The 57,671-nt window shown below is 61.5% G+C and carries 52 protein-coding genes (1 of these 52 running past the window's edge); 21 read left to right on the forward strand and 31 right to left on the reverse strand.

Going from position 1 to position 57,671, the window contains the following annotated elements; genetic code table 11:
- Positions 1 to 471 precede the first annotated feature (471 nt).
- The 3 genes from hrpB (at position 472) to ASG25_RS17915 (ending at position 4,972) form a co-directional block, all read left to right on the forward strand.
- A complete protein-coding gene (gene hrpB, locus ASG25_RS17905) occupies positions 472 to 2,949 on the forward strand; it encodes an ATP-dependent helicase HrpB (protein ID WP_062477191.1) in 2,478 nt (825 codons plus the stop codon).
- Positions 2,950 to 4,284: an ActS/PrrB/RegB family redox-sensitive histidine kinase gene (locus tag ASG25_RS17910; protein ID WP_062477193.1), complete on the forward strand. Its 1,335-nt coding sequence runs from the start codon at positions 2,950 to 2,952 to the stop codon at positions 4,282 to 4,284.
- A 97-nt stretch (positions 4,285 to 4,381) separates the two neighbouring features.
- Positions 4,382 to 4,972 (forward strand): ActR/PrrA/RegA family redox response regulator transcription factor, encoded by a 591-nt coding sequence (locus ASG25_RS17915; RefSeq protein ID WP_062477198.1) that lies wholly within the window; start codon positions 4,382 to 4,384, stop codon positions 4,970 to 4,972.
- Between the two features lie 3 nt (positions 4,973 to 4,975).
- Here ASG25_RS17915 and ASG25_RS17920 read toward each other — a convergent pair whose 3' ends face one another.
- The gene (locus ASG25_RS17920; protein WP_062477201.1) at positions 4,976 to 5,506 is read right to left on the reverse strand and encodes an MmcB family DNA repair protein; all 531 of its coding nucleotides are present in this window, start codon (positions 5,504 to 5,506) and stop codon (positions 4,976 to 4,978) included.
- Positions 5,507 to 5,706: 200 nt separating this feature from the next.
- Between ASG25_RS17920 and ASG25_RS17925 the strand changes: the two genes are divergently transcribed.
- The gene (locus ASG25_RS17925; RefSeq protein WP_062477204.1) at positions 5,707 to 6,378 is read left to right on the forward strand and encodes a L,D-transpeptidase; all 672 of its coding nucleotides are present in this window, start codon (positions 5,707 to 5,709) and stop codon (positions 6,376 to 6,378) included.
- 67 nt (positions 6,379 to 6,445) lie between these two features.
- Here the strand turns inward: ASG25_RS17925 and ASG25_RS17930 are convergent, their stop codons facing one another.
- From ASG25_RS17930 to hslV, 6 genes are all read right to left on the reverse strand, one after another.
- Positions 6,446 to 8,608: a malate synthase G gene (locus ASG25_RS17930; RefSeq protein WP_062477207.1), complete on the reverse strand. Its 2,163-nt coding sequence runs from the start codon at positions 8,606 to 8,608 to the stop codon at positions 6,446 to 6,448.
- A gap of 99 nt (positions 8,609 to 8,707) precedes the next feature.
- On the reverse strand, positions 8,708 to 10,102 hold the full coding sequence (locus tag ASG25_RS17935) for a cytochrome P450 (RefSeq protein WP_062477210.1): 1,395 nt from the start codon (positions 10,100 to 10,102) through the stop codon (positions 8,708 to 8,710).
- 39 nt (positions 10,103 to 10,141) lie between these two features.
- Positions 10,142 to 11,020, reverse strand: coding sequence for a DUF1402 family protein (locus ASG25_RS17940; protein ID WP_156379651.1), 879 nt, complete (start codon positions 11,018 to 11,020; stop codon positions 10,142 to 10,144).
- 276 nt (positions 11,021 to 11,296) lie between these two features.
- Entirely contained in the window at positions 11,297 to 12,604 is a 1,308-nt protein-coding gene (hslU, locus tag ASG25_RS17945) for an ATP-dependent protease ATPase subunit HslU (RefSeq protein WP_062477216.1), read from the reverse strand.
- The gene (locus tag ASG25_RS17950) at positions 12,601 to 13,149 is read right to left on the reverse strand and encodes a GNAT family N-acetyltransferase (RefSeq protein ID WP_062477218.1); all 549 of its coding nucleotides are present in this window, start codon (positions 13,147 to 13,149) and stop codon (positions 12,601 to 12,603) included. Before ASG25_RS17950 ends, hslU begins: the two co-directional genes overlap by 4 nt.
- Positions 13,150 to 13,152: 3 nt before the next feature.
- Positions 13,153 to 13,710, reverse strand: a complete 558-nt coding sequence (hslV, locus tag ASG25_RS17955) for an ATP-dependent protease subunit HslV (RefSeq protein ID WP_062477221.1) — start codon at positions 13,708 to 13,710, stop codon at positions 13,153 to 13,155.
- Between the two features lie 210 nt (positions 13,711 to 13,920).
- On the opposite strand from hslV, the gene hisB reads away from it, so the two are divergent.
- The 7 genes from hisB to coaA all read left to right on the forward strand — a co-directional run bounded on the left by hisB (position 13,921) and on the right by coaA (position 18,667).
- Positions 13,921 to 14,526, forward strand: coding sequence for an imidazoleglycerol-phosphate dehydratase HisB (gene hisB, locus ASG25_RS17960; protein ID WP_062477224.1), 606 nt, complete (start codon positions 13,921 to 13,923; stop codon positions 14,524 to 14,526).
- Between the two features lie 151 nt (positions 14,527 to 14,677).
- Positions 14,678 to 15,160 (forward strand): DUF2628 domain-containing protein, encoded by a 483-nt coding sequence (locus ASG25_RS17965; protein WP_062477226.1) that lies wholly within the window; start codon positions 14,678 to 14,680, stop codon positions 15,158 to 15,160.
- A complete protein-coding gene (hisH, locus tag ASG25_RS17970; protein WP_062477229.1) occupies positions 15,160 to 15,810 on the forward strand; it encodes an imidazole glycerol phosphate synthase subunit HisH in 651 nt (216 codons plus the stop codon). Before ASG25_RS17965 ends, hisH begins: the two co-directional genes overlap by 1 nt.
- Before the next feature lies 1 nt (position 15,811).
- The gene (gene hisA / locus ASG25_RS17975) at positions 15,812 to 16,552 is read left to right on the forward strand and encodes a 1-(5-phosphoribosyl)-5-[(5-phosphoribosylamino)methylideneamino]imidazole-4-carboxamide isomerase (protein WP_062477232.1); all 741 of its coding nucleotides are present in this window, start codon (positions 15,812 to 15,814) and stop codon (positions 16,550 to 16,552) included.
- Complete coding sequence (hisF, locus tag ASG25_RS17980; RefSeq protein WP_062477235.1) at positions 16,549 to 17,358, forward strand: imidazole glycerol phosphate synthase subunit HisF; 810 nt, start codon at positions 16,549 to 16,551, stop codon at positions 17,356 to 17,358. Before hisA ends, hisF begins: the two co-directional genes overlap by 4 nt.
- Positions 17,355 to 17,675 (forward strand): phosphoribosyl-ATP diphosphatase, encoded by a 321-nt coding sequence (locus ASG25_RS17985; protein ID WP_062477247.1) that lies wholly within the window; start codon positions 17,355 to 17,357, stop codon positions 17,673 to 17,675. Before hisF ends, ASG25_RS17985 begins: the two co-directional genes overlap by 4 nt.
- Before the next feature lie 32 nt (positions 17,676 to 17,707).
- Positions 17,708 to 18,667 carry a type I pantothenate kinase gene (gene coaA, locus ASG25_RS17990; protein ID WP_062478027.1) on the forward strand — a complete coding sequence of 320 codons (960 nt, stop codon included), beginning with the start codon at positions 17,708 to 17,710 and terminating at the stop codon, positions 18,665 to 18,667.
- Between the two features lie 6 nt (positions 18,668 to 18,673).
- Here the strand turns inward: coaA and tsaE are convergent, their stop codons facing one another.
- From tsaE to ASG25_RS18030, 8 genes are all read right to left on the reverse strand, one after another.
- Complete coding sequence (tsaE, locus tag ASG25_RS17995; RefSeq protein WP_062477249.1) at positions 18,674 to 20,167, reverse strand: tRNA (adenosine(37)-N6)-threonylcarbamoyltransferase complex ATPase subunit type 1 TsaE; 1,494 nt, start codon at positions 20,165 to 20,167, stop codon at positions 18,674 to 18,676.
- On the reverse strand, positions 20,164 to 22,605 hold the full coding sequence (locus ASG25_RS18000) for a PAS domain-containing sensor histidine kinase (protein WP_062477252.1): 2,442 nt from the start codon (positions 22,603 to 22,605) through the stop codon (positions 20,164 to 20,166). Before ASG25_RS18000 ends, tsaE begins: the two co-directional genes overlap by 4 nt.
- A 436-nt stretch (positions 22,606 to 23,041) precedes the next feature.
- Complete coding sequence (ahcY, locus tag ASG25_RS18005) at positions 23,042 to 24,442, reverse strand: adenosylhomocysteinase (RefSeq protein WP_062477255.1); 1,401 nt, start codon at positions 24,440 to 24,442, stop codon at positions 23,042 to 23,044.
- Between the two features lie 163 nt (positions 24,443 to 24,605).
- Positions 24,606 to 24,878 (reverse strand): HPr family phosphocarrier protein, encoded by a 273-nt coding sequence (locus tag ASG25_RS18010; protein ID WP_062477258.1) that lies wholly within the window; start codon positions 24,876 to 24,878, stop codon positions 24,606 to 24,608.
- 15 nt (positions 24,879 to 24,893) lie between these two features.
- The gene (locus ASG25_RS18015) at positions 24,894 to 25,295 is read right to left on the reverse strand and encodes a PTS sugar transporter subunit IIA (RefSeq protein WP_062477263.1); all 402 of its coding nucleotides are present in this window, start codon (positions 25,293 to 25,295) and stop codon (positions 24,894 to 24,896) included.
- Between the two features lie 172 nt (positions 25,296 to 25,467).
- Positions 25,468 to 25,971, reverse strand: coding sequence for an HPr kinase/phosphorylase (locus ASG25_RS18020; RefSeq protein WP_244475124.1), 504 nt, complete (start codon positions 25,969 to 25,971; stop codon positions 25,468 to 25,470).
- A 10-nt stretch (positions 25,972 to 25,981) separates the two neighbouring features.
- On the reverse strand, positions 25,982 to 27,718 hold the full coding sequence (locus ASG25_RS18025) for a sensor histidine kinase (RefSeq protein WP_156379652.1): 1,737 nt from the start codon (positions 27,716 to 27,718) through the stop codon (positions 25,982 to 25,984).
- 86 nt (positions 27,719 to 27,804) lie between these two features.
- On the reverse strand, positions 27,805 to 28,536 hold the full coding sequence (locus tag ASG25_RS18030) for a response regulator transcription factor (protein ID WP_092935839.1): 732 nt from the start codon (positions 28,534 to 28,536) through the stop codon (positions 27,805 to 27,807).
- A gap of 381 nt (positions 28,537 to 28,917) precedes the next feature.
- Between ASG25_RS18030 and ASG25_RS18035 the strand changes: the two genes are divergently transcribed.
- The 7 genes from ASG25_RS18035 to trxA all read left to right on the forward strand — a co-directional run bounded on the left by ASG25_RS18035 (position 28,918) and on the right by trxA (position 39,870).
- Positions 28,918 to 30,528, forward strand: coding sequence for a phosphoenolpyruvate carboxykinase (locus ASG25_RS18035; protein ID WP_062477272.1), 1,611 nt, complete (start codon positions 28,918 to 28,920; stop codon positions 30,526 to 30,528).
- 130 nt (positions 30,529 to 30,658) lie between these two features.
- Entirely contained in the window at positions 30,659 to 31,093 is a 435-nt protein-coding gene (gene arfB, locus ASG25_RS18040; protein ID WP_062477275.1) for an alternative ribosome rescue aminoacyl-tRNA hydrolase ArfB, read from the forward strand.
- A gap of 137 nt (positions 31,094 to 31,230) precedes the next feature.
- Positions 31,231 to 31,842: an alpha-ketoglutarate-dependent dioxygenase AlkB gene (locus ASG25_RS18045; protein WP_062478033.1), complete on the forward strand. Its 612-nt coding sequence runs from the start codon at positions 31,231 to 31,233 to the stop codon at positions 31,840 to 31,842.
- 109 nt (positions 31,843 to 31,951) lie between these two features.
- Complete coding sequence (locus ASG25_RS18050) at positions 31,952 to 32,680, forward strand: nucleotidyltransferase family protein (protein WP_062477278.1); 729 nt, start codon at positions 31,952 to 31,954, stop codon at positions 32,678 to 32,680.
- Positions 32,681 to 32,693: 13 nt separating this feature from the next.
- Complete coding sequence (gene addB / locus ASG25_RS18055) at positions 32,694 to 35,882, forward strand: double-strand break repair protein AddB (RefSeq protein ID WP_062477281.1); 3,189 nt, start codon at positions 32,694 to 32,696, stop codon at positions 35,880 to 35,882.
- Complete coding sequence (addA, locus tag ASG25_RS18060; RefSeq protein WP_062477284.1) at positions 35,875 to 39,444, forward strand: double-strand break repair helicase AddA; 3,570 nt, start codon at positions 35,875 to 35,877, stop codon at positions 39,442 to 39,444. Before addB ends, addA begins: the two co-directional genes overlap by 8 nt.
- A 60-nt stretch (positions 39,445 to 39,504) precedes the next feature.
- Positions 39,505 to 39,870: a thioredoxin gene (trxA, locus tag ASG25_RS18065; RefSeq protein ID WP_274533631.1), complete on the forward strand. Its 366-nt coding sequence runs from the start codon at positions 39,505 to 39,507 to the stop codon at positions 39,868 to 39,870.
- 80 nt (positions 39,871 to 39,950) lie between these two features.
- Here the strand turns inward: trxA and ASG25_RS18070 are convergent, their stop codons facing one another.
- The 9 genes from ASG25_RS18070 to ASG25_RS18110 all read right to left on the reverse strand — a co-directional run bounded on the left by ASG25_RS18070 (position 39,951) and on the right by ASG25_RS18110 (position 48,911).
- Positions 39,951 to 41,291 carry a folylpolyglutamate synthase/dihydrofolate synthase family protein gene (locus tag ASG25_RS18070; RefSeq protein ID WP_062477289.1) on the reverse strand — a complete coding sequence of 447 codons (1,341 nt, stop codon included), beginning with the start codon at positions 41,289 to 41,291 and terminating at the stop codon, positions 39,951 to 39,953.
- A gap of 6 nt (positions 41,292 to 41,297) precedes the next feature.
- Positions 41,298 to 42,224, reverse strand: coding sequence for an acetyl-CoA carboxylase, carboxyltransferase subunit beta (gene accD, locus ASG25_RS18075; RefSeq protein ID WP_062477292.1), 927 nt, complete (start codon positions 42,222 to 42,224; stop codon positions 41,298 to 41,300).
- Positions 42,225 to 42,273: 49 nt separating this feature from the next.
- Positions 42,274 to 43,113, reverse strand: coding sequence for a tryptophan synthase subunit alpha (gene trpA / locus ASG25_RS18080; protein WP_062477295.1), 840 nt, complete (start codon positions 43,111 to 43,113; stop codon positions 42,274 to 42,276).
- A 4-nt stretch (positions 43,114 to 43,117) separates the two neighbouring features.
- Entirely contained in the window at positions 43,118 to 44,338 is a 1,221-nt protein-coding gene (gene trpB, locus ASG25_RS18085; RefSeq protein WP_062477299.1) for a tryptophan synthase subunit beta, read from the reverse strand.
- Positions 44,335 to 45,009, reverse strand: a complete 675-nt coding sequence (locus ASG25_RS18090; protein WP_062477301.1) for a phosphoribosylanthranilate isomerase — start codon at positions 45,007 to 45,009, stop codon at positions 44,335 to 44,337. The genes trpB and ASG25_RS18090 overlap by 4 nt, the downstream gene beginning before the upstream one ends.
- A gap of 75 nt (positions 45,010 to 45,084) precedes the next feature.
- Positions 45,085 to 45,864 carry a M48 family metallopeptidase gene (locus ASG25_RS18095; protein ID WP_062477304.1) on the reverse strand — a complete coding sequence of 260 codons (780 nt, stop codon included), beginning with the start codon at positions 45,862 to 45,864 and terminating at the stop codon, positions 45,085 to 45,087.
- Positions 45,865 to 45,992: 128 nt separating this feature from the next.
- Positions 45,993 to 46,445 carry a DUF2852 domain-containing protein gene (locus ASG25_RS18100; protein ID WP_062477307.1) on the reverse strand — a complete coding sequence of 151 codons (453 nt, stop codon included), beginning with the start codon at positions 46,443 to 46,445 and terminating at the stop codon, positions 45,993 to 45,995.
- Between the two features lie 156 nt (positions 46,446 to 46,601).
- On the reverse strand, positions 46,602 to 47,873 hold the full coding sequence (gene phaZ, locus ASG25_RS18105; protein ID WP_062477310.1) for a polyhydroxyalkanoate depolymerase: 1,272 nt from the start codon (positions 47,871 to 47,873) through the stop codon (positions 46,602 to 46,604).
- 234 nt (positions 47,874 to 48,107) lie between these two features.
- Positions 48,108 to 48,911, reverse strand: coding sequence for an HpcH/HpaI aldolase/citrate lyase family protein (locus tag ASG25_RS18110; protein WP_062477313.1), 804 nt, complete (start codon positions 48,909 to 48,911; stop codon positions 48,108 to 48,110).
- A gap of 200 nt (positions 48,912 to 49,111) precedes the next feature.
- Between ASG25_RS18110 and ASG25_RS18115 the strand changes: the two genes are divergently transcribed.
- Entirely contained in the window at positions 49,112 to 49,714 is a 603-nt protein-coding gene (locus ASG25_RS18115; RefSeq protein WP_062477317.1) for a nitroreductase family protein, read from the forward strand.
- A gap of 83 nt (positions 49,715 to 49,797) precedes the next feature.
- On the opposite strand, the gene gyrB is transcribed toward ASG25_RS18115, so the two are convergent.
- The 5 genes from gyrB to ASG25_RS18140 form a co-directional block, all read right to left on the reverse strand.
- Positions 49,798 to 52,233 (reverse strand): DNA topoisomerase (ATP-hydrolyzing) subunit B, encoded by a 2,436-nt coding sequence (gene gyrB, locus ASG25_RS18120; protein ID WP_062477319.1) that lies wholly within the window; start codon positions 52,231 to 52,233, stop codon positions 49,798 to 49,800.
- A 270-nt stretch (positions 52,234 to 52,503) separates the two neighbouring features.
- A complete protein-coding gene (locus tag ASG25_RS18125) occupies positions 52,504 to 52,881 on the reverse strand; it encodes a helix-turn-helix domain-containing protein (protein WP_062477322.1) in 378 nt (125 codons plus the stop codon).
- Positions 52,882 to 52,896: 15 nt separating this feature from the next.
- A complete protein-coding gene (locus ASG25_RS18130) occupies positions 52,897 to 53,469 on the reverse strand; it encodes a Smr/MutS family protein (RefSeq protein WP_062477325.1) in 573 nt (190 codons plus the stop codon).
- Positions 53,466 to 54,572 carry a murein transglycosylase A gene (locus ASG25_RS18135; protein ID WP_062477328.1) on the reverse strand — a complete coding sequence of 369 codons (1,107 nt, stop codon included), beginning with the start codon at positions 54,570 to 54,572 and terminating at the stop codon, positions 53,466 to 53,468. Before ASG25_RS18135 ends, ASG25_RS18130 begins: the two co-directional genes overlap by 4 nt.
- A gap of 51 nt (positions 54,573 to 54,623) precedes the next feature.
- Positions 54,624 to 55,322, reverse strand: a complete 699-nt coding sequence (locus ASG25_RS18140; RefSeq protein WP_062477331.1) for a Tim44/TimA family putative adaptor protein — start codon at positions 55,320 to 55,322, stop codon at positions 54,624 to 54,626.
- A 229-nt stretch (positions 55,323 to 55,551) separates the two neighbouring features.
- On the opposite strand from ASG25_RS18140, the gene ASG25_RS18145 reads away from it, so the two are divergent.
- Both ASG25_RS18145 and secB read left to right on the forward strand, forming a co-directional pair.
- On the forward strand, positions 55,552 to 56,043 hold the full coding sequence (locus ASG25_RS18145; protein ID WP_062477335.1) for an FxsA family protein: 492 nt from the start codon (positions 55,552 to 55,554) through the stop codon (positions 56,041 to 56,043).
- Positions 56,044 to 56,192: 149 nt separating this feature from the next.
- Positions 56,193 to 56,684 carry a protein-export chaperone SecB gene (gene secB, locus ASG25_RS18150; protein ID WP_062477338.1) on the forward strand — a complete coding sequence of 164 codons (492 nt, stop codon included), beginning with the start codon at positions 56,193 to 56,195 and terminating at the stop codon, positions 56,682 to 56,684.
- A 58-nt stretch (positions 56,685 to 56,742) separates the two neighbouring features.
- Here the strand turns inward: secB and dnaQ are convergent, their stop codons facing one another.
- Complete coding sequence (dnaQ, locus tag ASG25_RS18155; protein ID WP_062477341.1) at positions 56,743 to 57,441, reverse strand: DNA polymerase III subunit epsilon; 699 nt, start codon at positions 57,439 to 57,441, stop codon at positions 56,743 to 56,745.
- 39 nt (positions 57,442 to 57,480) lie between these two features.
- On the reverse strand, positions 57,481 to 57,671 hold the end of the coding sequence (gene coaE / locus ASG25_RS18160; protein ID WP_062477344.1) for a dephospho-CoA kinase. The gene runs 412 nt beyond the window's last position; the window shows 191 of its 603 coding nt (coding positions 413-603); its start codon lies beyond the right edge, outside the window; it ends in the stop codon at positions 57,481 to 57,483.

The raw sequence follows: 57,671 nt of genomic DNA on the forward strand, positions 1-57,671 counted from the left end.
CTTCCGCCGCCCACGTTTCTCTTTCTCATCTTCAATTGTCAAATAACCGACCGAACCAAAAGTCCCGTCCCGTCCGCAGCCACCCGACCCTCAAGCCAGACACCGCAAAATCATCCCACACAAGAGCCCAGGCTTCCCGCCCAAGACCTCCCATCACGCCCAAAAAGTCAAGAAACTTCAGAGCGAGTTCGTCGGTCGCCAGCAGCGCCGCCGCCCTCGTTGGTAGGCGGGTTATAGGGCTACCCCCGCCCGTTCGTCAACAGGGATGTTTCGAAAAAATGACATTTTTTCTAAGGTCCTGTGACAGAAGGTTTTTCACCTGTCGTGATGGTCCGGGCAGGTTTTTCTATTTTGGCGGAGAGCGCGCAGCCGCTCGAGGGATCTGCGCCTTGGCGCTGCGGGTATGAATGATCGACGGATGCCGCCCTCCCGAGGTGTGCACTTTACCGGAGCACTCTATACAGTGGCGCCATGACCGCTTCCGTCCTTGCCTCCCTTCCCGATCTTCCCGTCAAAGCCGTTCTGCATCAGATCGGCGAAGCCCTCTCGACCGTCGGCCTTGCCATTCTGTCGGCCCCCCCGGGTGCCGGCAAGACGACGCTCGTGCCCCCCTTTCTGCTCGATGCGCCGTGGCGCGGAAACGGACGGATCATCCTCCTCGAGCCCCGGCGCCTGGCAGCCCGGGCTGCGGCCAGCCGCATCGCATCGCTTCTCGGGGAGGACGTCGGCGGTCGAGCGGGGTATCGCATGCGGCTCGACAGCCGTGTCACGGCCCGGACCTGCATCGAAGTCGTGACGGAGGGCGTGTTCGCCCGGATGGTGCTCGACGACCCGGAACTCAAGGGCGTAGCGGCGGTTCTCTTCGACGAGTTCCACGAGCGGTCGCTTGATGCGGATGTCGGTCTTGCGCTGGCCCTGGACGTGCGTCGCGCTCTGCGGGAAGATCTGCGCCTTCTCGTGATGTCGGCGACGCTCGACGTCGCTCGGGTCGCGGCGCTGTTGGGCAATCCCCCGATCATCGAGAGCCGCGGCCGCAGCTTTCCAATCGATATCCGCCACAGCGACCGGTTGCCGAACGAGCGGATCGAAGATGCCATGGCGCGGGCGATCATCGAGGCGCATCGCGGCGAGGACGGGTCCATTCTGGCGTTTCTCCCGGGACAGGCCGAGATCAAGCGGACGATCGAACGGCTGCAGGATCGGTTGCCCGCAACGACCGACGTCATCGGGCTCTACGGGACGCTGAGCCAGGCCGAGCAGGACCGCGCCATCAGGCCGGTTCCGGACCGGCAGCGCAAGGTCGTGCTCGCGACTTCGATCGCCGAGACCTCGATCACCATCGACGGTGTGCGGATCGTGATTGATAGCGGTTTGCAGCGGCTACCGGCCCATGAGGCGGGCACAGGCATCACGCGCCTCGAAACCGTTCGTGTCTCCAAGGCCTCTGCCGACCAGCGCGCCGGACGCGCGGGACGCACCGAGCCCGGCATCGCCATCCGCCTCTGGCATCCGGGACAGACGGCCGCGCTGCCCGCTTTCACGCCGCCGCAGATCCTTGCAAGCGACCTCTCGGGACTCGTGCTCGATCTGGCGCATTGGGGCGTAACCGATCCCTCCTCGATGGAATTTCTCGATGCACCGCCGGGCCCAGCCTGGCGCGAGGCCCGGACGCTGCTCGCGGCTCTCGGCGCCCTGGATGCCGAGGGCCGGCTGACGGAAGCCGGGCGGACGATCCGGGAGCTCGCCTTGCCGCCGCGGCTTGCAGCGATGGCCGTGGGCGCGGCGTCGGAGGGACAGGGAATGACGGCTTGCGAGCTCTCCGTCCTCTTGACGGAACAGGGTCTGGGCGGCACCTCGATCGACCTGGAAGACCGGCTGCGGCAGTTTCGCACGGACCGCAGTCCCCGCGGAGAGGCGGCACGGGGGCTTGCGCAGCGGATGGCGTCCGACCTTGGCGTTCGGCGGACCGCTTCATCGGAACAGGTTCTCGCAGGTGCCCTTCTGATCAGGGCCTTTCCCGATCGGATTGCCTTTCAGCGCGGTGGTCGGGGGCGATTCGTGATGGCGAATGGGCGAGGCGCCGAAGTGCCGGAAACCGAGCGCTTGTCCGGGGCGACCATGCTCGTCATCGCGGATCTCACGGGGGCGGCCGGGCGGCACCGGATCCTGGCAGCGGCCGAGATCCGTCGGGAGGATATCGTCGACCATCTCCCCTCCGCCATCACAACGGGAAACGAAACGTTTTTCGACCGCCAGAGCCGTCAGGTGCGGGCGCGGCGCGTCTCGCGGATCGGCGCGATCGTTCTGGAAGAGACGCCCTTGACGCGGCCGGCAGGCCCGGATGCCGCGCTGGCGCTGGCAGAGGGGGTGCAGATGCTGGGGGTCGACGTTCTCCCGTTCTCGAAAGAAGGTCGCCAGCTTCGAGAGCGAATCGGCTTTCTGCACCGGAGACTGGGCGACCCCTGGCCTGATGTTTCCGATGCCGCGCTTCTCGACCGCCTCGGCGACTGGTTCGTGCCGTTCCAGACCAATGCACGGGCTCTCAGCGACATCGAGCCCGGCAGTCTCACGCAAGGGCTGCAGTCCTTGGTTCCGCAGGGCGCGGCGCGCGATCTGTCCGTTCTCGTGCCGACGCATTTCGAAGCACCGACCGGCAATCGACATGCGATTCGCTACGATGCCGACGAGCCGGTTCTCTCGATCCGGGTGCAGGAGCTGTTCGGGCTGACCGTACATCCGGCGATCGGCGGCGGACGTATACCCCTTCTCCTGGAGTTGATATCGCCGGGTCAGCGACCGATCCAGACGACGCGGGATCTTCCAGGCTTTTGGGCAGGTTCCTGGAAGGATGTGCGTGCCGAGATGCGGGGCCGCTATCCGCGGCATCCCTGGCCGGAGGATCCGGCACAGGCCGCACCCACGGCGCGGGCCAAACCGAGGGGGACATGAATGGCACATCAGGATACGGCGCTGGAAACCGCAGCGACAGGATCGCGCGAGCCGGATGATCCGACCGCGAGCCGGTCCCTCCGGCTCCAGACCATCGTGCGGTTGCGGTGGCTGGCTGTGGCCGGGCAATCGATCGCGATCATCATCGTCGCTCTCTGGCTCCGATTTCCGATGCCCTTGATCGCCTGCTTCCTGCTGATCGCGCTCCTCGCCGTCGTCAACATCTATCTGACACTGCGCTATCCCCCGGCCCATCGGCTGCATCCGGTGGCCGCCTTCACGCTTCTCGGCATCGACCTCGCGCAACTGACGGCGCTTCTCTTCATGACGGGAGGCATTGCCAATCCGTTCGCCCCGCTCGTTTCGGTTCCCGTCATCATCTCCTCGGCGTCCCAGCCAAAATGGTACAGCGTTGCCCTCGCGCTGCTTGCCGTGGCCGGCGTCACCGCCCTTGCCTTCTCGCCGTATCCGCTGCCCTGGTATGATGGCGCCGTGCTGCTCGTGCCGCCCGCGCTGATGGTCGGATTCTGGTTCGCGATCGTGTCCACCACGGCGTTTGCCGCTTTCTATGCCTACCGCGTTTCGCTGGAGGCCAGCGAACTGGCCGAAGCGCTGGCCGCGACCGAGCTGGTCCTGCAGCGCGAGCAGCATCTGTCCCAGCTCGACGGTCTGGCGGCCGCCGCCGCGCATGAACTTGGAACGCCCCTGGCGACGATCAGCGTGGTGGCCAAGGAAATGGAGCGTGAACTCGGCAACGATCCGAGATTCGGCGAGGACGTGCAGCTGCTACGCAGCCAGAGCGAGAGATGCCGCGACATCCTGCGGCGGCTGACGACGCTCTCTTCAAACGAAGAGGCGCATATGCGCTACCTTCCCCTTTCCTCCATGATCGAAGAGGTGCTGGCGCCGCATCGGGAGTTCGACATCGACATCACGCTGGTGGAGATGTCCGGTCGCAAGGGAGAACCGGTCGGCACACGCAATGCCGGCATTCTCTATGGGCTTGGGAATCTCGTCGAAAATGCTGTCGACTATGCAAAGACGGAGGTGGTCGTCACCGTAGAACACTCCGCCAATCGCGTTTCCGTGACGATCGAGGACGATGGCGACGGTTATGCGCCCGACATTCTCAGCCGGATCGGTGAGCCCTATGTCACGCGGCGGCAACGCGACGATACGGCAGGCGGGCTCGGGCTCGGACTGTTCATCGCCAAGACGCTTCTGGAGCGGTCGGGCGCGACACTTGTGTTCGAGAATGGCGGGCCCGAAAAGCCGGGCGCGCGCGTCAGCGTCGAATGGCCGCGGTCCTTGATGGACACCAAGCCGGCGAAATGAACGAACATGCCCTTCCGCTTCAGGCGGGGGTCCTTATCTATTCATGCATGAGACGAAGCTGCGCAACAGAGACCTGGACGGGACAGAGGGGATCGTCATGAGCGAAAAAGCGGACGCCGGGCTCGGCGAAACGTCTTCAAACACTTTGGACGAGGCCATCGGGCTCGATCCATCGCTGCTGATCGTCGATGACGACGGTCCCTTCGTGCGCCGTCTGGCCCGGGCAATGGAACAGCGCGGCTTTGCGGTCGAGATCGCAGAATCCGTGGCAGACGGCATCGCTCAGGCGAAACGCCATCCGCCGAAATATGCGGTGGTCGATCTCCGGCTCGGCGACGGCAGCGGGCTCGACGTGATCGAGGCGATCCGCAGCTGCCGGGATGACACACGCATCATCATGCTTACCGGGTACGGCAATATCGCCACGGCCGTGAATGCCGTGAAACTCGGGGCGGTGGACTATCTGTCGAAGCCAGCCGATGCAGACGAAGTCTACAATGCGCTTGTCCAGAGCGACGGCGACAAGGCGGAACTGCCGGAGAACCCGATGTCGGCCGATCGCGTCCGTTGGGAACATATCCAGCGCGTTTTCGAGATCTGCGAACGCAATGTGTCGGAAACGGCACGGCGGCTGAACATGCATCGGCGGACGCTGCAGCGGATCCTTGCCAAGCGGGCCCCGAAGTAAGCGTCAGAGATCGCTGTCCTGTGCACCCGACATGATCTCCGAAAGGGGCGACTCATCGCCGGCGCCCCCGACACACCATTCCGCGAGCATCAGTCGCTGTGCGGCGGCGCGCGCGAAGTTGAGGGTGACCGACTTGCGCTGCGGTGCGGAAAGACGGTGTTCGGGCGCATCACGGATGATGTCGGCGCCATAACCGTCGGACAGAAACAACCCGCAATCCTCCGGGAAAATGTCGAGCGGCACTTCCGCATGCGTGGCGAAGAAAAGCCGGTCGCAATGCAGCCTGTAATCAGGCCATTTCCGATCCACCCGGAAATCCTCGATCGAGGTCTTGATCTCCACGATCCAGATCTCGCCCTTGGGCGCAATCGAGGCAAGGTCGGCCCGACGGCCGCCCGCCAGCGTCAGTTCCGGCATCACGGCGTGGCGCAGGTCGTAGAGATAGCGCTGGAGGCCACGGCGCACGAGCATCGCGCGGCGAGACTGCCGCCCGTCGACAAGCGGAGTGGTGGCGTGGAGCGAAACGATCGGCATGGCAACTCCTCAGTGTCATGCGCTTCAAACGCCTGACAGAGGCGTCTTTGTTGCAAAAAAACCATCCACGCCGAATTTGAATCAGCGGAACTTCATGCTGCAGCGCATTCCCTTGCAAGGACCCGACGAATGGAAAATAAGCATAGTGGCTGATGGTCGAACCACTCGAGCCGTCCTTCGCTCCCTTTTAAGAGATTCTCATGCGCACCCGCAACGCATTCTTCCTGTGCAGCCTTCTGGCAAGCGTCGCTCTGGCCGGCTGCTCGACGGCACCTGTCACCACATCCAACATGCCGATCCAGCACGTTGCGACCAACCAGATCTTCTCCGACGGTTACGGCCCTGTCGAAGATCACGGATATGCGCTTCCGGCAATTCCGATCAACCGTGTGGACCAGCGCTTCCATCGCCAGATCGTCGATTACGCGACGAACGAGCCGGTCGGCACGATCGTGGTCAACACGCCGAACCGCTTCCTTTATTACGTGCTGCCGGGTGGAAAGGCTGTCCGCTACGGGATCGGCGTTGGCAAGCAGGGCTTTGCCTGGCAGGGCCGCGCCTATGTCGCGTGGAAGCAGGAATGGCCGACATGGCATCCGCCGAAGGAGATGGCCGAGCGTCGTCCCGACGTCGCACAATATGTCGAAGCGGGCATGGGCCCGGGCCTGCGCAATCCGCTCGGCGCACGCGCGCTCTACCTCTTCAATGAGGAAGGCAAGGATACGCTGTTCCGCCTGCACGGCACGCCGGAATGGAACTCGATCGGAACGGCAGCGTCCTCGGGCTGCATCCGCCTGATGAACCAGGACATCATCGATCTTTATTCGCGCGTTCGCCCTGGCAAGGGCACGCTGGTCGTCGTGCAGCAGTAAGCCAACACGTCGCGGCATCTCGGTGCGCAAGAAAAAACCCGGATTGCTCCGGGTTTTTTTGTGCGTCTCATGCGCGCGATGCCGCTTTCAGTTCGAGGCGACGGCGGTGGAGGACCGGCTCCGTATAGCCATTGGGCTGTTCGCGGCCCTTGAAGACGAGATCGAGCGCTGCCTGGAATGCGACGGAGGTGTCGAAATCCGTCGCCATCGGGCGATAGGCCGCATCGCCTGCATTCTGCCGATCAACGATCGCGGCCATGCGTCGCATCGTTTCCGTGACCTGGTCTGCCGAGACGACGCCGTGATGCACCCAGTTCGCCATGTGCTGGGCGGAGATGCGTAAGGTGGCGCGATCTTCCATCAGTCCGATATTGTTGATGTCGGGGACTTTGGAACAGCCGACGCCCTGATCAATCCAACGGACGACGTAGCCGAGAATGCCTTGGGCATTGTTGTCGAGTTCGCGCTGGATTTCGTCCGGCGTCCAGTTCGGGCGGGTTGCGACAGGAATGGACAGGATATCGTCAAGCTTGGCGCGCGGTCGGGTCTTCAGACCTTTCTGAACGTCGGCGACATCGACCGTATGATAGTGCGTCGCGTGGAGCGTGGCCGCTGTCGGCGAGGGAACCCAGGCGGTGTTAGCGCCCGCCTTGGGATGCGCGATTTTCTGCTCCAGCATCGCCGCCATCAGATCCGGCATGGCCCACATGCCCTTGCCGATCTGAGCATGACCGGAAAGACCGCAGGCCAGACCGATATCGACGTTCCAGTTTTCATAGGCCGCGATCCACGCTGCCTGTTTCATGTCGCCCTTCCTGATCATCGGACCGGCTTCCATGGAGGTGTGGATCTCGTCTCCGGTCCGGTCGAGGAAACCGGTATTGATGAACACGACACGCTCACGCGCCGCGCGAATGCAGGCCTTGAGGTTGACCGTCGTGCGGCGCTCTTCATCCATGATGCCCATCTTGATCGTGTTCGGCGCCATACCCAGCGCTTGCTCGACACGCGAAAAGATCTCGCAGGCAAAAGCCACTTCGTCGGGGCCGTGCATCTTGGGCTTCACGACATACATCGAGCCTTCCCGTGAATTCATGCGGCGCCCGGCGGGACCAATGTCCCGCAGGGCGATCAGGGCCGTGATCATGGCGTCCATGATGCCTTCCGGCACTTCGTTACCATCCCGATCCAAAATGGCAGGGTTCGTCATGAGGTGACCGACATTGCGCACGAGCATCAGCGCCCGGCCCTTCAATGTCGTTTCGCTGCCGTCGGGCGCCGTCAGGGCGACATCCGGGTGAAGGCGGCGGGTAAAGCTGCGTCCCCCCTTCGACACATCTTCGGCAAGTGTGCCGTCCATCAGGCCGAGCCAGTTTCGGTAAATCAGCGTCTTGTCGTCGGCATCGACGGCTGCCACGGAATCCTCGCAGTCCATGATCGCGGTGATGGCGGATTCGAGCACGACATCGGAGATATGCGCAGCGTCACCGGCACCGGTGGCCGTCGTGGCGTCGATGACGATCTGGACATGCAATGCGTTGCGCCTGAGAAAGATCGACGCAGGCGCTGCAGCATCACCCGTGAAACCGACGAACTGGGCCGGGTCTTTCAACGCCAGCGTACCATCGTTCAGGATCAGACGACCGTCTGCCACCATGATCGAGCGGAGATCGGTCCAGCTCGCCCCTGCGAGCGGTGCGCTGGAATCCAGAAAGTTGCGCGCCCAGGCAATGACCTTGCTGCCGCGGACGGGATTATAGGTCTTGCCCTTTTCAGCACCGCCGTCGTCGGATATCGCATCCGTGCCATAGAGAGCGTCGTAGAGAGAGCCCCAGCGCGCGTTGGCAGCGTTGAGTGCGTAACGCGCGTTCATCACGGGAACGACCAGCTGAGGCCCTGCAATCAGGGCAATTTCAGGATCGACCGTCGCTGTTGAAACCGTGAAATCCGGTCCTTCCGGCAGGAGATAGCCGATGTCCATGAGAAAGTCCGTATAGGCTTTCATGTCCACCGGGACGCCGTGTTCACGGTACCACGCGTCGATCTTGGCCTGCAAAGCGTCGCGGACCTGCAGGAGAGCCCGATTCTTCGGAGCGAGGTCGTGGACGATTGCCGAGAAGCTTTCGAAGAAGCGGTCGGGCACCAAACCCGTGCCCGCCAGCGCTTCATTGACGAGGAAGGCGTGCAGGCCCTGCTCGATCTTCAGCCCCTGTATGTCGATACGGTTCATGAGGTCTCCTCGCTCTGTCCCATTGCGTGCCCTGCAATGTCCGCACGCCCGTGCCGAAGTCAACGTCTTCCGCTCGATACCGTATCCGGCGCAGCCGTCTCACCGTCGCGTTACGCGCATGGGAATACCGCCCTGCGGTTGGGTCGTCAGTCTCTGGACCGGCCACGGACGGGTCTGCGGTGTCACATCGAAGCGATAGTCTCTCATCAGAACACCGAGGGCAATGACGGCCTCCTGCAGCGCAAAGGTTGCGCCGATGCAGACTCGAGGGCCGGCGCCGAAGGGCAGATATTGGTATCGGTGCAGGCTCTCGCGATGGCCGGGCAGGAAACGCTGCGGAATGAAGGCGCGTGGACTTTCCCAATAGAGCGTATGTCGATGCAGAGTCCAGGGCATGACCAGAACCGAGACGCCTTTGGCGATGTCGACGCGCTCGCCGGTCGGCGATGTCCAACTGTCTGCCGCGATGGCCGCACGGTTGATTGAGGGGGCCGGGGGATAGAGCCGCATGGACTCCTCGAACGCGGCGCGGACATGCGGCATGTTGTCCAGCCAGTCGACCGGATCCGTGCCGTCCCCGATGACCCGGTCGATTTCGGCCTCCATCAGGGTGCGGAATTCGGGCAGATGCGCGACGCAATAGAGCGTCCAGCCCAGCGCCCGCGCGGTCGTCTCATGGCCGGCGCCGATGAATGTCAGGATATTGTCCGCGATCTCGTCGGCGTGCAGTCCGTCCGGGCCTTCCCGCTCGAGCAGCAGCGTCAGGAAATCCTGCGGCACCGTATCGGGATGGGCGCGCATCTGCCGACGGCGCTCTTCCATGGTGGCGGTCACGACCTTGCCAAAGCGTCGCATCAGTTTTCCGCTTCCCCAACGCGTGATCCGGGGGATCCAGGAGGGCGCAAGCAGCATGTCCATCGGATCGACACGGCCCATGCTGCCGAGGAGCGCCTCGACGTCTTGGGTAAAGGCCTCGGTTTCCGCGGCGATCTGCCCGGAAAACAGGGTCTCTGCCAGAATGTTGTAGGTCAGCTCGGTCATGTCGGTGGCGATATCGACGGGAATACCGTCGCTGGCAGCCCGGGCATACCGGCTCGCATAGCGTTCGCATGTCAAGAGCATCTTGTCAGCGAAGCCCTTGGCGTGGCGTGGTGTGAAAACCGGCGCCACCGCCTTGCGCGTCCGCTTCCATGTGGGCCCTTCGGCCGTCAGAAGACCATCGCGCAGGATCGGCCGCAGCACGAGCCTGCGCACTTCCGACATCTCATAATTTGCGACGTTTTCAACCAGGATATAGCGAATGAGGCCGGGATCATTGACGATCAAGGTCTGTTGGTTGACGAACCGGGTCTCGATCCAGGGAAGCGTATAGGATTGCTCGCTCCAAAGTTCGAGCGGATTGCGCAGGACTGTCCGGAGAACCTCGAACTTGGAAAGTTCTCGAGCGCGAGGAACGGGGGCCGGCGGCTCGAATGTTCGGGAAATCATGTCCATGGATCTCTGCCTTTAAAAGGGAAAGCGGGCCTTGGAGGGTCAGAGAAGTGCCTTCAGTTCGGACAGTTTCTCGTTCACCAGCCAGCCATAATAGTTTTCCTCCGGCCACTGCATGCTGCCGGATCGGTTCTTCGCGGCAAGCGCTGCCGCCCGCTGGTCAGGATTTCCGATGTTGTAGAGCGTTGCCGTGATGCCCGGATTGTTGCTGATGTCGATGTCGGCCACCGAGCGATAGACGTCGATCGAGTGGCGAATAACCGCTGCCATGTAGGCCAGCGACTGGTCGGGATCCATGATCGCCTTGTACACATCGGCCGCGCTGTTTTCGTCCAGCCGATCATAGCCGGAAACGCGCGAAACGGTGTCGGTCATCATCAGCGCCGTCAGGGGATTGATCTGTCCCAGTCCAAAGGTCTGACCCGCGTAGAACGGCTGGAAGAAGACGGCAGAGAAACGGTTGTTCGGAAACGCGGTGCCGTCGACCGTTTCGCCGCGAAACTGCTTGTCCCAGACACTCTCGCGGCAGCTCCAAAGGGCGTAGGATCCCTTCTTGTTCGCGCAGACGGAGAATTGCGGGCGATCGACGAAATCGGCGATCGATTCGCCTTCATATGCAAAACGGAAGCTGTCTCCGGCATAAGCCGCCGCCTTGACATAATACGACTGCAGACGATCGTAGGCATCGACATTGTAGGTGTGTTCGCCGACGATCGCGCCGATCATGTGGATCGGGTCGATCCCATAAGCACGTGCGGTCGACTTGATCTTTCCCATCAACTTGCTGTCCGTCGCAAGCAGCTGGCGTACCTTCTCGTATTTGGCATCGAAGGTCGACTTTCCGGCCTTCGTCCGACGAACCGAGGCGCCTGGCACCGAAGGCTGTTCCGCATTGCGGTTGCCTTCCGGCATGACGTGCATCTCCGCTCTGGCCGGCGATCCCGAGGCCGCAAGGCCTGAAACGAACAGGCTTGAAGCGATCACGGCCGTGGCGAGGGCAAGAGCGGGAACGATTTTGCGCAAGGCTTCAGTCTCCAAAGGGTGCAGCAGTTGCGCCCGTGATGCGGCGTAAAGGTGTCGGAATCATGCCAAACGTCCTATCCGTCGCGGCTTTGGCTATTCCTCTGCAGTCTGCCCCTGACAGCAACCCCAAGGCCGCTGCGCTTGTGGAAGGCGCAGCGCAAGCGGTCGTGAGCATCAGAGAATGTACCGCGACAGGTCCGTGTTGGCAGCGAGGTCGCCGACGTGCTTGCGCACATAGGCGGCATCGATCGGGAGATGCTCGCCCGACTTGTCGGGCGCAGCAAACGAAATCTCGTCGAGAACGCGTTCCATGACTGTCTGCAGCCGGCGTGCCCCGATGTTCTCGACGCTGGCGTTGAGATGCACCGCGACATCTGCCAGAGCATCGAGCGCATCGTCGGAAAAGTCGAGGTGGACACCTTCGGTTTCCAGCAAGGCCTTGTACTGGCGAATCAGGCTTGCTTCGGTTTCCGTCAGGATTCGGCGGAAGTCTTCCTTCGTCAGCGCTTTCAGCTCGACACGAATCGGCAGGCGGCCCTGAAGTTCCGGCAGAAGATCGGACGGCTTCGAGACATGAAAGGCGCCGGATGCGATGAAGAGAATATGGTCGGTCTTTACCGGCCCGTACTTCGTCGCAACGGTCGTGCCTTCCACCAGCGGCAACAGATCGCGCTGCACCCCTTCCCGCGAGACGCCGGCTCCCATGCCGCCGTCGCGGGCCGCGATCTTGTCGATCTCGTCCAGGAAGACGATTCCGTCATTTTCTGCGGAGCGTACGGCCTCCCGCTGGATCTGCTCGTTGTCGAGCAGCTTGTCGGACTCGTCGTCGATCAGCAGTGCGTAGGATTCCTTCACCGTCGTGCGCACCTTCTTGGTGCGGCCGCCCATGGCTTTTCCGAACATTTCCGACAGATTGAGCACGCCGATATTCGCGCCCGGCATGCCGGGAATCTCGAAACCGCCGCTGGGGCTCGCACTATCGGCGACCTCGATGTCGATCTCCTTGTCGTCAAGCTCATTCTCACGGAGCTTGCGGCGAAAGCTGTCGCGGGTTGCGGGCGATGCCGTGCTGCCGACAAGGGCGTCGAGAACGCGCTCTTCTGCATTCTGATGGGCTTTTGCCTTGACCTCGCCGCGCTTCTTGTCCCGCACGAGGCCAATGCCGACCTCGACCAGATCACGGATGATCTGCTCGACATCCCGACCGACGTAGCCGACTTCGGTGAACTTCGTGGCTTCGACCTTGATGAAGGGTGCGCCGGCAAGCTTGGCCAGTCGACGCGAGATCTCGGTCTTGCCGACACCGGTCGGTCCAATCATCAGAATGTTCTTCGGCATCACCTCGTCGCGCAACTCGTCAGGAAGCTGCTGCCGGCGCCAGCGGTTGCGCAGTGCGATGGCGACAGCGCGCTTCGCATCGTGCTGACCGATGATGTAGCGGTCGAGTTCGGAAACAATCTCGCGGGGGGAAAAGGTGGTCATGGTGTGTCCATTTCTTCAATTTGGTGATCCAGTGCCATGAGATAGGCCGGACCGTAATGACTGTGACGCTGGTCGATGAAGCGAAATCCGGATTTCTCGTAGGCGCGGATCGCCCGTGAATTTTCCGGATGCGGGTCGACGATGATCCGCAGCGCGCCTGTCGCAAAAAGCCGTGCGGCGAACTGCAAGGCGATACCGCCGCCGTGCCCCCGGCCGACATCCTCGGGCGCGCCGATGGCCATATCGATACCGACGGTTGCCACCGGCTGGTCGCGATAGGGATGGTCTCTTTCGCGGTGCGGATCGTAGGCCTGGAGATAAGCGATCGGACGGCCCTCCCATTCGACGATCATCGGCTGGATCTCTCCTGTCTCCATTGCCCTCGCAATGGCTTCGAGTTCGACCTCCGCCGCGCCCCACCAAGCCCTCACATGCGGCTCTGCAAACCACTGAGCCAGACGGGGGAAATCCGCGCGATGCAGGCGCCGAAATCCATATCGTTCATCCGGCTCCGATGGCGTGCTCAGCCAGCAGTCTGACAGCATGGCTCAAGCGGCATCCAGCGTTTCGACGACGATGTTGCCATTGGTGTAGACGCAGATATCGCCAGCGATCTCCATGGCGCGGCGAGCGATCTCCTCGGCGGTACGCTCTGAATCCATTAGGGCCCGCGCTGCCGCGTAGGCGTAGTTTCCGCCGGAGCCGATGGCGATCGTGCCGTGCTCCGGCTCCAGGACGTCGCCGTTTCCGGTGATCGCCAGGGTGATCGACTTGTCGGCGACCAGCATCATGGCTTCGAGATTGCGCAGATATTTGTTGGTCCGCCAATCCTTGGCGAGTTCGACGGCGGCGCGCATCAGCTGATCGGGATATTGCTCAAGCTTGGCTTCGAGCCGTTCGAGCAGGGTGAACGCATCGGCTGTTGCCCCGGCAAAGCCGGCAATGACCTGGCCCTTGCCGAGACGGCGCACCTTGCGGGCGTTCGCCTTCATCACCGTCTGACCGAGACTGACCTGGCCGTCGCCGGCCATGACCACCTGGCCGCCTTTGCGCACCGTGATGATCGTGGTCGCATGCATGGTTCCGTAGGGGTTATGTTCGCTCATGAAAGTCCTGTTGCCTTCCGCACCGCCCAGGGTGCCGGGCGTTTGATGACGGGATATCGCGATCTATGTAAGAATGCCGCGAGCGATTGCAAAGGGTGGCCCGGGCGGCCGCACCACCCCCTGTTCCTGCACGGACGACAGGCGACAATCGAAGCTGGATATTTACCGGCCGGCCTGATATCAGGCGACTTTCACACACCGGAGTTCCCGATGGCAGAGGCAGAAGGCCGCACCGGCAGCATATCCCGCAAGACCAATGAGACGTCCGTCTCGGTGTCCGTCTCGATCGACGGAACCGGGGCATCGACGATCTCGACGGGGGTCGGATTTTTCGACCATATGCTCGACCAGCTGTCGCGTCATTCCCTGATCGACATGGTGATCGAGGCGAAGGGCGACCTGCATGTCGACGATCACCATACCGTCGAGGATACCGGTATTGCCATTGGCCAAGCGATCGCGAGGGCGCTCGGCGACCGGCGCGGCATTACGCGCTATGCCTCGATCGACCTTGCGATGGACGAGACAATGACCCGCGCCGCGGTGGATGTTTCCGGTCGCCCGTTTCTCGTCTGGAACGTTGCGTTCTCGGCGCCGAAAATCGGCACGTTCGATACGGAACTGGTGCGGGAATTCTTTCACGCGCTGGCGCAGAACGCCGGTATCACGCTGCACGTGCAGAACATCTACGGCGCGAACAACCACCATATCGCCGAGACGTGCTTCAAGGCCGTGGCGCGTGTACTGCGCGCGGCAACGGAGATCGATCCTCGCCAGGCAGGTCGCATCCCTTCGACGAAGGGAACGCTGGCCTAACGCGTGAGGAGCAAGGGATTGGCGAAAGACGCCGCACCCGTATTCGAGCCCGCACCGTGTCTGTGCATTGGCATCGGATCGCCCGATCTCTCCGGTTAAGCCCACCTCTTCCGCTTCAGAAAGCGAATTTCGTCTTGAGAGCAGGCCGCTTATGACACCGTTTCTCGTCTATCTCCCGCCGGGTGCAGGGCGCGACAGTGCGGATGCCGTCTTCTTGGCCGATCGTTTCGCTTGGCCGGCCTTCGTGTTTCCCGCCTTGTGGCTTCTTTTCAAACGCCAGTGGATGGCGGGCGTTGCCGTTTTCATCCTGCAGACCGCGATGACTATGGCGGGTGGACTGGCAGATGCCGGTGTTGCAGCGATCTTCATCGAGTTGGCGCTTCGGCTGCTTGTGGCGCTGGAAGGGCCGACCTATCTCGCACGTCGACTGGAAAAGCGCGGCTTCACACTTGCGGCCGTCCTGCCGGCACCCGATTTAAAGACGGCTGAAGCCATGTACGGCGCGACCCTCGAAGGCCTTGTGGCCGATCCTGCTCTGCCCCTGCCACGTCTTGGCTCCCACCAGAATGGCGGGCGGGCGGGCGACCCTGCCAATCCGGGCTTCGGCCTGTTCGACACCTACGGGAGCCGCTGATGCGCGTCGCGATCATCGATTACGGATCCGGAAATCTGCGATCCGCCACAAAGGCTTTCGAGCGCGCCGCTCGCGAGGCCGGCATCGATGCCGAGATCGACCTTACCGACAAGGTCGATCGCGTGGCGACCGCCGACCGGATCGTTTTGCCCGGCGTTGGCGCCTATGCCGACTGCCGCGCCGGCCTTTCTGCCGTTGATGGCATGAGCGACGCCATCATCGAGGGCGTCGAAAAGGCGGGAAAGCCGTTTCTCGGCATCTGCGTCGGCATGCAGTTGATGGCCTCACGCGGGCTTGAAAAGGCGACGACGCAGGGGTTTGGCTGGATCAAGGGCGATGTCGTCGAAATGAAACCGGCAGATCGTTCGCTGAAGATTCCGCAGATCGGCTGGAACACGCTGACGCTCGGTCGCCCCCACGCGCTGTTCGACGGCATCCCGACCGGGCCTGATGGACTGCATGCCTATTTCGTGCACTCCTACCATCTCGCGACCGAAAATGCCGAAGACCTCATTGCAACGACGCAATATGGGGAACCGGTAACGGCCTTCGTTGCGCACGATAACAAGGCCGGTGCTCAGTTCCATCCCGAAAAGAGCCAGACGCTCGGTCTTGCTCTTTTGACCAATTTCCTGCGCTGGAAGCCCTGACATGATCCTATTTCCTGCGATCGACCTCAAAGACGGTGCCTGCGTTCGCCTGAAGCTCGGCGACATGGCGGAGGCCACCGTCTACAATCCGGACCCCGGCGCTCAAGCGAAAGCTTTTGAGGATCAGGGGTTTGAATGGCTGCATGTGGTCGATCTCAACGGCGCCTTCGCCGGCGAGACGGTCAATGGCGGGGCGGTCGAGGCCATCCTGAAAGCAACAAGCAATCCCGTACAGCTTGGCGGCGGTATCCGCACGCTCGCCCATATCGAGACCTGGCTCGCCAAGGGCCTCGCCCGCGTCATCCTTGGCACCGTTGCGGTGCGCAATCCGTCCCTCGTCAAGGAAGCCTGCCGCCTTTTCCCCGGCAAGGTCGCCGTGGGCATCGATGCAAAGGGCGGCAGGGTTGCCGTCGAAGGTTGGGCGGAAGCGTCCGAACTCGGCGTGATCGAGCTGGCGCAGCGTTTCGAGGGCGCCGGCGTTGCCGCCATCATCTACACCGACATCGATCGCGATGGCATCTTGGCGGGCATCAATTGGCCGGGAACATTGGCGCTCGCAAATGCGGTCGAGATCCCGGTCATCGCTTCAGGCGGCCTTGCCTCCATGAATGATATTCATCGCCTCGCCGCGCCCGACATGGTCAAGCTGGAAGGTGCGATTTCCGGGCGCGCGCTCTATGACGGCCGGATCGATCCTGCCGAGGCGCTCGCTGTTCTCCGTGCTAGAGGACGTGCAGCATGACTCTCAAGGCCCGCGTCATCCCCTGTCTCGACGTCAAGGACGGCCGCGTCGTCAAAGGCGTCAGCTTCGTCGATCTCATCGATGCCGGCGATCCGGTCGAATCCGCCAAGGCTTACGATGCAGCCGGTGCGGACGAGCTCTGCTTCCTCGACATCACTGCGTCGTCGGACGGTCGCGATACGATCTTCGACGTCGTGGAACGGACGGCTGAACATTGCTTCATGCCGCTGACCGTCGGCGGCGGCGTGCGCAGCGTCGCCGACATTCGGCGATTGCTCCTGGCCGGTGCCGACAAGGTGTCCATAAACTCCGCCGCCGTGCGCGATCCCGATTTCGTTGCCCAGGCTGCCGACAAGTTCGGCAACCAGTGCATCGTTGTCTCGATCGACGCAAAACGGCGCGTGACGCCGGGAGTAGAAGGTACCAGCGCCTGGGAAATCTTCACCCATGGCGGCCGCACGGCAACCGGTATCGACGCTGTGGACTTCGCAGCGCGGATGGTCGAGCGCGGGGCAGGCGAACTGCTGGTAACCTCGATGGATCGCGATGGCAGCAAGATCGGCTACGATCTCGATCTCACCCGCGCGATTGCCGATCGTGTCTCTGTTCCGGTGATCGCCTCCGGCGGTGTGGGAACGCTCGACCATATGGTGCAGGGCATTCGCGATGGGCACGCAACAGCAGTTCTGGCGGCATCCATCTTCCATTTTGGAACCTACAGCATCGGCGAAGCGAAGCGCTACATGGCGGATCGAGGCATTCCGATGCGGCTCGATGGCTCTGCGCAGGCGGAGAACATCCTGTGACCGGGTTTTCACTGTCCGATCTCGAAGCCATCGTCGCGGAGCGGGCCAAAGCCTCTCCAGACCTGTCGTGGACGGCGAAGCTCGTTGAAAAAGGACAGGCGCGTGCTGCCAAGAAGCTGGGTGAAGAGGCCGTGGAAACGGTGATCGCTGCCATTTCCGGGGATCGCAGGGAACTGGTGTCCGAGAGTGCCGACCTGCTCTATCATCTCATGGTCGTATTGAAAATCGCGGATGTTCCGTTACAGGAGGTTCTGGAGGAACTGGAAGGACGCACGGTCCGGTCCGGCCTTGCGGAGAAGGCGAGCCGAAAGACGTGACCATTGCGCCGCAGAACAGGGGTGAAGCGGATATGCCGGATGATCTCGGCAGGCGAGACTATTCCCCTTACCACTTCTTCTCTGCCGATGCCTGGTCGCAGTTTCGGGCGGATACGCCGCTGACGTTGACGGCTGACGAAGTCCGTCGGCTGCGCTCCCTGAACGACCCGATCGATCTGGACGAGGTGCGCCGAATCTATCTTTCGCTGTCACGCTTGCTTTCGACCCATGTCGAGGCGTCGCAGATCCTCTACGAGCAGCGCAAGCGATTCCTCACAATCTCGGATGAGACCAAGACACCGTTTGTGATCGGTATTGCCGGGTCGGTGGCAGTCGGAAAATCGACCACCGCCCGTATTCTGGCCGAACTTCTGTCCCGCTGGCCATCGAGTCCCAAGGTCGATCTCGTGACGACGGACGGGTTTCTCTACCCGAATGCCATTCTGATGCGCGAAAACATCATGAACCGGAAAGGCTTTCCGGAAAGCTATGATATCGGCGCTCTGCTGCGTTTTCTCTCGGCCATCAAGGCCGGACAGCCGAATGTGAAGGCGCCAAGCTATTCGCACCTCGTCTACGACGTTCTGCCCGACCAGTTTCAGGTCGTGGACCGTCCGGATATCCTGATTTTTGAGGGCATCAATGTCCTCCAGTCGCGCGACCTGCCGGAAGACGGCAAGATCGTGCCGATGGTGTCGGATTTTTTCGACTTCTCGATTTATATCGATGCCGACGAAACGCTGATCCACTCCTGGTATGTCGATCGCTTCATGCGGCTTCGCCAGACAGCGTTCAAGAATCCGGAGTCCTTCTTCAAACGCTACGCCCAGGTTAGCGAGGAAGAGGCGCTGTCGATCGCCGAAGGCCTCTGGCAGAATACGAACCTTAAGAATCTGCGCCGCAACATCCTGCCGACGCGGCCGCGTGCAGACCTGATCCTGCAGAAAGGCGCCAACCATCTGGTTCACACCGTTGCGCTTCGCAAGCTCTAAAGGAGGTTACAGAAGTTTGGCGCCTCGAAGCCAGGCGTCGAGAGGCGCGAGCGACGGGTGGTCGAGCGCCTTGCGAAGATAGGCGAACGTGCGCGGCATGTGTTTCATGTAAGCCGGCTTGCCGTCCCGCTGCATGAGCCGAACCCAGATCCCGACCAGCTTGCAGTTACGCTGCGCAGCCATGAGATGAAATTGCTCGATGAACGCGGCATCATCGAAGGGGCCGAGACGACGACGCTCGGCGATGTAGGCGTCGAGGATCGCCTGCCCGAGTTCCGGCATGATGGTCACGCGCGCATCCTGAACCAACGAGGCCACGTCGTAGGCCGTCGGGCCGATCATGGCATCCTGAAAATCGATGAGGGCAACGCGGTCGATGCCGGCTCTGTCGTCGCGCCAGAGAATGTTCGGTGAGTGGACGTCGCGTAGAAGGAGATGCGTCTCGCCGCGCTCCGACTGGTCCACGAGCCGATCCCAGACCGCCCCATAGCTTTCGCGTTCTTCCGCTGTGGCGGCGGTGCCGCGATGATGGGGCAGGAACCAGTCGAGAAGCAGCCGGGTTTCGATCTTCATGGCGGCGCGGTCGAACGCCGGAACAAGGTGAACCCGCCCCTCCGGGAGCGGTAGTCTGTTCATCACGGGTTCGCTGTGCAGCCGGGCCAGGAGGCGCGCTGTCTCGATATAGCGCTCGGCAATCGGCGCACCCTCCGTGTCGAGGATGCCATCCGTCCCGAGGTCCTCCAGAAGAAGGATGCCGGAATCGATGTCGTGGGCGCGGATTTCAGGCGCCGCAAAACCGCGCTCGCGCAGATAGAGGTCGATGGCGACAAACGCGCTGACATCCTCGGCGAGATGAGCGATCTGCTGATAGTATTTTCCGTCCTCGAGGATCGGGCCGGGAATGGTGCGGGGTGCATCCATCAGGATGAGGTCTGGCCCGGCAGGCCGCCGAATGCGCTCATAGCCGCGCACCGAAGCATCGCCGTTGAGATGGCGGCGGGAGACACCGCGAAGCCCGTGATCGTCGAGGAAGCTTCGGATCGACAGACTGCGGCGTATGCGAGACAGGGTCGATTCCCTGCCGGACAGAATGGCCATGCGGCCATCTCCGTCCTGTTCCAGCGCGAGAGTAATGCTCTCTCCCGGTAGGTAGCCGTCTGCCCGCTCGGGCCATTCGATCAGGCAGATGCCGTTCGATGCGAGTTCATCCAGTCCGAGTTCCAACACCTCGCTCGCGTCACCCAAGCGATAGAGATCAAAATGCGAAACAGGAACACGCAGATCATAGGACTGCACGAGCGTGAAGGTGGGACTAGGCACCTCCAGAAAGGGGTCGTCGGCGATGGCGCGGATGAGTGCACGGGCGAGGGTCGATTTTCCTGCGCCGAGGTCTCCTGAAAGAGCGACCACGTCACCGGATCTGAGCGCCAGCGCCAGATCTTCGCCCAGCATGATCGTGGCTGCTTCATCGGGAAGCGGCAGGCGCAGCATGTCGGTCATTCCGCTGCTTCGGCTTTCGCCAGCACGCCCGACGGGATGCGGCAGATGACTTCGGTTCCCGCGCCTTCCCGGGTCGCGATACGCACCTTTCCGTGGTGCAGGGTGATGAAGCTATCGACAATGGAAAGGCCGAGGCCGGCGCCGCCGCGCTGACCATGGCTTTCGAACCGATGGAAGACGCTTTCCAGCACGTCCTTGGGAATGCCGGGACCCCGATCGCTGACGGTGAAGACGAAATCGCTGCCCTCGCGCGCGCAGGACAGCCCCACGACGCTGCCTTCCGGGGCGAAGTTGGCGGCGTTCGTCAGAAGCTTGATGAAGATCTGCTTCAAGCGCTGGTGATCGGCAACGAACGTGCCGAGCATGTCCGGCGTGTCGATACGCAAGGTGACCGAGCTTTCCTGCAGACGGTCCGCCATCTGCTGTGACACTTCGTCGAGAAAATCCGTGAGATTGATTTCGCTGAGATCGAGCTCCACGATGCCGGCATCCACCGTCGCAAGGTCGAGAATATCATTGACGATGGTCAGAAGGAGCGACGAGGAAGTGGAGATGTGATCGACATACTCTGCCTGGCGCGGAGAAAGCTCGCCAAACGCGGGCGTTTTCAACAAGTCGGCAAAGCCGATGATGTTGGTCAGCGGTGAGCGCAGTTCATAGGACACGTGCTGGACAAAATCGTTCTTCAGCGAGTCGGCCATGCGCAGCGCTTCGTTCTTCTCCGTCAAAGCGCGCTCGACGCGCACGCTGTCGGTCGTATCGACGAAGGTCAGCATCGTTTGTGCGTTGGGGAGGGGAATAATGGCGACATCGAGAATAAGACCGGTGCGCAATTCCAACATGCCGCGGCTGGAAGGCCGCTCGTCGTCGAAGCTGGTAATGGCATGGGAAAACCGTTTCCAGCCGTCCGGCTGATCGTAGGAAACGGCGCAGGCCTGCTCGATGGCACGGATATGGGTGCCCGGCGCAACTTCGGTTTCGGTCACGCCCCAGAGCGCCCGAAACGCAGGATTGGAAAGTTTGATGCGCCCATCGGGGCCGAACACGGCCACGCCTTCGGACAGATGATCGATGGTTTCGCCCTGGACCTGCACCAGCGTGTTGTAACGGGTCTCCAAATCGACGCGCTCGGTGAGATTCTCGAATACCCAGGTCGCACCACCCTGTGGGCGCGCCGTTGCAAAGACGCGCAAGGTCTGACCGTTCGGCAGATGCCACATGTCCGTTTGGGTCTCGATCGCCTGATAGACCGAAAGGGCCTGTTCCTTCCACTGCTTCCAGCTGAGCTGCTCTGGGAGACGACCGCTTTCGCGCAGCTGGTCGAAGATCTCGCCGTTGCCGGGACGGCGGGCAAGAAAGGCGGTTTCGAGATTCCAGAGGGTCTGGAAAGCCTGATTGTAGAATTGCAGGCGCTGTGACCCATCGAAGGTCGCAACGGCCGTCGCCAGGTGATCGAGCGTCTCTGCATGGCTCTTCAGCGTACGGGACAGTTCTTCACGAACGGCCTCAATGGCGCTGACATCGTGCGCAATCCCGGCGGTGCCATAGGTGGTCTTTGCATCGACAACATCGAAAAAGGTCCGCTGGCCGCGGACGACGGTCGAGATCTTGTCCCGGAAGGGCGAGTCGTACGTGGCAAGCGCCTTGGCTTTTTCACGTGAAACCGTCGCCAAGAGCTCGCGCCCTTCCTGAACCACCACATCTGCGCTCGGGGCTTCCACGGCATCGCGATAGGCTTCATTGACCCAAGTGATCTGTCCGTCCCGGCCGCGCTGCCAGACCGGCATGTCCACGGCGTTCAGAAGCGTCTGCAGGCTTGCAAGATCACCGCGCAGCCGGTCGCGCTCGAGCGTCAGTTCGGCCAATTCCTCGCGCAGATTGTTCAGCGCCACGAAGCGCACAAAGGCGCGCCCCCCCGAAACACGTCCCTGTGCCTCGAGAATTTCATTGCGGTTTGTCTGCACGACGAGGTCGAAGCTCTCGGCGAAAGTGCGCAGGCGATCGATGGCTCGTTCAAGTTCGCTGGCAGACGTTGCCTTGATCCAGCGACCGAATGCCAGGAAATCGCGGTCGTCTTGTGGCGCGCCCGTCTCGGGCGGAAGCTGGCCAAGGAATTCCGGTTTTTCGGCCGGACCATCCCAGACCACGATGCTGCGGTTCTTGTCGGAAATCAGCGCTTGAAAGCGCGAGATGCTCTGGCGCGCATCGGCAAGCGCGGTCTTCAAATCGCGGTTGTCAGTCTCGACTGTGCTGCGCTGGCGAATGACCCAGACGGCAGAAATCATGGCGGCGGCAATGGCACCGGTCAGCAGCGAAAAGGTGATGATTTCGGAGGAATGAAAGACGTTCGTGACGCCTTCCGCGGCCATGGCCTCGCCGGAGAGAAGCCCCATGGCAGAACCGGCGGCAAGGCGGCGAAGGATCGAAGACAAGGGCATTCCGCGTCGAGCAGGTCGTCCGCCCACACGGGTTACGCCGGGTTCCGCAGGCGTTCGTCCGGCGTTCCAAGAAGCTTTCGTCATCGTGCCTGTCCCCGTTGCACGGTGCCCGGCTGGTCTCCGGCCAAAATGGCGAGAACCGTTGGACACACGTCCGCCGTCCATATGGCCTTTGACAAGGCCGCTGAACGAATATCGTCTTCTCCGGGATCGTTACGCGTTCATGCTTGCCCGCCGCTTACGGTGCACCGCGTTTCGTCCTGAAAACCAACGCTTTTTTCCACTCGGTCCGCGTCAGTGCCGCATCTTCGTCCCGAATCGATACAGGTGAGCATAGTCCCTACCCTTGGAGGCGGGAAGCAGGGAGACAAAAAAGAGGCCGTACGCTCTGCAGCGCACGGCCTCCTCATGGCTTTTTGGCGCGATGACTCCCGCCTTAGTAGCGGTAGTGATCCGCCTTGAACGGACCCTGCGGCGTCACGCCGATATAGGCCGCCTGCTCGTCGGACAGCGTTGTCAGCTTGACGCCGAGCTTGGCGAGATGAAGACGGGCAACCTTCTCGTCAAGGTGCTTCGGCAGGATGTGCACGCCGGCTTCGTACTGTTCACCCTTGGTGAAAAGTTCGATCTGCGCGAGCACTTGGTTGGTGAACGAGGCCGACATGACGAAGGACGGATGACCCGTCGCGTTGCCGAGATTGAGAAGACGGCCCTCCGAGAGAAGAATCATGCGGTTGCCCTTGGGGAACTCGATGAGATCGACCTGCGGCTTGACATTGTTCCACTTCAGATTCCGCAAGGCGGAAACCTGAATCTCGTTATCGAAATGGCCGATGTTCCCGACGATCGCCATGTCCTTCATCTCGCGCATGTGCTCGATGCGGATGACGTCCTTGTTGCCGGTCGTGGTGATGAAGATATCGGCGCTCGAAACGACATCTTCGAGCTGGACGACTTCGAAACCGTCCATAGCAGCCTGGAGGGCGCAGATCGGATCGACTTCCGTCACCTTCACCCGGGCACCCGCGCCCGACAGGGAGGCTGCCGAACCCTTGCCGACGTCGCCGTAACCGCAGACCACGGCAACCTTGCCGGCCATCATCACGTCGGTCCCACGGCGAATGCCGTCGACGAGCGATTCCTTGCAGCCATACTTGTTGTCGAACTTCGACTTGGTCACGCTGTCATTGACGTTGATGGCTGGGAAAGGAAGCAGCCCCTTGGCATGCAGCTGATACAGGCGGTTGACGCCGGTGGTGGTCTCTTCGGTGACGCCCTTGATCGCGTTGCGCTGCTTCGTGAAGAAGCCGGGTGTCGCAGCCAGACGCTTCTTGATCTGGGCGAACAGGATCTCTTCTTCTTCCGATCCCGGGTTCGACAGGACATCTTCACCCGCTTCGGCACGTGCGCCGAGCAGAATGTACATGGTGGCATCGCCACCATCGTCGAGAATCATGTTGGAGACGCCGCCATCGGTCCACTGGAAGATCTTGTCGGTGTAGGTCCAGTACTCCGTCAGCGTCTCGCCCTTGACAGCATAGACCGGAATGCCGGCAGCCGCGATGGCAGCGGCGGCATGATCCTGCGTCGAGAAGATGTTGCACGATGCCCACCGAACGTCGGCACCCAAGGCCACCAGCGTCTCGATGAGAACCGCCGTCTGGATGGTCATGTGCAGCGAACCGGTGATACGGGCACCCTTCAACGGCTTCGACGCACCAAACTCTTCGCGCGAAGCCATCAGGCCCGGCATCTCGGTTTCGGCGATCGTGATTTCTTTGCGGCCGAAGTCGGCCAGGCCGATATCGGCTACCAGATAGTCGTTGGTCGTGCTCATGGAGGCTCTCCGCTGGTGGCACGCCGGGTCGGGAGATGAAGGCTCGATGACCGCAGGCGCACTGATCTCGTTGCCCGGGCAGAGCCGGGGCGCGATCGTCCTCTAGCAGAAAATCCGTCTGCAGGCAACCTACATATAAAGACGTCTTTATATGTTTATATCCCTAGATCTCCTCGCCGAACCGGTCCCGCACCAAGGCATCAAGCGCTTCCAATGCTTCTTCTGCCTGATTGCCGCTTGCCGTGACGGAAATCGAACTGCCCGTGCTTGCAGCCAGCATCATCAATCCCATGATCGAAAGTCCGCCAACGGTCATGCCGTCCTTCGTGACATGGATCTCGGCATCGAAAGCCTCGACCGTCTGCACGAACTTGGCGGAGGCACGCGCATGAAGACCGCGCTTGTTGATGATCTGGAGGTCCCGCGACAGAGTCATGAAGGATTGCGTCCGTTATTTGCCACTGAGAACGCGGCTGGCAACGTTGATGTATTTGCGCCCGGCTTCGGATGCCTCCACCAGAGCCTTGTCCATGTCGCTCTCGCCCCGAACACCGGCCAGCTTGATCAGCATGGGCAGGTTGACCCCGGCGATGACCTCGACCGTGCCGCTCTGCATGACGGAGATCGCCAGATTGGACGGTGTACCACCGAACATGTCGGTGAGAATGATGACGCCATTGCCCTCGTTGGCAGCGATGACGGCCGTCAGGATGTCCTGACGCCGCTGGTCCATGTCATCTTCAGGGCCGATACACACGGTCTCGATGAATTTCTGCGGCCCTACGACGTGTTCGAGCGCATGACGAAACTCTTCAGCCAGCTTGCCGTGCGTGACAAGCACAAGTCCGATCATGTGTCTTTGCTCCAACTGCCTTTTCCCTTCGGCGGACGATAAACTTACCATGCCGCAATGCAACAATTTCAATCCGCCTTGGGGCGGTCATCTTGGCGAGGAAATGCCGGAGTGCAAGTCAAAAATCCTAAAACACGGATCACATGAGCAAAATCTGTGCAGACTGCGACATTTAAAGAGCTGAAAAACGGCTGAGTGCATCGAGCGGGTCAAGGCCCGGTAGAAGCGGAAGCCGGAGCAAGGGAAGCGTTGCAGGACCCGTCCGCCAGATCTCCGCCTCCGGTGCGACCCGGACCTCGAAGGGGGGCAGGACAGGCAGGACAGCAACGGAGAGAACGGCTGCCGGGACACACCGAAGCGGAATGGGGCCGACCCCGCGCAGCTCGGCAAGGCCCGCAATGCTCACCGGCGCGCGGGCAATGAGACGCCCGCCGCGCAGGCAGACCAAGACCTGATCATCCGAGACGAGAGCCGCGTTCCAGCCGCGACGCGCGGCGGAAGCAAGACAAGCAAGCGCGGCACTGGTTTTGCCCGTGCCAGAGGGGCCGACGAAGACATAGCCGATTGTGCCGATGACAATCGCGGTCGCATGGATGTTGCGAGGCACCGCGCCGTCGGCCATCACACCATCAGGGTTTGTTCGATCGCGTTCCGGCGCATTGTCGTCGGACATCATCGCGCCGGGCTCACGCCGCCTCGCCGACGGGCAGCGAAAGGATGAAGCGCGCGCCGGTGATCGTCCCGTGAGAATCCGTCATGTTTTCGGCCCGCAGCGTGCCGCCATGCGCTTCGGCGATCTGCCTTGAAATCGAGAGACCGAGGCCCGAATTCTGTCCGAAATCCTCGCCGTCCGGCCGGTCGGTATAGAAGCGCTCGAAGATACGGTCGATATCCTCGGCCTGGATGCCCGGGCCATTGTCCTCGACATAGACGATGCAGCGCGTGCGGTTGCGCGTCAGCCGTACGATGATGTGTCCGCCCTCTTCCGGCACGAAGGAACGGGCGTTCTCGATGAGGTTTGTGATAATCTGCCCGATGCGCAGTTCATAGCCGCTGACATCGAAGCGCGCCTTCGGGTTGTCTTTTCTCTCCACGACGAAGTTGAGCAGCACCGCCTTCTTCTTGTTGCGCACCTGTCGCGAGATATCGACGAGATCGCCGAGCAGCTTTTCGAGATCGACAATGCGCGCATCGCTGCGGGCAAGCTCCGCGTCGAGCCGCGAGGCATCGGAAATGTCACTGATCAGACGGTCAAGCCGGCGCACGTCATGCTGAATGACATCCATCAGACGCTTCTTGGAGTCGTCGCTGCGGGCAAGCGGCAGGGTTTCCACCGCACTGCGCAGCGAGGTCAGCGGATTCTTCAGCTCATGGCTGACGTCGGCGGCAAAATTCTCGATGGCGGCGATGCGATCGTAGAGCGCGCCCGTCATATCGCGGAGGGCCACCGAGAGATTGCCGATCTCGTCCTGTCGCGACGAAAAATCGGGAATTTCCTGACGCTCCTTGGCGCTGCCGCGGCGTACGCGGATCGCTGCGGCCGACAGGCGGCGCAAGGGATTGGCGATCGTGCTCGACAGAAGCAGCGACAGGATGACGTTGACGAGAGCGGCGACACCGAAGACACGGATAATCGCCAGCCGCTCGGCGTGGACGATCTTGTCGATATCGCCGGCTTGGGTCGAGAGAAGAAGGACGCCAAGAACGGCGCGGAAACGCTGCACGGGGACGGCAACGGAGACGATCAGCTCGCCCTGTTCCGTGACCCGGACGACCGCGCCGCGCACACCGGTCAGCGCGTTCATGACTTCGGGGTAGATCGATCCGTTGCCACCTGGAGGCTCCTTGTAGAGCGGCAGGTTGCCCGGCTGGAGCATACGGTTGTACCAGGTGTTGAGCCTGCCCGTCAGAGTCTCGTTCTCAGGCTCGATCGGCGGCAGATCGAAGCGCAGAACCTGCCCGCCGGTATAGAGATGACGGCTGTCGAGCAGGAGATCGGCGTCGGCATCGAAAAGACGGGCACGGGTTCGGGTGGGCGAAATCAGCCGCCGGAGCACAGGCGCAACGCGCTCCTGCGTGATCGGGAATTCCAGGTCTTCGTCGCGCGGCAGCGGCGTGATGCTCTGCCCCGCCTGCAGCTCGAGCAGCTTTTCGGGATCGATGGTGATGGAATTGGTGTCCACCGACGCCGAGGCTGCGATGGCACCTGCGATGATCTCGCCCTGCGTCAGCAGGCTCTCGACGCGGGCGTCGATCAGACCTTCACGGAACTGATTGAGGTACATGATGCCGCCGACCAACACGACGAGCGCCACGAGATTGAAAAACAGGATACGGCGCGTGAGGCTCGAAAAGACGGCATTGCCGAACAGGCGGCGGATCAGGGTGAAGGGATGCGCCCAGCGCCGGCCGGGGCGATACACCCCGTCCGCATCCTCGATCGCCGCATGCCTCGTGATATCCGCCACGTCTGATGCTCAGCCTCTCCCGCTCGCGCGCTGTTCAGGCCTCAGGCCGATTCGCGGAACCGGTAACCGACGCCATACAAGGTTTCGATCATATCGAAGTCGTTGTCGACCATCTTGAATTTCTTGCGGAGCCGCTTGATGTGGCTGTCGATGGTGCGATCGTCGACATAGACCTGCTCGTCATAGGCTGCATCCATCAGGGAGTCCCGGCTTTTCACGACACCGGGCCGCTGCGCGAGGGAATGCAGGATCAGGAATTCGGTCACCGTCAGCGTCACGGGCTCGTTCTTCCAGGTGCAGGTGTGGCGTTCCTGGTCCATCGACAGCTGGCCCCGCTCGAGCGACCGCGCCTGAATGTCGTCTTTCATCTTCTGCAGGCCAGCGGGACCGGCGGCAGCGGCTGCCTCCCGATTGGCCGAGCGGCGCAGGATCGCCTTCACGCGCTCGACCAGAAGGCGCTGGGAGAACGGCTTGGTGATAAAGTCGTCGGCGCCCATTTTGAGACCGAAGAGTTCGTCGATCTCTTCATCCTTGGATGTCAGGAAGATGACGGGGATGTCCGACTTCTGCCGAAGGCGGCGCAGAAGCTCCATTCCGTCCATGCGCGGCATCTTAATATCGAAGATGGCGAGTTGCGGCGGGCGCGCAAGGAGACCGTCGAGCGCAGAGGCACCGTCGGTGTAGGTTTCGACCTTGTAGCCTTCCGCTTCCAGCGCGATCGAAACCGACGTCAGGATGTTCCGGTCGTCGTCGACAAGTGCAATGGTCTGCATTGTATTCCGCTCCATCATATCTTCGCGCCTTCTCTCATCTGCCCGTCTCCTGCAGAGAGAGGCATTATCGACAGAGGCCGGCCAGAACAGACAGAACTCCGCATGGGGAGGTCGGCCGAGGCCGGCGCGCGTTCATGAGTATAAAGGTGGAACAAATTGTGGCGAAGCGAAAATGTTGCGCGGGCACAAGATGGGCGAAAGTCGATCTTCACCGACTCCAGCCCCTATTTTAACCTGTTACTTAAACCGATTGAAAATTGAATAATTTCCTTTAAATCGATTAATATATTGAATTTATTGGATTTTCCTGTGTCTTGCCTTGCGTTTTCGAGAACTCTCCCGCATGTTGCGGTCACGACACAACGCAGGGGAGCAGCGCTCATGAAAGAATTTGGCATTCGCAATCCGGATCTCGGGATCGCTACACTCGGTTTCAAAGACGTCGTCGCCGTGCGCTACAATCTGACGCCTGCAGAACTCTATGAAGAGTCCCTGCGTCTCTGCGAAGCACAGGTTACCGCAGACGGTGCGTTGCGTGCGCTGACCGGCCAGCACACCGGTCGCTCTGCCAAGGACAAGTTCATCGTGCGCGATGCAGACACGACCGACCAGATCTGGTGGGACAACAACAAGGAAATGTCTCCGGCGCACTTCGAAACGCTCTACAACGACATGCTTGACCATGCCCGCGGTCGTTCGCTCTATGTACAGGATCTGATCGGAGGCGCCGACAGTGACAACGCTCTGCCCACGCGCGTTATCACCGAATTCGCCTGGCACTCCCTTTTCATCCGTAACCTGCTGATCCGTCCGGATCGCGAAAGCCTGAAGACGTTCGCGCCGAAACTCACGATCATCGATCTACCCCATTTCCGCGCCGATCCGGCCCGTCATGGCTGCCGCACGGAAACGGTGATTGCCTGTGATCTCGTCAACGGTGTCGTGCTGATCGGCGGCACATCCTATGCCGGCGAAATGAAAAAATCGGTTTTCACGGCACTGAACTACTTGCTGCCGAGGGAGGGTGTCATGCCGATGCATTGCTCGGCGAATGTCGGTCCGGATGGCGATTCTGCGGTGTTCTTCGGTCTTTCCGGCACCGGCAAGACGACGTTGTCGGCCGATCCGAAGCGCACGCTCATCGGCGATGATGAACATGGCTGGGGCACGGATGGCATCTTCAACTTCGAAGGGGGCTGCTACGCCAAGACGATCCGTCTTTCGGCCGAAGCAGAGCCGGAAATCTTTGCAACGACCAAGCGCTTCGGCACCGTGCTGGAAAACGTGATCCTGGATGACGCCAGGGTTCCGAATTTCGACGACGGCTCGCTGACGGAGAACACCCGCTGCGCCTACCCGCTCGATTTCATTCCGAATGCCAGCGCAACAGGCACGGCCGGTCATCCCAAGACGATCATCATGCTGACGGCCGACGCCTTCGGCGTCATGCCGCCCATCGCCAAGTTGACCGCCGATCAGGCTATGTACCACTTTCTCTCCGGCTACACCGCCAAGGTTGCTGGTACGGAGAAGGGCGTCACCGAACCAGAGGCCACCTTCTCGACCTGCTTCGGCGCGCCGTTCATGCCACGGCATCCGAGCGAATACGGCAATCTGCTGCGGGAACTGATTGCAAGGCACGACGTGACCTGCTGGCTCGTCAACACGGGCTGGACCGGAGGCGCCTATGGTACGGGACGTCGCATGCCCATCAACGCGACACGCGCATTGCTGGCGACTGCGCTCGATGGTTCGCTGGCGGAGACAGAAATGCGCATCGATGCCAATTTCGGCTTTGCGGTTCCTGTCGAGGTCGCCGGCATCACGGGCGGTATTCTCGACCCGCGCTCGACCTGGGCAGACGGGGTGGCCTATGATGCACAGGCCAGAAAACTGGCCGACATGTTCGTGGCGAACTTCACCAAATTTGAAAGCCATGTCGATGGCGGTGTGCGGGATGCGGCACCGGGACTGGCGATCGCTGCCGAGTAGATGCGGACCCGAAACGCCGCATCCATGTTTTCACGTGAAACCCGGCGCTGACCAAGCGTCGGGTTTTCTCGTTCTGCCCGGTTTACAATGTTCTCAGAGCTGGAATAAACAGGGAACGAAAGGTGACGGAATGGCAAGCGACCCCCTCTATATCAGCGATCGGATCGTGATTGCCGGCTGGGAGCTGAGCGAACAGTTCGTGCTGGCAGGCGGCCCGGGTGGGCAGAATGTCAACAAGGTGGCGACAGCCGTTCAGCTCTTCTTCAATATTGCCGCATCCCCTTCCTTGCCGGAGCGCATCCGCGACATTGCCATTGGTCTTGCCGGTCGCAAGGTTTCAAAGGATGGCGTGTTGATGATCGAGGCCAATCGTTTCCGGAGCCAGGACCGCAACCGTGAGGATGCGCGGGAGCGGTTGAAGGCGCTGATCCTGAAGGCAGCCGAACCTCCACCTCCGCCACGCCGCAAGACCAAGCCGACCCGCGGCTCGGTCGAACGTCGTCTCAAAGCCAAAAGCGGACGCGGAGAGGTCAAGAAGATGCGCGGCCGGCCGGATGGCGAATAGAGAATGAAGACAGTCCGGCGATCTCTTTGACGAAACAACCCGTCGGCCGAAAGAGCTTTGATGAAATGGTGGCGGGAGACGTCATCACCGCGGGATGCGCCTCGACCGTCTGGCAGCAACGCACACAGGAGAAGGTCATGCTGGTCCTGCCAAAAGGCTTTCGCCACATTCCCGGCTTTCTGGATCGCGATCGACAGGAAGCTCTTGTCAGCGAGGTCAGGGACATTGTCGCTGCCGCGCCCTTCTACCGCCCGGCCATGCCGAAAACCGGCAAGGAACTCTCGGTGCGGATGACGAATTGCGGCACGCTTGGCTGGGTTACGGACAAGGCTCTTGGCTATCGCTACCAGCCGGTTCATCCCGTGACGCAACGGCCCTGGCCGGACATTCCGCAAAGCCTTCTTGATCTCTGGCAAACCATTGCCGGTGCCTCGAAGCCGCCGCAGGCCTGTCTCGTCAACTACTATGCGGAGACGGCCCGGATGGGGCTGCATCAGGACAAAGACGAGCAGGATCTTCAGACGCCTGTCGTTTCCGTGTCACTCGGCGATGCCTGCCTGTTTCGGGTCGGCGGCCGCGAACGCAGCGACCGGACGGTTTCGTTCAAGCTGTCGAGCGGCGATATCGTCGTGCTGGCTGGAGAAAGCCGGCTTGCTTTTCATGGCGTCGATCGGATCTACCCCGCGACATCAACGCTTCTGAAGAATGGCGGACGTCTCAACCTCACACTCCGCCGCGTCACGCCTTGAGAAACGGCTGGTAACGTGCCACCTGCAGGTAAGCGTCCTTGAACCCTGCCGGGTTTCGGAAATGATGCAAGCTTTGATAGCGAATCAAGGCGTCAATCAGGGAAGGCACATGCTCATAGACAATGCCATGGTGCTGGCCGCAGGGCTCGGAACGCGCCTGCGACCGATTACCGACACGATGCCGAAGCCGCTGGTGCCGATCGCGGGCAAGCCGATGATCGATCATGTGCTCGATCTTCTGGTTGATGCCGGTATCAAGACCGCTGCCGTGAACGTGCATCATTTCGCGGACCGCATGGAAGCCCATCTCCACGCCCGCGCTGCACCCATTATCCGCATTTCCGATGAACGCGATCGCCTGATGAACTCGGGCGGCGGACTTGCCAAGGGTCTCTCGCTCCTCGATGCCGGACCCGTGCTCGTCATGAATGCCGATCTCTTCTGGATCGGAGAGCCGGAGGGCCGCAGCAACCTCGTGCGACTGGCCGAGGCTTTCGATCCCGCGCTCATGGACATGCTGCTTCTCTGCGTCGAACTGGAGAAAACGACAGGACATGACGGCAAGAAGGATTTCTCGCTTCAAGCCGACGGTCAACTCGTGCGTTATGCCGAGGGGCTTTCCCGGCCGGTCGTTTATGCCGGCGCGATTGCCATGATGAGTTCGCTGTTTGACGATGCTCCGACGGATGCCTTTAATCTCAACATCTATTTCGACAAGGCGATCGCCGCCGGGCGGCTGTACGGTCTGATGCTCGAAGGCGAGTGGATCACGGTGGGAACGCCGGATGCCATCGGCAAGGCCGAAGCGCAGTTCGCGCGGCTGGCAGCCGGAAATTGAAAGGGAGTAGATCGTGACGCCAGCGCGACAGAACGTCTTGACGATCCCCGCCGGCGTTCCCTTTTTGAAGACGCTTGTCCATGCGATCTGCGACGGAACGGTCGTTCCGGACTACCGGTACGACCCAACAGACCCGCTGTCGCTTGCCGGCGTCACGATCTTCGTGCCCACCCGGCGTGCGGCGCGCGTGCTGCGCTCGGAGTTTGTCGATTGCCTTGGTGCCCGCTCGGCCATTCTCCCCGTTATCCGGGCGCTGGGAGAGACGGACGACGACAGCGGCTTCTTCGATGCCGAGATTCCTGCCGTCCTTGATCTTGCGCCGCCGCTGACCGGCCCGGCTCGGTTGATCGAGCTGTCGCGGCTGATCCTTGCCTGGCGTAACACTTTGCCGCGCATCGTGACCGAGCTTCATGGCGATAGCCCACTGATCGCCCCGGCCAGTCCGGCCGATGCCCTTTGGCTTGCCCGAAACCTGGTACAGATCATTGACGACATCGAGACGGAGGATCTGGACTGGACGAGCCTGAGCTCGCTTGATGCGAGCAACTATGCGCAGTGGTGGACGCTGACGCTCGAATTCCTGGAGATCGCCAGCCAGTTTTGGCCGGCGCGGCTTACAGAACTCAGCCGCTCCTCGCCCGCGCGTCATCGCAACGCCGTGCTCGAGGCCGAAAGTCACCGGATTGCGGCGGGCGCCATAGACGGTCCGATCATCATCGCGGGTTCGACCGGTTCCATTCCTGCGACTGCCCGCCTCATCCTTGCCGTGCAAAAGCTGGCCCAGGGCGCCATCGTGCTCCCCGGGCTGGACGGGACCATGACGGAACCGGACTGGAACCTGATTGATCCGCCACTCATGGACACTGCGCGCCGCGACGATTCCGCCAGTCGTAGCCATCCGCAATATGGATTCGTGCGACTTCTGCGACGAATGGGCATTTCCCGGTCGGAAGTTATTTCGATCGGCACCGTCGAAAATGATCTTGCCGACCGTGCAGAAACATTGTCGCACGCCTTCCTGCCGGTCGAGGCGACCAGTTCCTGGGACCGTGTCAGACGGTCGCTCGATGCCCGACGCGTCGAGGCAGCGTTTGCGGATGCAGCCCTGATCGAGGCCGTCAACGAGCGCGAAGAGGCAACAGCCATCGCGCTTTCCTTGCGGTTGGCCTTGCAGAAGGACGAGGAATGCCAGGCTGCACTGATCACGCCCGACCGCGATCTCGCGCGTCGGGTCGCCGCGGAGCTGCAGCGCTTCGGCATCGAGGCGGACGACTCCGCGGGAACGCCGCTCGCATCCACCCCCCAAGGCACACTTCTGCGTCTTATGCTCGATGTCGCATTGCGCCCTGGAGATCCCGTCGCCATCACCACGCTGATCAAGCACCCGCTTGCCCGCTTCGGTCTTTCCGCCGAGCGTTTTCGGCCGGCGGCAACGCTCTTGGAATTGCTGGCTCTGCGTGGAGGCACGGCACCGGCCGACATTGCCGATCTCCGGCCCCTGCTTGACGAGGCAGCTTTGAGCCGGCGGGCTGACCGCCATGCACCCGAATGGCTGACACAGGTGACGGATGCGGACATCGAAGAGGTCCGCTTCGCAGCTGGCGCCATTGCCGCAGCTGTCGAGCCCCTCGTTTCCATGCTGGTGCGGCGACGAAAGGGCAGTGGCGGCTTCAGCACCTCGCTGACCCTTGCGGAGTGGGCCGAGCGGACCGGCCGGGCGCTGGAAGGCATCGCCATGACCGAGACGAGCGATCTCGGAGCCCTCTGGTCCGGCGAGGCTGGCGAGGCTCTAGCCGACCTGCTGCGCGCCGTCATCGAGGCGGACGGACAGATCGAGGCCGATGGGGGACAATGGTGCGAGGCGGTCGAGGCGCTGATGGCCGGGTCTGCCGTCAAGCCACGGGCCATGCGGCACCCCCGGGTCTTCATCTTCGGGGCCCTGGAAGCGCGACTCCAGAGTGTCGATCTTGTTGTGCTTGGCGGCATGAACGAAGGAACATGGCCGGGACAGACGGCAAACGATCCGTTCCTGTCACGCAGCATGAAGACCGGCATCGGCCTGGAACCACCGGAGCGGCGTATCGGCCAGCTTGCCCACGATCTGCAGATGGCCTGCGGCACGCGCCGTCTCGTGTTCAGCAGATCCTTGCGAAAGGGCGCGACCCCGACCGTCGCCTCACGTTGGCTGCAACGTCTCCTTGCCGTCGGGGGCAAGGATCTCGGTCAGCGCCTGCGGGAGAACGGACGAGACCGTCTGCGCTATGCCGCCCTGCTCGACGCGCGGCCGGACACGCCGCTGGCGCGTCGACCCGAGCCCAAGCCGGATTTCGCCCTGCAGCCGCAGCGCTATTCCTTCAGTGAGGTCGGACGGCTGCGCCGCGATCCCTATTCCGTCTATGCGCGGCGCATCTTGCGTCTCCAGCCGGTAGACGGGTTCAATGCGGACCCAGGCGCTGCCGAACGCGGCACGATCTACCATGCCATCGTTGAGCGGTTCGCCAAGAGTGACGTCGATCCCGCGAGTCCCGAAGCCTCGATGATCATGACGAAGCTGATCGATGAAGCCTTCGACGAACAGCACCTGCCCGTTCATATCGACGTGATCTGGCGGCCACGCTTTGCCGCTGTCGGACGCGCCTTTATCGATTGGGAGATCTCCCGAAAAGATAACATCCGGCAATCCTTCCTGGAGCGCTACGCCAGATTCAAGGTCGGCGTTGCCGACATCGAGCTGACGGGTATCGCAGACCGCATCGACATCGGCCCAGATGGCGCGGCGGTGATCGTCGACTATAAAACCGGCGCCAGCCCTTCGGTAAGGGAGGCTCGCGCACTGCTCGATCCGCAACTTCCGCTCGAGGCAGCCGCGTTGAAGGCCGGTGCCTTCAAGGAGGTCGGCAAGCGACACCCCTCCTCCCTCCTCTACGTCCGGCTGAAACCCGGAGATCGGTTCGACGTGGACGAAGTCAACAATGAGGGGCGTGCGAAAGGCGACGTCGAGCCGAAGACCGCGGAGATGCTGGCGGACGAATCACTTGCCCAGTTCACCGGCCTGCTTCGGGCACTACAGGTCGGACAGCGTGGCTTCGCCTCGCGCGTGATCGTTCAGAAGGAAAAGTCGTACGGCGGCGAGTATGATCATCTGGCGCGTGTGGCCGAATGGTCCACTGCCGATGGTGAAGAGGAGACAGGGGATGCCTGATGACCTCGAACCGGTGAGCGAATCTGCCGTTGACTGGCTGGACTGGACGACGCAGCAGCAGGCACTCGCCTCCGACCCGAACCGATCGGCCTGGGTGTCGGCCAACGCCGGATCAGGAAAAACGCATGTTCTGACACAGCGCGTCATCAGGCTGCTGCTCTCGGGATGCCGCGCCTCGGCCATTCTCTGCCTGACCTACACAAAGGCGGCGGCAGCCGAGATGTCGAACCGCGTGTTCGAGCGTCTCGCGGAATGGGTGACGCTGGACGATGCGACGCTTTCGGCAAGGATCGAGGCGCTGGAAGGGAAGGCACCGAGCGCTGCCACCATCGCCGAAGCCCGGCGTCTGTTTGCGCGTGCGCTGGAAACACCGGGTGGGCTGAAGATCCAGACCATTCATGCTTTTTGCGAAGCGCTGCTGCATCAGTTTCCGCTCGAGGCCAATGTCGCCGGGCATTTCTCCGTGTTGGACGATCGAACCGCGACGATCCTCCTGGCCGACGCACGCCGCCTTCTCCTGACCGCTGCCGCAACGGAAGGCGATCCGGTGCTGACCGGCGCCTTCGAAACCGTCCTGTCATTGGCTGACGACGCCGGGCTCGAAAGCCTGCTTTCGATGATTGTGGCCAATCGCACCGCACTTCAGGCGTTCTTCAGCGAAGCCGAACAGCACGGCGGCACGGAAATTGTTCTTCGCGAGGCTCTGGGCCTGGAGGCGGAGGAGACAGTCGATCACGTCGTTGCGCAGTTCTGGCCGCTGGCCGGCCTCAATGGTGCGGATCTCACGCGCTATATCGACCTCTGTCGGACGTCGGGCGGCGCAAAGGTCCGCAGCTTTGCCGATGGGCTTGCAGCCGTTGCGGAGTTGACGACACCGCTCGAGCGCTACCAAGCCGTTCGGAACCTGTTCTTTTCGGGATCGTCAGGCAAGCCGCTTGCGATGTCCGGATTTTTTTCTGCGCCCTTGCGCAAGGCGGCGCCTGATCTGGAAGACAAGATGCAGGCCGCCTATGACGCCGTCCTGTCGCTTGCCGACAGATTGGCGCTTCTGCATATGCTCGAGGCGACACAAGCCGCCCTGGTGCTCGCCGAACGGCTTACCCAGGATTACGAGGACATCAAGAAAAGCCGCAGCCAGCTGGACTTCGACGACCTGATCAACCGCACCGCGCGTCTGCTGACGCGGTCCGATGTCGGCGCCTGGGTGCATTACAAGCTGGACCAGGGCATAGACCATATCCTGGTCGACGAAGCGCAGGATACGAGCCCGGTGCAGTGGTCGATCATCCGGTCCCTCGCCGAGGATTTCTTTACCGGCGACAGCGCCCGCGGCCGCCATCGGACCCTCTTTGCTGTCGGTGACGAAAAGCAGTCGATCTACTCGTTTCAAGGCGCGCGGCCGGAGCGCTTCTCGGAGGAGGAGCGCGAAGCAAGACGTCGAATCGACGCCAGTGGTCTCGCCTTCAGCCCTGTCCGGCTGCAGCTTTCCTTCCGGTCGACCGAGGACGTGCTGTCCGCCGTCGACAGCGTGTTTCGCGAACCTGCTCATGCGCGCGGGCTCAGCGCCCGCAACGAGCCCGTGGTGCACGCCTCCAACCGCGTCGGCCATCCCGGTCTGGTCGAAATCTGGGATGCGATCGCGCCGGCGCCAAGCCTTGAAGAGGAGGACTGGACCGCGGCCTTTGATGCCACGCCGGAAAATGCGCCGGCGAACATTCTGGCCGAGCGGATCGCGGCGACGCTTGCCAGCTGGATCGGAACCGAGACCATCATCGAGAAGAACACGCGCCGTGTCATGCGCCCGGGGGATGTGATCGTCTTGGTGCGCAAGCGCGATGCCTTTGTGAACGCGCTCATGCGCGCTTTAAAGACGCGCCACGATATTCCCGTGGCTGGCGCAGACCGGCTGGTGCTGACGGCGCACATAGCCGTGCAGGATCTGATGGCACTTGGCCGGTTCCTGCTTTTGCCGCAGGACGACCTGTCCCTGGCCGCCCTCCTGAAGAGCCCGCTTTTTGCCGTGACCGAGGAGATCCTGGCAGACGCCGCTACCTTGCGACCCCTCGGCCAGAGCCTCTGGCATGCGCTCGCGGCATCGGACGTTCCGACCCTGAAGCCCGTGGTGGCCCGGCTGACGACCTACCGGATGCTCGCAGATACCCTCTCCGTGCATGATCTTTATGCACGTCTGCTCGGGGCAGATGGCGGGCGCGCCGCGTTTCTGTCGCGGCTCGGCAGTGAGGTCAGCGATATCCTGGATGAATTTCTGACCTTCTGCCTTGATCACGAAGCCAATGGGCTTCCCGGGCTGCAAAGCTTCATCTCCGGTCTCGAACTGGAAGCGCCGACGATCAAGCGCGAGCAGGACAAGGAGCGGAACGAGGTTCGCGTCATGACCGTTCACGCCGCCAAGGGTCTGGAGGCACCGGTGGTCTTTCTTGTCGACGGCAGCGGCAAGGCTTTCAACAATCAGCATGTTCCGGCCCTTCGCATGGTGCCGTCGCCGCGCGGCCGCAGTTCTGATGGAGAGACGCTGACCGTCCCCGTTTGGCGGCCACCCCGGGCGCCGTCCAACAGCCTCATCGACAGCGATACCCAACGCCTGAAGGCCAGCGCCGAGGAGGAGTATCGCCGGCTGCTCTACGTCGGAATGACGCGCGCGGCCGATCGCCTGATCGTGTGCGGCTATCGCGGCAAGCTCGACAATCCCGAAAGCTGGCATGCCATGGTCAAGGCCGGCCTTGCAGCAGATGCGGAAGGCCGTTTGATGCCTGCCGATTTTTCCGTGGGTGAACTGCAATGGAGCGGTGCGCGCTGGCAGGCTCTGACGAAGCGGACGGATCTCGACATCGAAGCCGTCACGCGCGAGACTGCTGCCGATGCTGTCGGGGACTTGCCGCCCGCGCTCCTCGAGCCGCTGCCCCCGCAGCGTCACCTTCCCCGCCCTCTGAGCCCTTCCGGAGCCGGCTTCACGGTTGAGGCGGATGCGGCGGACACCACGATGGGCTCCCGCCTTTTCCCTGACGACCGACGGACCGGTCCGTCCCTGTTGCGCGGTGCGGTCCTGCACCGGCTGCTGCAGGTCCTGCCTGCGCGGCCGCAGCAGAATCGCGAGAGCGATGCCGCCCTCTACCTGTCGCGCGCCGTCCCTGGCTGGAGCGACAAGCAGCGGTCGGACATCGTGCACTCCGTTCTCGCCGTTATCGAGGATCCTGCGCTTTCCGTGCTGTTTTCCGCCAGCAGCCGCGCAGAAGTATCGATCATGGGCACTCTACGGCTCGGAGCCCGCGACCACGCGGTCTCCGGGCGAATCGATCGTCTGGCCGTTGCCGACAACGCTGTCGTGATTGCCGATTTCAAGACGAATCGCACAGTTCCCGACGATGTCGGCGCCGTGCCCTTGGTGTACCGGACGCAGCTAGCGATCTATCGGGAAATCCTGCGGCCGCTTTATCCCTCGCATCGTTTCCGCTGCATCCTGGTTTTCACCGAGGGCCCGCGCGTAATCGAGGTGCCCGATGCGCTTCTCGATGCCGCGCTTGTGGACCTCGCGACAAAATGAGATAGGGGACATTGAAATTGACCGTCTGGATCATCACATCCTGGACATGCCTTGCGGGTCATCCGCACCGTAAAACCCGCACTTAGAAATCAGGAGCGCATCATGGCGACCGTGAAAGTCGATACATCCAACTTTCAGGATGAAGTTCTCAATGCACAGGAGCCGGTCATCGTCGACTTCTGGGCAGAGTGGTGCGGCCCGTGCAAGATGATCGCACCGAGCCTCGAAGAAATTTCGAACGAGATGGCTGGGAAGGTAAAGGTCGCCAAGATCAATATCGACGAGAACCCCGAGATCGCTGCGCAGTATGGCGTTCGCTCCATCCCGACACTGGCCCTGTTCAAGGCCGGCGAGGTTGCCGACATCAAGGTTGGCGCCGCGCCGAAGACAGCGCTGACATCCTGGATTTCCAACGCGGCCGCTTGAGCGATCGCGTTCCCAGACATCAGAAACCCGGCCTCGCAGCCGGGTTTTTTTATGACGTCTTCATCGCGATGCCGACATGATCAACGAGGCGGCGTCCCATTGTCGGCAAGCACGTTGCCGACGAGATAGAGCGAGCCACCGATGAGGACGCGCGGGGCCACCGGCTGATGGGCAAACGCATCGGAGAGGATCGAGAGCGCCTCCGCCACCGAGGCGACAGGTTCAACGTCGAAACCCTGCGCCGCGGCATCTTCTGCCAGAGCCACCGGGTCGATGCCGACATCGGATCCCCGGATCGGAACCGTGAAAACCTGCTCGGCAAGGCCTGAAAAGGCTTGGAAATAGCCCGCGGGATCCTTTGTGTTGATCATGCCGATGATCAGGAAAAGCGGTTTTGGATCGCGTTCTTCAAGGTTCGCCATGGTTTCGGCGATCACCTTGCCGGCGCCGGGATTGTGCCCGCCGTCGACCCAGATTTCGGCGCGCTTGGGAGCATACTCCGCCAGTCGTCCGGTTGTCAGCCGCTGGAGTCGGCCGGGCCATTCGACTGTCGTCAACCCTGTCTCGATCGCCGCATCGGCCGGCTGGAAGCCGGCGGCACGCACCGTGCGGATCGCAGCAGCCGCATTGGCATATTGATGACGGCCGGGAAGGCGTGGAAGGGGCAAGTCGATCAATCCGTCATCGTCCTGATAGATCAGCCGACCAAATTCCTCATGTGCGTGGAAGTCCTGCCCGTAGACGGACACCGGGCATCGGAGGCGCTCCGCCGTGCTCACGAGCACGTCACGCGCAGCCTCTTCCTCCTGCTGGCCAAGGACGACGGGGCAGCCGCGCTTCATGATGCCGGCCTTTTCGGCCGCAATGAGCTCGACGCGATCGCCGAGATAGGCCTGATGGTCGAGCGAGATCGGCATGATCGTCGAAACGGCCGGCGCCTTGATGACGTTGGTTGCGTCGAAGCGCCCCCCGAGGCCCACCTCGATGATGGCAACGTCGGCCGGATGCTCGGAGAAAAGAAGGAACGTGACAGCGGTCAGGATCTCGAACACCGTGATCGTCTCGCCGCGATTGGCGGCGGCGACCCGGCGAACGGCATCGGCAAGGACGGGATCCGACACGTACGCGCCGCGCCCACCCTTTACGCCCAGACGATAGCGTTCATGCCACCTCACCAAATGCGGAGAGGTGTGGACATGGACCGACAGACCCGCAGCCTCGAGAATTGCCCGCGAGAATGCCGTGACCGATCCTTTGCCGTTCGTGCCCGCCACATGAATGACCGGCGGCAACCTGTCTTGCGGATTGCCAAGCCTGTCGAGAAGACGCGTGACGCGCTCCAGCGACAGATCGAAGCCTTTAGGATGGAGCGCAAGGAGCTTGTCGATCTCTTGCGTGGCTTCGCGCGCCTCGGTGGTCATCGCGCGCTAGACGCTGGCCGCGACCGGCACGGCAGCCGCAGGCGCCACGATCTCCGGCTGAACGGGCCGCTTCACGGCATCGACGGGCTTCTTGAGCATAATCTTCAGCACCCGTGCGAGCGTCTGGGGAATATCATGGCGCTTGATCACCATGTCGATCATGCCATGATCCATCAGATATTCCGAGGTCTGGAAGCCCTCGGGCAGCTTTTCGCGGATTGTCTGTTCAATGACGCGCTTGCCGGCAAAGCAGATTTCAGCACCCGGCTCGGCCAGATGCAGATCGCCCAGCATGGCATAGGACGCCGTAACGCCGCCCGTCGTCGGGTTGGTCAGGACGACGATGTAGGGAAGACCTGCTTCCTTCAGCATCTGCACGGCGACCGTGGTGCGCGGCAGCTGCATGAGAGAGAGAATGCCCTCCTGCATGCGCGCACCGCCGGAGGCCGGAAAGATGACCAGCGGGCACTTCTCGGCGATGGCACGTTCGAAGGCCTTGATGATCGCCTCGCCTGCGGCAATGCCGAGCGAACCACCCATGAAGGCGAATTCGTGCACGACGGCCACCAGTTTCAGTCCTTCGACGGTACCGAGACCGGCAAGGATCGTGTCCTCCATCTCCGTCTTCGCACGACTGTCGCGCAGGCGGTCGGTGTACTTCTTGGAGTCACGGAACTTCAGGGGATCCTGCGCCACCTTCGGCTGCGGCAGCGTCTCGTAGACGCCCGCATCGAAAAGATCCTTCAGACGGGCCTTGGCCGGCATCTTCATGTGAAAGCCGGATGCGGGGATGACCCACTTGTTATCTTCAAGATCGCGGTGGAATACCATCTCGCCCGTCTCCGGGCACTTGATCCAGAGGTTTTCCGGAACCTCGCGGCGGCCGAGCATCGAATTGATCTTCGGGCGGACGTAGTTGGTAATCCAGTTCACATGAAACTCCTGAAATCGTTCAGCCAGTCATTACCCCGTATGTGGGCAATTATTCGGCCGCTGCAAGACGCGCAGCCCGGACGCCGGCCGAGAGGCCGCGCACCAGGGCCTCGACGCCCGGGACAGTCGCGCCCGTCGCCTGACCGTCTTCGGTAAGGCTGGACGCGACCTGATTGATGATGACGGTGCCGACGACCACGCCGTCGGCCGACGCACCGATGGCGCGCGCATGCTCGGCGGTCTTGACGCCGAAGCCGACACAGACAGGCAGTCTGGTGTGCTCCTTGATGCGCGCCACCGCACCGCCGACCAGAGCCGGTTCGGGAAGAGCCGAACCTGTGATGCCGTTCATGGAGACATAATAAACAAAACCAGAGGTGTTCTCGAGGACCTTCGGCAGGCGGCGGCTGCCCGTGGTCGGTGTGGCCAACCGAATAAAGCTGATGCCCTTCTTGAGCGCGGGCAGGCAGAGCTCGTCGTCCATTTCAGGTGGCAGATCGACGACAATCAATCCGTCGATACCGGCGGCGAGGGCATTTTCGAGAAAGCGATCCACGCCGTAAATGTAGATCGGATTGTAGTAGCCCATCATAACGATCGGCGTGTCGGTATCCGTCTTGCGGAACTGGCGCGCGAGCTCCAGGGTCTTTTCCAGCGTCTGGCCACCGGCAAGAGCACGCTGGCCGGCGAGCTGGATCGCCGGGCCATCCGCCATCGGGTCGGAGAAGGGCATGCCGAGTTCGATGATATCGGAGCCGGCGGACGGCAGCGCCTTCATGATCGCCAGAGACGTGTCGAAATCCGGATCGCCGCCCATGATGTAGGTGACGAGCACCGGGCGATGCTCGGCGGAAGCCTTGGCGAATGTCCTGTCGAAACGTGCGCTCATCTTGTTACAGCCCCATTCCAAGCAGCTTGCCGACGGTAAAGATATCCTTGTCGCCGCGTCCGCAGAGATTCATCACGATGATCTGATCCTTGTCCATCGTCGGCGCCCGCTTGATGACCTCGGCGAGTGCATGGCTCGGCTCAAGTGCGGGGATGATGCCTTCGACGCGGGTCAGAAGCTGAAAGGCTTCGAGCGCCTCGTGGTCCATGATCGGAACATATTCGACCCGACCGGCATCTTTCAGCCAGGAGTGCTCGGGCCCGATGCCGGGATAATCGAGGCCAGCGGAAATGGAATGGCCTTCCTTGATCTGTCCGTCCCTATCCTGCAACAGGTAGGTGCGGTTGCCATGAAGGACGCCCGGGGTGCCCGCCGTAAGCGAGGCACAATGCTCCTCGCCGTCGAGACCTTTGCCGCCCGCTTCGACACCGACGATCTTGACGCTGGCGTCGTCGAGGAACGGATGAAAAAGGCCGATGGCATTGGAGCCGCCGCCGACTGCCGCGATGAGCATGTCTGGCAGGCGGCCCTCCATCGCCAGCATCTGTTCGCGCGTTTCGCGGCCGATGACAGCCTGGAAGTCACGCACCATTTCCGGATAGGGATGCGGGCCGGCAGCCGTGCCGATCAGATAGTAGGTATCGTCGACATTGGTGACCCAGTCGCGCAGGGCCTCGTTCATAGCGTCTTTCAACGTGCCGTGGCCCGCCGTGACCGGGCGGACCTCCGCACCGAGTAGCTTCATGCGGAAGACGTTGGGCGACTGGCGTTCGACATCGGTTGCGCCCATGTAGACGACGCAGGGCAGGCCGAAGCGGGCCGCGACGGTTGCCGTCGCCACGCCGTGCTGACCGGCACCGGTTTCCGCAATGATGCGGGTCTTGCCCATGCGCTTGGCAAGCAGGATCTGGCCGAGACAATTGTTGATCTTGTGAGAGCCGGTATGGTTCAGCTCGTCGCGCTTGAAGTAGACCTTGGCACCGCCCAGCTCTTCCGTCAGGCGCTCGGCAAAATAAAGCGGGCTCGGACGGCCGGTATAATGCGTGTTGAGATGTTCGAGTTCAGCCTTGAAGGCGGGATCGGTTTTGGCCTTTTCCCACTCGGCTTCAAGATCAAGGATCAGCGGCATCAGCGTTTCCGCGACAAAACGACCGCCGAAAATGCCGAAGCGACCGTCCTCATCGGGACCGGAACGGAAGGAATTGGGTAGGGGGGTCTGATTCACGTCGTGCTCCTTGACCGGAAAGGCTCCGCGCGGGCCTCAGCAACGGCATCGAAAAACTCTTCCATCCGGCGTAGGTCCTTGACGCCGGGCGCGCGCTCAACTCCAGAGGAGATGTCGATCGCGCGCGTGCCTGTCATCTCCAGTGCCTCGCGGATATTTCCGGCGTTCAGACCGCCGGAAAGCATGTAATCCACCTCGGCGTCAAGCGCGTCGAGCAGCGTCCAATCAAACGAGATGCCGTTGCCACCGGGAATTTCCGAGCCTTTGGGAGCCTTGGCATCGAACAGGAAGCGATCGGCAATGCCGATATAGGCGTCGACCGCCCGGAGATCCCCGGCCTCGCGCACCGAAAACGCCTTCATGATCGGGCGACCGTAGATCGCGCGGATGTCCAGTGCGCGCGCGGCCGTCTCGTGGCCATGGAGCTGCAGAATGTCCGGATCGAGCGACGAGACGATCTCGTCCAGCGTATCGTTGTCCGCATCCACCGTGACAGCAACGATCTTCGCCCGCCCGCGTATGCGCTCCGCAAGCCGCGCGGCGTCGTCCGGCTCGATATGGCGCGGGCTCTTTTCGAAGAAGATAAAACCGACATGGTTCGCGCCCAAGGCAACGGCCTTGTCGACGGCTTCAGCGGTCTTCAATCCGCAGATCTTGACATCGATGGTCATACGGCACCGCATTTGCATGAATCGGCCCGCGAGTCGAGCCAAAACAGGGCCTCGCGCAGATCGCCTCGGCTGTGATCAGGTAAAGTCGATGGCATGGAGAAGTGTCCCGTTGCGCTTCAGCCAATGGCGGGCCTCCGGCGTCTGGGCGCAGAGCTGCTCACACAGGGCCCAGAAGTTCGGCCCGTGGTTCATCTCCTTGAGGTGCGCCACCTCGTGCGCTGCCAGGTAATCGATGACATGGGGCGGTGCCATGACGATGCGCCATGAGAAATTCAGCGCCCCGTCCACGGCGCAGGAGCCCCAGCGACTTCGCGTGTCGCGAAGCGTCAAGGACTTGATTGGTCGTCCGACCTGCAATGCATGGGATGGCGCGAGATGCTCCAGATCCTTTCGGGCCTCCTTCTTGAGAAAGTCGGCGATCCGACGACCGAGATGCTCGGGCGCGCCGCTGACCCTGAGCACCGGCTCATCATCGATCACGACGCTTTCCGTGATACCGCGTAGACGACCGGTTCGTTCTATCCGATGAGCGACGCCGCGCACGAAGATCATTCCGCCATCTTCGAGAACGCTCTCGCCGGAAAAACGTGCAAGCCGGCTTGAAAGCCAGGCTTGGTGTCGGTCGAGAAACTGCGTCACCTCGCGATCAGGCAACCCTGGGGGGATGGTCATCTTCAAGGCCCGTCCGCCCGGCTCGATGCGCAGTGTCATGCGTGTCGCGCGGGGATTTTGCCGGATCGTCAAGGGGACAGACCGTTCATCGATGACCAGCGTCTTCACGACAGTCTTCGTCACCGGCCGGACGGGTTGTACCGGCTTCTTACGGCGAACGGGCTTCAGCAGCAGAGGAAACATGATGTCCCTGATAGATGATTCGTAGGCCTAGCGCCCCCGGCACGACAAGGAAAAGCCGGCCTTCCTGCATGAGGAAGGCCGGCCTTGGGGAGGTCAGATCACCGTACGGTTAGCCGGCGCTCCGAAGCTCAGTTGCCGGTGTAACCTGTGACCGGGCCGTTCGACGGAGTCCTGCGCTCACGCATGAAGCGGTCGAAATCGTCCTGGTCCTTGGCGCGACGCAATTCGCGCACATAGGCGTCGAAATCTTCGCGCATGTCATCCAGACGGCGACGCTCTTCATCGAGACGTGTCAGTTCTGCTTCGCGCCAATCGTCGAAAGCGACGTTGCCTGTATCGCCTGCGCGGTACGTGCCGCGTGTGAAGCCCGTCCGGCGCAGGCCGCCAAAGCCGCCCCTGAACGTGGAAAACACGGTATCGACGGACGCATTTGCGTCACGCTTGAACGATTTCAGACGTTCCCCGAACAGAATGTAAGCGAGCATGGCAAGGCCAAGCGGCCAAAACACGACGAAGCCGAGAACCATCAACGCAATGGTCGCGGGCGTCCAGTCAGGACGGATCAAGGCATGCTGATTCATGGAGTTTAGTCCTCGTCAATGGAGGGTTCGGTCGTCGAACCCGCTGACGTCGATGTGGGAATAGCAGCATTCCTCCACAAGACGAGACAAACAAAAATCGGGCAAGGGCTTGCCCGATCTCATGATTTTTTGGGTGTTTGACCTGCTCTGGCGCGTCTAGCCGGTTTTGCCGCCCTTGATGACCTTGACGGACGCCGCCTTGTGACCATGGGCGCGCTGGAAGGCCGCAATGCGCGGCGCAATCTCCCGGCGGAAGCGCGATCCGTTGAAGACGCCATAATGGCCGACATCCGGCTGCACGTAGTGCATGCGCATGTGATCCGGAATGTTGGAACAGATCGTCTGGGCAGCTTCCGTCTGTCCCACGCCGGAGATGTCGTCGTTCTCCCCTTCGACCGTCAGCAAAGCCACCTTGCGGATCGCGTGGGTATCCACTCTCTCGCCGCGATGGACCATTTCGCCTTTCGGCAAGGCATGCTGCATGAACACGACATCGACGGTCTGCAGATAGAATTCAGCTGTGAGATCCATCACGGCAAGATATTCGTCGTAGAACTCCCGGTGCTTTTCCGCGGCATCGCCGTCATGCTGGACGAGGTGGTCGAAGAATTCCTTCTGAGCATTGATATGCCGATCGAGGTTCATCGACATGAAGCCGGAGAGCTGCAGGAAACCCGGATAGACCGGACGCATGAATCCCGGTTGCGGAAAAGGAACGGGCATCACGACATTGTCGCGAAACCATTCGATAGGCTTGTCCTTGGCAAGTTTGTTGACGGCGGTCGGATTGATACGGGTATCGATCGGTCCACCCATCAACGTCATAGAGGCGGGCGACAGGGCATCACCTCTGGCTTCCATGATCGCGGCAGCGGCCAGAACCGGAACGGCTGGCTGGCAGACAGCGATGACATGAGTATCGGGTCCCAGGAAGTGCAGAATTTCGATGATGTACTCGATATAGTCGTCGAGGTCGAACGTGCCTTCCGTCAGAGGCACCATGCGGGCATCGATCCAGTCCGTGATGTAGATGTCGGACGTCGGCAGGAGAGCTTCCACGGTGCCGCGCAGGAGGGTCGCATAGTGACCGGACATCGGCGCGACAATCAGGACGCGCGGATCAGACCGCGCCGGTTTCTCCAGGATGCGCTCGAAATGAATGAGGTTGCAGAAGGGTTGCCGCCACACGATCTTTTCGTCGATCGAAATCGCACGATCGTTGATGATCGTTTCGTCAAGCCCGAACTCCGGCTTGCCATATCGACGGGTCGAGCGCTCGAAGACCTCGAGACCGGCAGCGGCGGTGCGACCGAGATAGGTCTGCGACAGCGGATTAAGGGGATTGCTGTAGGCAAGACGCAAGGCATCGGCTGCGGCGCGCCAAGGCGCCATGATCGCGTGGTTCAATTCGTAGAACTGGTAAAACACTGGATGCAAACTCCTTTTACCATAAGAAGAGATAGAAAGCAGCACGAAGCGCTTCTCAATCTCCGTCCGAATATTTCAGGCTACGCTTTCTTGTGCGTTGCAGCAAGTTGTTTAAAGTATCATGTCTGGCCAGTGCGAAACTGTTGTAGAGCGCTCCTTTCATTCCTCCTGATGCGTCCGTTCGGAACGGACAGAAGTGTGCGCCCGCAAGCATTGAGAAGTCGATAATTCTTCTCAGTAGCCTGACGGCCCTGCCGGGATGGACGTTTCACCGGCTTGGTAGTGGAGACGGAGGCGGTTCGTAGCTTCCACGAGCGTGGTGACATCCGTGCCGATAGCCATGAAGTCTGCTCCGAGATCGCGGTAGAGCCGCGCTTGATCGAGGCTCAGCGTCATGATGCCGGCCGCCTTGCCGGCGCGCGCAATGCGCTCGAAGGCATCGCGAATGGCATCCGTGACGTCGGCATGACCAAGCTGCCCGAGACGTCCCATGTCGGCTGCCAGGTCGGAGGGGCCGATGAACAAACCATCGATCCCGTCGACGGCCGCGATCTGATCGAGCATCTCCAGACCCGCCCTGCTCTCAATCTGGACGATTAGGCAGATTTCTTGTTCCGCAGTTTCGAGATAGTCGCTGATGCGACTGAAAGAGGATGCGCGACCGAGGGCCGCGCCGACACCGCGAACGCCCTTGGGCGGATAACGCACTGCACGCACGAGCCGTTTGGCTTCCTCCACCGTCTCCACCATGGGGATCATGATGGTTTGTGCGCCAGCATCGAGGATCTGCTTGATCATCCAAGTCTCGCCTACCGGAAGGCGAACGATCGCGTGGCTCTGTGAACCCTTCAGCGCTTGGACCTGTGCTGCCAGAAGGGGAATGTCGTTCGGCGCATGTTCGCCGTCGATGAGAAGCCAGTCATAGCCGCAGCCGGACACGATCTCTGCCGCGTAAGGGCTGGCCATTGCCACCCAGAAACCGAGCTGGAATCGCCGCTCGCGCAGCGCAGCCTTAAAGAGGTTGACCGGTGCCGGCACGTGTCTCTCCTTCTTGTTCCTCAAGCGTCCAGATAGCGCATATCGCCAACGTCTCCATGCCGTAGACGCTCTATTCGCCAAAAGCATCTTGTCGGCAGCGACGTGGACTCACTAGATGGTCGCGTGCGCGCTCCCTCGCACCCAGCGCTTTTCCGTTGGCGACGCTCAGTCAGCGGCCAACACACTGAAGGACAAGAACCATGACAACGTCGAGCAATTTCCGACAGGCGGATTTTCCGATTGAGGCCAGCTTTCTCGATCGCTGGTCGCCCCGCGCTTTCAAGGACGAGACGATGGGAGAGTCTGAACTCCTGACGATTCTGGAGGCCGGGCGTTGGGCGCCCTCCGCCTTCAACTCGCAGCCCTGGCGTTTTTCCTATGCTTTGCGCGGCTCGCCGGAATGGGACACGCTTCTGCCGATCCTCAACGACTTCAACCAGAGCTGGGCGAAATCCGCATCCGCTTTGGTGATCATCATCTCGAAGACGCATTTCGCGGCACCAGGCGCGACCGAAGCCAAGCCGTCCTACAGTCATAGCTTCGATGCGGGTGCTGCATGGGGCGCCATTGCCCACCAGGCAACGCTGCTCGGCTACCAGGCACATGGCATGACCGGAATTCACTTCGACAAGGCCGAAAGTATCCTCGGCATCCCCGAGGGCTACCGTGTCGAAGCCGCCATTGCGATCGGCCGCGTCGGCGACAAGTCCGTTCTGCCGGAAGGGCTGCAGGCCCGGGAAACTCCAAGCCCCCGTCGACCCTTGTCTGAGCTCGCCTTCAATGGCAGCTTCAAAGCCGATTGATCGCAAAGCAACATCAGTCAAAAAGAAGGCCTCGCAACCGGATGGCTGCGAGGCCTTTCTTCGAAGCGGCAAGCGATAAACGCCTAGATGTCGAGGTTAGCGACGTTCAGGGCATTCTCCTGAATGAAATCGCGGCGAGGCTCGACCTCGTCACCCATAAGCCGCGAAAACAAGCTGTCGGCGTCCGTCGCATCGTTTACGCGAACCTGTAGCAGCGAGCGGACGTTCGGATCGAGCGTGGTTTCCCAGAGCTGTTCTGCATTCATCTCGCCGAGGCCCTTGTAGCGCTGCATGGAAAGGCCCTTGCGGCCGCTGGCAAAGATCGCGTCAAGCAGAGCGCGAGGACCGCTGATCTCCTGCGTGCCCTCCTTGCGCCGCAGGACAGGGGGCACGGCATAGATGTCGTGAAGCTTGGCGTTCAGCTGGTCGATCAGGCGGGCATCCTGCGACGCGATCAGCGCCATGTCGAGGAACGCCAGTTCCTTGACCCCGCGGACCATGCGCTCGAGCCGCAGGCCACCATCACCCGCGATCTCGGCCTTCCAGCCACGTTCGGTTTCCTCGGCGATCAGATCGAGCCGCTCGGCCAGCTCGCGCGCGATCACCGCAGATTTCTCGTCATCGCGCAGGCGTTCCGGATTGAGGGCGCCGGCGATCGCGGCCTGCTCGACGACAGAGCGGCTGTAGCGGGAATGCAGTCCTTCGACGAGTGCGCGCAGGCGCAGCGCATCCGTGATGACTTCGCGCAGATCCTGACCTGCCCGCACCTCGCCGGATCCGAGTTCCAGGCGCGCTTCTTCCAGCCCCATCGAGATCAGATATTCTTCGAAGGCCTTCTCGTCCTTCAGGTACTGGGCGGACTTGCCGCGCGTAACCTTGTAGAGCGGCGGCTGAGCGATGTAGAGATGGCCGCGCTCGATCAGCTCCGGCATCTGCCGGAAGAAAAACGTCAGGAGCAGCGTCCTGATGTGGGCGCCATCCACGTCGGCGTCCGTCATGATGATAATCTTGTGGTAGCGCAGCTTCTCAGGGTTGAACTCGTCCTTGCCGATGGAGGTACCGAGCGCGGTGATCAGGGTCCCGATTTCCTGGCTGGACAGCATCTTGTCGAACCGCGCACGCTCGACATTCAGGATTTTGCCGCGAAGCGGAAGGATCGCCTGATTTTCGCGCGACCGCCCCTGCTTTGCAGAGCCGCCGGCCGAGTCACCTTCGACAAGGAAAAGTTCGGACTTGGACGGGTCGCGCTCCGAGCAGTCGGCAAGTTTGCCTGGAAGCGAAGAGATATCGAGCGCACCCTTGCGACGGGTCAGCTCGCGCGCCTTGCGGGCAGCCTCACGCGCGGCGGCGGCTTCAACCACCTTGCCGACGAGGATCTTCGCATCGGCCGGATGTTCCTCGAACCAGGTGCTCAGCGCCTCGTTGACGAGGCTTTCGACAACCGGTCGTACCTCGGAGGAGACGAGCTTGTCCTTCGTCTGCGAGGAGAATTTCGGATCAGGCACCTTGACGGAAAGGACGGCCGTCAGCCCTTCGCGGCAGTCTTCGCCCTGCAGCGTCACCTTTTCCTTTTTGGTGATACCGGATTGATCCGCGTAGGAGGTCACCTGGCGCGTCAGGGCCCCGCGGAAGCCGGCCATATGCGTGCCACCATCGCGCTGGGGAATGTTGTTGGTGAAGCAGAGCATGTTCTCGTGGTAGCTGTCGTTCCACCACATCGCGACCTCGACGGTAATGCCGTCCTTCTCGCCGCGAATGGAAACGGGCCGTGAGACCAGCGGCTTCTTGGCACGATCGAGATAGACGACGAAGGCCTCGAGGCCGCCATCATACATCATCTCTTCCTGCTTGATGTCGGAATGACGCTTGTCCGTGAGGATGATGCGGACGCCGGAATTGAGGAAGGCGAGCTCGCGGAGACGATGTTCCAACGTGCCGTAATCGAACTCCACCTTCGTGAAGGTTTCGGTGCTCGGCAGGAAAGTGACCTCGGTGCCCGTCAAGCCGCCGCTGTCACCGGTCACCTGCAGTGCACCGTCGGCGACACCGTGGGTAAAGCTCATCTCATGGATCTTGCCCGATCGACGGATCTTCAGCTTCAACGAGACGGAGAGCGCATTGACGACGGACACGCCGACACCATGGAGACCACCGGATACCTTATAGGAATTCTGGTCGAACTTTCCGCCGGCATGCAGCTGCGTCATGATGACCTCGGCCGCCGACACCCCTTCTTCCTTGTGGATGTCGGTTGGGATACCGCGGCCATTGTCGGTTACCGTTACCGAGCCATCGGCGTTCAGCGTCACCGTCACGAGGTCGGCGTATCCGCCCAGCGCTTCGTCGATTGCGTTGTCGACGACTTCGTAGACCATGTGGTGCAGGCCCGAGCCGTCGTCCGTGTCGCCGATATACATGCCCGGACGCTTGCGGACAGCGTCCAGACCCTTGAGAACCTTGATCGAATCGGCACCATATTCGGCATTTGCGCCGGTTGCAGCATCAGGCAGTTCGGTCATAGAGGTAGGGTCTTTCCATTGTTACGGCGTCGTTCCAGATGCTTAGCATGCGGGGAGCCAGGCCATGCAAGTATCCGAAGGGCGAATCAGCAGGACGGCAGTCGCTGAAATGTCGATATTCCCCGTTCTGATCCAAAGTCCGACCGCCGGTTGCGGGTCTGAAGTGGGACCGAAATCAAACCGGCAAGAGCGTGATTGGCGATGAGGTCTTTCCGTTTTCGGCAGGCTTCCACGGCGGCGTCACCTCTGTGTGCTTGCCGCCGAAAGGGTTCACGATCCATCTTTAGCACCCTTCTGCGCATTGTCCAAAAGTTGCGTGATATCCACAACGGTCTGGTCCTGAAGATGGCGGATCTGTGCTGCCAGCCGGTTCGCGAGGATCGTATGGCCAGGAGCCAGACCTGCCGTATCCAGTGTCACGCGGGGGTTTGATTGGGCCGCGAGCGCAAAGAGAGCGTCGGCCTCGTCCCAGATGATGTGGAAATAGCCGGCCACACGCTGCAGGAAATCAAAGCTTGGCGTACCCCGACGGCCATGTTCCAGCGCCGAGAGATAGGCGGCCGACACATTGAGGGCCTGTGCCATCTGCTTCTGCGTTACGCCACGCTCCAAACGAAGGCGGACCATCTCCTCACCGAAGGGTGTCATGGCGCCGAGGACGTCTCATGCGAGAAAGCCAGAGTTCTGCCGGGAGACGTCGTGCCGCGACAGCCGGACGTAAAGCGCGCCCTCGCCTCCATGGTTGCGGGCTGCGGGCTCGTAGGAGGAAATCAGCGGACGAAAGTCCGGCAATGAAAACCACAGAGGCACCGCCCGCCTCAGCGCGCCTTCGCTGCCCATCGATGTCCCCTTGCCCGTAATGACAAGGACGTGCCGCAGACCACGGTCATGCGCTCGCGAGAGGAACTGCAACAGGAGGCCATGCGCTTCGGATTGCGCCATACCATGAAGGTCAATGCGGGCATCGATCGGAAGATGACCCTTGGCGAGTTTGCGTTTGACGGGCTTTTCCAGCGGCTGGTGACGTTTCGGCGCGTCGATCTTGGCCGCAGGCGCCATCGCGCGCGCTTGGACCACGGCCACCGAGACTGGCAGGGGTTCCGGAGGCTTCGGCGGTGGTTCCTCTCCCTCGAACAGCGCAAGCAATTCCATGCGTCCCGGAAGCGCGCGCGTCGATCGGGCGACCTTGCCCCAGAGAATGCGGTCTTCGCTGGAAAGCGTCTTCTTCCTCGTCATGCGCCGTATCTTGCCGCGGCGGCCTTCGGAATCAAGATGAAAAAGTCTGCGGCATTGCGCACCGCTCCCGCCTTCTCACCGGCTTCATCACCGGATCCGGTGAAGATGTCGCCCCGCGCCGGACCAACGATGGCAGTGCCGGTATCGAGCGCCAGCATCAGGCGGCGAAACGGTCGTCCGTCATCGATACGGGTCAGACTGTCACTCGCGATGAAAAAGGGTACGCCGAAGGTGTGGATGAGGCGATCGACGGCCAGCGAGCGTCCCGGCTGCAACGGCACCTTTGCGGCGGCGACGGGTCCAAGCGCCGGATCCTCGACAGGTGCTTCTCGGAAGAAGATAAAGGACCGATTGTGCCACATGACTGCGTCGGCTTCTGCAGGATGCGCGTCGAGCCAGCCCTTGATCGACTGCATGGAAACGGTCGCAGCATCGATCGCACCGCGATCGATCAACAGTTTCCCGATAGCCGAAAATGGCTGTCCGCTCTTTGCGGCATAGGTGATGCGCTCAGTGGAGCCGTCCGGAAAAAGAAGACGGGCTGCACCCTGGACATGCGCGAAGAAGACATCTGTCTTGGATCGGGCAAACGCAATCTCCAGTCCACGCCCATCGAGAAAGCCTGTTTCGATCGCCTGCCGATCGGGGTATTCTTCGATCCGGCCCTCTACATGGCGAGCAAAGGCGAAGCTCTCGTGCAGAAAGGACGGCCGGGTCTTTTCGTCGAGATCGACCAGATCGTCCGGCCGACGATAGAACGGATAGACATAGGCCCCGGTGCGCTGGCGGCTGACGGGAACGACGGGTTCGAAAAACGCGGTAACGAAGCCGGTCGCGCCATCCCGACGCTGGATGGCGAAGGGTTGAAAGTTCGCCTCGAAAAAGGCTCGGGCTGAACCCGCATCTGATACGTCGACGTCCTCGGCCGCTCGAAACGCCGGCAGAAGATCGTCGGAAGAAATGCCGAGCGATCCTGTTCGGTGCGGTTTGACGGTCTCGACCTGAACCCGGCACCGCCGCAGGGCTGGCAGAAGGTCCGACGGATCGTCATCCGCCCAGCCGGGCAGATCCTCGTAGCAAACCTTGCGGAGCGCAAAATCCATCGACGATCCCTATCTCTCTGACATGCGCCGCCGACAATCGAACAACGAAACTCAGTTTTCGGATTCGGTTGCGATCAGCTTCCAGTTCGGATCGCGAGAGCGGGTATCGCGCGCAAACGTCCAGAGGTCGTTGACCTCGGAGACGGCTTCGGCATCGCCATCCACCAGTTTGCCGGATGCGTCATAGGTCGCCGAGATCAACTGGCTGAAGATCCGCACGGTGACAATTGCCTCGCCGTCTTTCAGGTCGGCCGAGACAATATCGGACTTTTCGATGCCGACGAACGTAGACTTGACGGATTCACCCTTGGCCTCGCGATCGGCGATCGCCGCTTCAAAGCCGTCATACACTTCCTTGGAAAGAAGCGACTTTAACGTCTTCCGGTCCGCATCGGCAAACGCCATGACAATCATTTCGTACGCCATGCGCGCGCCGTTTACGAAGGTCTTCGGATCGAAGCTGTTGTCGGCATCGGCAATGCGGCGCAGCGACGCGTTCAACGGGGTCTCCGGCTTGGCGAAGGCATCAATGGCTGCATATCGAGCAGCCTCGTCGACAACGGTGTCGCGACGGGGCAGTTGGACAACCTTGCCGGTGGGGTCGGCGCTGTCCACAGGTTCGCGCGCGGAAAAGGGATCGGACGGCGGGCGTTCGTTGCCTGTCCGACGGCCCAGCACGCTGCGAAGCTGGATGAAAATGATCACCGCGGCGACAAGAAAGAACAATGTTACGAAGTCGAAAGATCCCATTTCCACCAATGCCGCTTTTATGATGTATCTTAGAGACCCATATAGACGCGATGATGCCATCATTCAAATGGCCTGAAGCAGATTGGGGCGGCATGAAGGCCGCTCGGCAAGGAGATCCGCCGATCTTCGCGTCGACGTCGAGGTCGTTCGGCGACCCGGTGCAGCTTTCACATTTCCGTGCCTCACGGGATAAGTCAGACGACAACCTTTTAACGAACATGTGGACCAAATGCGCCTTTCCCTGATCCCGCTCTTCTTCCTGCTTCTGCCGATGGCCGAGATTGCCACCTTCATCGTTGTCGGACGCGAGATCGGTGTCGCGGCGACCCTCGGCCTCATTCTTCTGTCGGCTGTTGTCGGCGCTGTTCTCCTGCGCGCCCAAGGCCTTGGCGTCCTTCGAAAACTCCAGTCCCTCTCGCGCACCGGAGAAAATCCGGGGCGTCAGATCGTGCATGGTGCGATGATCGTCATCGCTGCCTTTCTCCTGATCCTGCCGGGGTTCCTCAGTGATCTGATTGGCATTCTTCTCTTCATTCCGGCAGTGCGCGAAGCGGCATGGCAGTTTCTCCGCAAGCGGGTCACTGTGGTGACGCAGACCAGCGGTACGCGGTCCGATCCGGCCAACGCTCGGCCACGTTCCATTCCCGGAGTCATCGATCTTGATGACGCAGAGTTTACCAGGGATCCTGATCACAACGGCCCGAGCGACCGGTTGCGCTGATCCGCGATCGTTGAGCGTTGTGGCAACGGCCATGATCGCGCGTCGTCGCTCGGGTTGTAAGGACATGCCCGAAATGATAGATGCGCTCGACTGAAGAACCGCTCCCTCCAACGTCTTTCCCGATCGACCGCCTCCAAGGAACGCGCCTCATGACCGATACAGCAGCCCCCACGAACGGTGGCACCGGCGAAAATCCCTCGCTGAACATTCTCGCCCAGTACATCAAGGATCTCTCGTTCGAAAACCCGGGTGCGCCGCGTTCGCTCCAGGCCCGTGACAAGGCGCCGGCGATCAATATCAACGTCAATGTGAATGCCAACCCGTTGTCGGATACGGAATTCGATGTCGTGCTGACGCTGAATGCCGAAGCTAAGGATGGCGACAAGGTTCTGTTTGCGATCGAGCTGACGTATGGCGGCGTCTTTCGTGTGACCGGCTTCCCTCAGGAGCACATGCTGCCGCTTCTGTTCATAGAATGCCCGCGCTTGCTGTTCCCCTTCGCACGCCAGATCGTGGCCGATGCGACGCGCAATGGCGGCTTCCCGCCGCTCATGATCGATCCGATCGATTTTGCGCAGATGTTCACGCAGCGCATGGCCGAAGATCGCGTCCGCGCTCAGGTTTCGTCGACGCCGAACTGATCTAGCAATCTTTGATGGTTCGAAGCGCCCGGTCTACCAGAGACCGGGCGTTTTTCGTTCAGACGTCGTAGCGCGACCAGATGGCCTTCGCGCCGATCTTCTCGATCAGCGCTGCATGTGCGGCGATGCCGTCTGCAGCAAGACGCTGACGCAACGGGGCCGGACGCTCCCGCGGTACAAAGACCACATCATCGGTGGCTTCGATCCGTGCCCGGCTTTCCTGCGTGGTCAGGCCGAGGGCCGCCTGCCGGCCGCCGATCATCTCGATATAGACCTCCGCCAGGAGTTCGGAGTCGAGCAACGCGCCGTGCTTTGTCCGATGGGTGTTGTCGATCCCATAGCGTCGGCAGAGAGCATCCAGAGAGTTCGGCCCCATCGGGTGCTTGCGTCGAGCCAGTGACAGGGTATCCGTGACAAGATCCTGCGAGACGGCCGGACGATCCAGACGCGCCAGTTCCGCGTTGATGAAGCCCATGTCGAACGTGGCATTGTGTGCGACCCAACGGGCACCGTCGAAGAATGCCATGAGATCTTCGACCACCTCGGCAAAAACCGGTTTGTCCTTCAAGAACTCGTCGGTGATGCCGTGCACGGCCAGCGCATCGGGATGTACCTTCCGGTCTCCGGGATTGATGTACCGATGAAACGTCTTGCCCGTTGGAAAATGGTCGTTGAGCTCGATGCCGCCGATCTCGATGACGCGATCCTGTCGATTGTCGAGGCCGGTCGTTTCCGTATCGAAGATGATTTCCCGCATGGCTCTTCCTTTATCGCGTCGACCTCCCCGAGAGACGACTCAGGATGGCGCCTGGCCCGCTCTTTTTGTGAGATCGGTCACAATCTCTTCGACCCTTTGGCGCGCCACTTCAAGTCCTCGGCTCGTGTCGATCACATAGTTTGCCCGGGCACGCTTGTCGCTGTCCGGCATCTGGCGCGACAAGATCAGGGCGAACTTCTCCGGCGTCATCCCTGGACGGGCAAGGACGC

Source organism: Rhizobium sp. Leaf384 (genome assembly GCF_001424065.1).
Classification (GTDB): Bacteria; Pseudomonadota; Alphaproteobacteria; order Rhizobiales; family Rhizobiaceae; genus Ferranicluibacter.

Bases quoted from the DNA above. Each gene is read 5' to 3' on its own strand.
- ASG25_RS17950 (WP_062477218.1), bottom strand. From the start codon at position 13,149: ATGCTGTCAGACTGCTGGCTGAGCACGCCATCGGAGCCGGATGAACGA.
- ASG25_RS18100 (WP_062477307.1), bottom strand. From the start codon at position 46,445: ATGAATCAGCATGCCTTGATCCGTCCTGACTGGACGCCCGCGACCATT.
- ASG25_RS17910 (WP_062477193.1), top strand. From the start codon at position 2,950: ATGGCACATCAGGATACGGCGCTGGAAACCGCAGCGACAGGATCGCGC.
- ASG25_RS17935 (WP_062477210.1), bottom strand. From the start codon at position 10,102: ATGGACATGATTTCCCGAACATTCGAGCCGCCGGCCCCCGTTCCTCGC.
- ASG25_RS18115 (WP_062477317.1), top strand. From the start codon at position 49,112: ATGACAACGTCGAGCAATTTCCGACAGGCGGATTTTCCGATTGAGGCC.
- hslV (WP_062477221.1), bottom strand. From the start codon at position 13,710: ATGAGCGAACATAACCCCTACGGAACCATGCATGCGACCACGATCATC.
- ASG25_RS18045 (WP_062478033.1), top strand. From the start codon at position 31,231: ATGCTGGTCCTGCCAAAAGGCTTTCGCCACATTCCCGGCTTTCTGGAT.
- hslU (WP_062477216.1), bottom strand. From the start codon at position 12,604: ATGACCACCTTTTCCCCCCGCGAGATTGTTTCCGAACTCGACCGCTAC.
- hisH (WP_062477229.1), top strand. From the start codon at position 15,160: ATGCGCGTCGCGATCATCGATTACGGATCCGGAAATCTGCGATCCGCC.
- ASG25_RS18145 (WP_062477335.1), top strand. From the start codon at position 55,552: ATGCGCCTTTCCCTGATCCCGCTCTTCTTCCTGCTTCTGCCGATGGCC.
- ASG25_RS18020 (WP_244475124.1), bottom strand. From the start codon at position 25,971: ATGATGTCCGACGACAATGCGCCGGAACGCGATCGAACAAACCCTGAT.
- secB (WP_062477338.1), top strand. From the start codon at position 56,193: ATGACCGATACAGCAGCCCCCACGAACGGTGGCACCGGCGAAAATCCC.
- ASG25_RS17925 (WP_062477204.1), top strand. From the start codon at position 5,707: ATGCGCACCCGCAACGCATTCTTCCTGTGCAGCCTTCTGGCAAGCGTC.
- ASG25_RS18135 (WP_062477328.1), bottom strand. From the start codon at position 54,572: ATGGATTTTGCGCTCCGCAAGGTTTGCTACGAGGATCTGCCCGGCTGG.
- ASG25_RS18010 (WP_062477258.1), bottom strand. From the start codon at position 24,878: ATGACTCTGTCGCGGGACCTCCAGATCATCAACAAGCGCGGTCTTCAT.
- tsaE (WP_062477249.1), bottom strand. From the start codon at position 20,167: ATGACCGACATGCTGCGCCTGCCGCTTCCCGATGAAGCAGCCACGATC.
- ASG25_RS18015 (WP_062477263.1), bottom strand. From the start codon at position 25,295: ATGATCGGACTTGTGCTTGTCACGCACGGCAAGCTGGCTGAAGAGTTT.
- ASG25_RS18090 (WP_062477301.1), bottom strand. From the start codon at position 45,009: ATGACCATCGATGTCAAGATCTGCGGATTGAAGACCGCTGAAGCCGTC.
- ASG25_RS18050 (WP_062477278.1), top strand. From the start codon at position 31,952: ATGCTCATAGACAATGCCATGGTGCTGGCCGCAGGGCTCGGAACGCGC.
- ASG25_RS18070 (WP_062477289.1), bottom strand. From the start codon at position 41,291: ATGACCACCGAGGCGCGCGAAGCCACGCAAGAGATCGACAAGCTCCTT.
- ASG25_RS18000 (WP_062477252.1), bottom strand. From the start codon at position 22,605: ATGCCCTTGTCTTCGATCCTTCGCCGCCTTGCCGCCGGTTCTGCCATG.
- ASG25_RS18030 (WP_092935839.1), bottom strand. From the start codon at position 28,536: ATGCAGACCATTGCACTTGTCGACGACGACCGGAACATCCTGACGTCG.
- ASG25_RS17930 (WP_062477207.1), bottom strand. From the start codon at position 8,608: ATGAACCGTATCGACATACAGGGGCTGAAGATCGAGCAGGGCCTGCAC.
- ASG25_RS17915 (WP_062477198.1), top strand. From the start codon at position 4,382: ATGAGCGAAAAAGCGGACGCCGGGCTCGGCGAAACGTCTTCAAACACT.
- ASG25_RS18130 (WP_062477325.1), bottom strand. From the start codon at position 53,469: ATGACGAGGAAGAAGACGCTTTCCAGCGAAGACCGCATTCTCTGGGGC.
- addA (WP_062477284.1), top strand. From the start codon at position 35,875: ATGCCTGATGACCTCGAACCGGTGAGCGAATCTGCCGTTGACTGGCTG.
- ASG25_RS18140 (WP_062477331.1), bottom strand. From the start codon at position 55,322: ATGGGATCTTTCGACTTCGTAACATTGTTCTTTCTTGTCGCCGCGGTG.
- arfB (WP_062477275.1), top strand. From the start codon at position 30,659: ATGGCAAGCGACCCCCTCTATATCAGCGATCGGATCGTGATTGCCGGC.
- dnaQ (WP_062477341.1), bottom strand. From the start codon at position 57,441: ATGCGGGAAATCATCTTCGATACGGAAACGACCGGCCTCGACAATCGA.
- coaA (WP_062478027.1), top strand. From the start codon at position 17,708: ATGCCGGATGATCTCGGCAGGCGAGACTATTCCCCTTACCACTTCTTC.
- ASG25_RS17965 (WP_062477226.1), top strand. From the start codon at position 14,678: ATGACACCGTTTCTCGTCTATCTCCCGCCGGGTGCAGGGCGCGACAGT.
- hisB (WP_062477224.1), top strand. From the start codon at position 13,921: ATGGCAGAGGCAGAAGGCCGCACCGGCAGCATATCCCGCAAGACCAAT.
- hrpB (WP_062477191.1), top strand. From the start codon at position 472: ATGACCGCTTCCGTCCTTGCCTCCCTTCCCGATCTTCCCGTCAAAGCC.
- ASG25_RS17940 (WP_156379651.1), bottom strand. From the start codon at position 11,020: ATGCACGTCATGCCGGAAGGCAACCGCAATGCGGAACAGCCTTCGGTG.
- gyrB (WP_062477319.1), bottom strand. From the start codon at position 52,233: ATGACCGAACTGCCTGATGCTGCAACCGGCGCAAATGCCGAATATGGT.
- trpA (WP_062477295.1), bottom strand. From the start codon at position 43,113: ATGAGCGCACGTTTCGACAGGACATTCGCCAAGGCTTCCGCCGAGCAT.
- ASG25_RS18125 (WP_062477322.1), bottom strand. From the start codon at position 52,881: ATGACACCCTTCGGTGAGGAGATGGTCCGCCTTCGTTTGGAGCGTGGC.
- ASG25_RS18035 (WP_062477272.1), top strand. From the start codon at position 28,918: ATGAAAGAATTTGGCATTCGCAATCCGGATCTCGGGATCGCTACACTC.
- ahcY (WP_062477255.1), bottom strand. From the start codon at position 24,442: ATGAGCACGACCAACGACTATCTGGTAGCCGATATCGGCCTGGCCGAC.
- ASG25_RS17920 (WP_062477201.1), bottom strand. From the start codon at position 5,506: ATGCCGATCGTTTCGCTCCACGCCACCACTCCGCTTGTCGACGGGCGG.
- hisA (WP_062477232.1), top strand. From the start codon at position 15,812: ATGATCCTATTTCCTGCGATCGACCTCAAAGACGGTGCCTGCGTTCGC.
- ASG25_RS18095 (WP_062477304.1), bottom strand. From the start codon at position 45,864: ATGTTTCCTCTGCTGCTGAAGCCCGTTCGCCGTAAGAAGCCGGTACAA.
- hisF (WP_062477235.1), top strand. From the start codon at position 16,549: ATGACTCTCAAGGCCCGCGTCATCCCCTGTCTCGACGTCAAGGACGGC.